This window comes from Streptomyces roseoviridis (assembly GCF_039535235.1).
GTDB lineage: Bacteria > Actinomycetota > Actinomycetes > Streptomycetales > Streptomycetaceae > Streptomyces > Streptomyces roseoviridis.
This window is the reverse complement of sequence record NZ_BAAAWU010000001.1, coordinates 4667815-4725212: the sequence shown is the minus strand read 5'-3', so window position 1 is coordinate 4725212 and position 57398 is coordinate 4667815. Positions and strand designations below refer to the sequence as shown.

45 protein-coding genes and 1 other RNA gene (2 of these 46 only partly in view) are annotated in these 57398 nt (G+C 72.9%); 16 read left to right on the top strand and 30 right to left on the bottom strand.

Going from position 1 to position 57398, the window contains the following annotated elements; all coding sequences use genetic code 11:
* From ABD954_RS21400 to ABD954_RS21385, 4 genes are all read right to left on the bottom strand, one after another.
* Positions 1-18: the beginning of a carbohydrate ABC transporter permease gene (locus tag ABD954_RS21400; protein WP_345487896.1), read on the bottom strand. It extends 960 nt beyond the left edge of the window; 18 of the gene's 978 nt are visible here — the first part of the coding sequence; its start codon is at positions 16-18; the stop codon falls past the left edge of the window.
* A gap of 16 nt (positions 19-34) precedes the next feature.
* Positions 35-1345: an extracellular solute-binding protein gene (locus ABD954_RS21395; protein ID WP_345487894.1), complete on the bottom strand. Its 1311-nt coding sequence runs from the start codon at positions 1343-1345 to the stop codon at positions 35-37.
* Between the two features lie 218 nt (positions 1346-1563).
* Complete coding sequence (locus tag ABD954_RS21390) at positions 1564-1857, bottom strand: DUF3039 domain-containing protein (protein ID WP_345487892.1); 294 nt, start codon at positions 1855-1857, stop codon at positions 1564-1566.
* Positions 1858-1908: 51 nt separating this feature from the next.
* Positions 1909-2469 (bottom strand): YqgE/AlgH family protein, encoded by a 561-nt coding sequence (locus ABD954_RS21385; protein ID WP_345487890.1) that lies wholly within the window; start codon positions 2467-2469, stop codon positions 1909-1911.
* Between the two features lie 263 nt (positions 2470-2732).
* Between ABD954_RS21385 and murA the strand changes: the two genes are divergently transcribed.
* Positions 2733-4073 carry a UDP-N-acetylglucosamine 1-carboxyvinyltransferase gene (murA, locus tag ABD954_RS21380; protein ID WP_345487888.1) on the top strand — a complete coding sequence of 447 codons (1341 nt, stop codon included), beginning with the start codon at positions 2733-2735 and terminating at the stop codon, positions 4071-4073.
* Positions 4074-4196: 123 nt separating this feature from the next.
* Here murA and ABD954_RS21375 read toward each other — a convergent pair whose 3' ends face one another.
* The 3 genes from ABD954_RS21375 to ABD954_RS21365 all read right to left on the bottom strand — a co-directional run bounded on the left by ABD954_RS21375 (position 4197) and on the right by ABD954_RS21365 (position 9142).
* Positions 4197-4478, bottom strand: a complete 282-nt coding sequence (locus ABD954_RS21375) for an HU family DNA-binding protein (RefSeq protein ID WP_015033921.1) — start codon at positions 4476-4478, stop codon at positions 4197-4199.
* 388 nt (positions 4479-4866) lie between these two features.
* Positions 4867-6282 carry an NAD-dependent malic enzyme gene (locus ABD954_RS21370; protein ID WP_345487886.1) on the bottom strand — a complete coding sequence of 472 codons (1416 nt, stop codon included), beginning with the start codon at positions 6280-6282 and terminating at the stop codon, positions 4867-4869.
* Positions 6283-6796: 514 nt separating this feature from the next.
* On the bottom strand, positions 6797-9142 hold the full coding sequence (locus ABD954_RS21365) for a HelD family protein (protein ID WP_345487884.1): 2346 nt from the start codon (positions 9140-9142) through the stop codon (positions 6797-6799).
* A gap of 382 nt (positions 9143-9524) precedes the next feature.
* Between ABD954_RS21365 and ABD954_RS21360 the strand changes: the two genes are divergently transcribed.
* Together ABD954_RS21360 and ABD954_RS21355 are read left to right on the top strand one after the other, a co-directional pair.
* Positions 9525-9896, top strand: coding sequence for a helix-turn-helix domain-containing protein (locus ABD954_RS21360; protein WP_345487882.1), 372 nt, complete (start codon positions 9525-9527; stop codon positions 9894-9896).
* Positions 9851-10369, top strand: a complete 519-nt coding sequence (locus tag ABD954_RS21355) for an MmyB family transcriptional regulator (RefSeq protein ID WP_345487880.1) — start codon at positions 9851-9853, stop codon at positions 10367-10369. Before ABD954_RS21360 ends, ABD954_RS21355 begins: the two co-directional genes overlap by 46 nt.
* Here ABD954_RS21355 and ABD954_RS21350 read toward each other — a convergent pair.
* The 4 genes from ABD954_RS21350 to ABD954_RS21335 form a co-directional block, all read right to left on the bottom strand.
* On the bottom strand, positions 10366-11055 hold the full coding sequence (locus tag ABD954_RS21350; RefSeq protein WP_345487878.1) for a GNAT family N-acetyltransferase: 690 nt from the start codon (positions 11053-11055) through the stop codon (positions 10366-10368). The genes ABD954_RS21355 and ABD954_RS21350 overlap by 4 nt on opposite strands.
* Positions 11056-11116: 61 nt before the next feature.
* Positions 11117-12514: a uroporphyrinogen-III synthase gene (locus ABD954_RS21345; protein WP_345487876.1), complete on the bottom strand. Its 1398-nt coding sequence runs from the start codon at positions 12512-12514 to the stop codon at positions 11117-11119.
* Between the two features lie 114 nt (positions 12515-12628).
* Entirely contained in the window at positions 12629-13984 is a 1356-nt protein-coding gene (locus ABD954_RS21340; RefSeq protein ID WP_345487874.1) for a nitrate/nitrite transporter, read from the bottom strand.
* A 205-nt stretch (positions 13985-14189) separates the two neighbouring features.
* Positions 14190-15197 (bottom strand): LysR family transcriptional regulator, encoded by a 1008-nt coding sequence (locus ABD954_RS21335; protein WP_345487872.1) that lies wholly within the window; start codon positions 15195-15197, stop codon positions 14190-14192.
* 83 nt (positions 15198-15280) lie between these two features.
* On the opposite strand from ABD954_RS21335, the gene ABD954_RS21330 reads away from it, so the two are divergent.
* Positions 15281-16546 carry an MFS transporter gene (locus ABD954_RS21330; protein WP_345487870.1) on the top strand — a complete coding sequence of 422 codons (1266 nt, stop codon included), beginning with the start codon at positions 15281-15283 and terminating at the stop codon, positions 16544-16546.
* 52 nt (positions 16547-16598) lie between these two features.
* Here ABD954_RS21330 and ABD954_RS21325 read toward each other — a convergent pair whose 3' ends face one another.
* The 6 genes from ABD954_RS21325 to ftsE all read right to left on the bottom strand — a co-directional run bounded on the left by ABD954_RS21325 (position 16599) and on the right by ftsE (position 21224).
* Entirely contained in the window at positions 16599-17183 is a 585-nt protein-coding gene (locus ABD954_RS21325) for a DinB family protein (RefSeq protein ID WP_345492363.1), read from the bottom strand.
* Positions 17184-17290: 107 nt separating this feature from the next.
* Positions 17291-17659: a transfer-messenger RNA gene (gene ssrA / locus ABD954_RS21320) on the bottom strand.
* Positions 17660-17749: 90 nt separating this feature from the next.
* Positions 17750-18301: an SsrA-binding protein SmpB gene (smpB, locus tag ABD954_RS21315; protein WP_345487868.1), complete on the bottom strand. Its 552-nt coding sequence runs from the start codon at positions 18299-18301 to the stop codon at positions 17750-17752.
* An 18-nt stretch (positions 18302-18319) separates the two neighbouring features.
* Positions 18320-19519 carry a S41 family peptidase gene (locus tag ABD954_RS21310; RefSeq protein WP_345487866.1) on the bottom strand — a complete coding sequence of 400 codons (1200 nt, stop codon included), beginning with the start codon at positions 19517-19519 and terminating at the stop codon, positions 18320-18322.
* A gap of 79 nt (positions 19520-19598) precedes the next feature.
* Entirely contained in the window at positions 19599-20516 is a 918-nt protein-coding gene (ftsX, locus tag ABD954_RS21305) for a permease-like cell division protein FtsX (RefSeq protein WP_345487864.1), read from the bottom strand.
* An 18-nt stretch (positions 20517-20534) separates the two neighbouring features.
* Entirely contained in the window at positions 20535-21224 is a 690-nt protein-coding gene (gene ftsE, locus ABD954_RS21300; protein ID WP_345487862.1) for a cell division ATP-binding protein FtsE, read from the bottom strand.
* A 225-nt stretch (positions 21225-21449) separates the two neighbouring features.
* On the opposite strand from ftsE, the gene ABD954_RS21295 reads away from it, so the two are divergent.
* Positions 21450-21635: a hypothetical protein gene (locus ABD954_RS21295; RefSeq protein WP_345487860.1), complete on the top strand. Its 186-nt coding sequence runs from the start codon at positions 21450-21452 to the stop codon at positions 21633-21635.
* 106 nt (positions 21636-21741) lie between these two features.
* Here the strand turns inward: ABD954_RS21295 and ABD954_RS21290 are convergent, their stop codons facing one another.
* From ABD954_RS21290 to ABD954_RS21275, 4 genes are all read right to left on the bottom strand, one after another.
* Positions 21742-22764, bottom strand: coding sequence for a hypothetical protein (locus ABD954_RS21290; protein WP_345487858.1), 1023 nt, complete (start codon positions 22762-22764; stop codon positions 21742-21744).
* Positions 22765-23266: 502 nt separating this feature from the next.
* Entirely contained in the window at positions 23267-24379 is a 1113-nt protein-coding gene (gene prfB, locus ABD954_RS21285) for a peptide chain release factor 2 (RefSeq protein WP_345487856.1), read from the bottom strand.
* Positions 24380-24711: 332 nt separating this feature from the next.
* Entirely contained in the window at positions 24712-25950 is a 1239-nt protein-coding gene (locus tag ABD954_RS21280; protein WP_345487854.1) for a serine/threonine-protein kinase, read from the bottom strand.
* A gap of 116 nt (positions 25951-26066) precedes the next feature.
* Positions 26067-27797 carry a serine/threonine-protein kinase gene (locus tag ABD954_RS21275; protein ID WP_345487852.1) on the bottom strand — a complete coding sequence of 577 codons (1731 nt, stop codon included), beginning with the start codon at positions 27795-27797 and terminating at the stop codon, positions 26067-26069.
* Positions 27798-28260: 463 nt separating this feature from the next.
* Here ABD954_RS21275 and ABD954_RS21270 point away from each other — a divergent pair, with 463 nt between their 5' ends.
* From ABD954_RS21270 to ABD954_RS21255, 4 genes are all read left to right on the top strand, one after another.
* The gene (locus tag ABD954_RS21270) at positions 28261-32073 is read left to right on the top strand and encodes an FtsK/SpoIIIE domain-containing protein (protein ID WP_345492361.1); all 3813 of its coding nucleotides are present in this window, start codon (positions 28261-28263) and stop codon (positions 32071-32073) included.
* A gap of 564 nt (positions 32074-32637) precedes the next feature.
* Positions 32638-33993 (top strand): ABC transporter substrate-binding protein, encoded by a 1356-nt coding sequence (locus ABD954_RS21265; protein ID WP_345487850.1) that lies wholly within the window; start codon positions 32638-32640, stop codon positions 33991-33993.
* 111 nt (positions 33994-34104) lie between these two features.
* Positions 34105-35376 (top strand): carbohydrate ABC transporter permease, encoded by a 1272-nt coding sequence (locus tag ABD954_RS21260; RefSeq protein WP_345492359.1) that lies wholly within the window; start codon positions 34105-34107, stop codon positions 35374-35376.
* Complete coding sequence (locus ABD954_RS21255; RefSeq protein WP_345487848.1) at positions 35373-36323, top strand: carbohydrate ABC transporter permease; 951 nt, start codon at positions 35373-35375, stop codon at positions 36321-36323. Before ABD954_RS21260 ends, ABD954_RS21255 begins: the two co-directional genes overlap by 4 nt.
* An 8-nt stretch (positions 36324-36331) precedes the next feature.
* Here the strand turns inward: ABD954_RS21255 and ABD954_RS21250 are convergent, their stop codons facing one another.
* On the bottom strand, positions 36332-36946 hold the full coding sequence (locus ABD954_RS21250; RefSeq protein WP_345487846.1) for a TetR/AcrR family transcriptional regulator: 615 nt from the start codon (positions 36944-36946) through the stop codon (positions 36332-36334).
* A 132-nt stretch (positions 36947-37078) separates the two neighbouring features.
* Between ABD954_RS21250 and ABD954_RS21245 the strand changes: the two genes are divergently transcribed.
* From ABD954_RS21245 to ABD954_RS21235, 3 genes are read left to right on the top strand one after another with little or no spacing between them, the layout of a single operon-like run.
* Complete coding sequence (locus tag ABD954_RS21245) at positions 37079-38038, top strand: ABC transporter permease (RefSeq protein ID WP_345487844.1); 960 nt, start codon at positions 37079-37081, stop codon at positions 38036-38038.
* Complete coding sequence (locus ABD954_RS21240; protein WP_345487842.1) at positions 38031-38801, top strand: ABC transporter ATP-binding protein; 771 nt, start codon at positions 38031-38033, stop codon at positions 38799-38801. The genes ABD954_RS21245 and ABD954_RS21240 overlap by 8 nt, the downstream gene beginning before the upstream one ends.
* Positions 38802-38812: 11 nt before the next feature.
* Positions 38813-40162, top strand: a complete 1350-nt coding sequence (locus tag ABD954_RS21235; RefSeq protein WP_345487840.1) for a glycosyltransferase 87 family protein — start codon at positions 38813-38815, stop codon at positions 40160-40162.
* A gap of 76 nt (positions 40163-40238) precedes the next feature.
* Here the strand turns inward: ABD954_RS21235 and ABD954_RS21230 are convergent, their stop codons facing one another.
* Positions 40239-45200 (bottom strand): NAD-glutamate dehydrogenase, encoded by a 4962-nt coding sequence (locus tag ABD954_RS21230; protein ID WP_345487838.1) that lies wholly within the window; start codon positions 45198-45200, stop codon positions 40239-40241.
* A gap of 384 nt (positions 45201-45584) precedes the next feature.
* Between ABD954_RS21230 and ABD954_RS21225 the strand changes: the two genes are divergently transcribed.
* Positions 45585-46142 (top strand): DJ-1/PfpI family protein, encoded by a 558-nt coding sequence (locus tag ABD954_RS21225; protein ID WP_345487836.1) that lies wholly within the window; start codon positions 45585-45587, stop codon positions 46140-46142.
* 105 nt (positions 46143-46247) lie between these two features.
* On the opposite strand, the gene ABD954_RS21220 is transcribed toward ABD954_RS21225, so the two are convergent.
* Together ABD954_RS21220 and ABD954_RS21215 are read right to left on the bottom strand one after the other, a co-directional pair.
* Positions 46248-46907, bottom strand: coding sequence for an HAD family hydrolase (locus tag ABD954_RS21220; protein ID WP_345487834.1), 660 nt, complete (start codon positions 46905-46907; stop codon positions 46248-46250).
* A 23-nt stretch (positions 46908-46930) separates the two neighbouring features.
* The gene (locus tag ABD954_RS21215; protein ID WP_345487832.1) at positions 46931-47437 is read right to left on the bottom strand and encodes a DUF6912 family protein; all 507 of its coding nucleotides are present in this window, start codon (positions 47435-47437) and stop codon (positions 46931-46933) included.
* 205 nt (positions 47438-47642) lie between these two features.
* On the opposite strand from ABD954_RS21215, the gene ABD954_RS21210 reads away from it, so the two are divergent.
* Positions 47643-48059, top strand: coding sequence for an Rv3235 family protein (locus tag ABD954_RS21210; protein ID WP_382745913.1), 417 nt, complete (start codon positions 47643-47645; stop codon positions 48057-48059).
* Between the two features lie 582 nt (positions 48060-48641).
* On the opposite strand, the gene secA is transcribed toward ABD954_RS21210, so the two are convergent.
* Complete coding sequence (secA, locus tag ABD954_RS21205; protein WP_345487830.1) at positions 48642-51449, bottom strand: preprotein translocase subunit SecA; 2808 nt, start codon at positions 51447-51449, stop codon at positions 48642-48644.
* Positions 51450-51702: 253 nt separating this feature from the next.
* Between secA and ABD954_RS21200 the strand changes: the two genes are divergently transcribed.
* Positions 51703-52287, top strand: coding sequence for a GNAT family N-acetyltransferase (locus tag ABD954_RS21200; protein ID WP_345487828.1), 585 nt, complete (start codon positions 51703-51705; stop codon positions 52285-52287).
* A 250-nt stretch (positions 52288-52537) separates the two neighbouring features.
* Positions 52538-53704 carry a winged helix-turn-helix domain-containing protein gene (locus tag ABD954_RS21195; RefSeq protein ID WP_345487826.1) on the top strand — a complete coding sequence of 389 codons (1167 nt, stop codon included), beginning with the start codon at positions 52538-52540 and terminating at the stop codon, positions 53702-53704.
* Positions 53705-53808: 104 nt separating this feature from the next.
* Here ABD954_RS21195 and ABD954_RS21190 read toward each other — a convergent pair whose 3' ends face one another.
* The 4 genes from ABD954_RS21190 to ABD954_RS21175 form a co-directional block, all read right to left on the bottom strand.
* Complete coding sequence (locus tag ABD954_RS21190; RefSeq protein WP_345487824.1) at positions 53809-54564, bottom strand: response regulator; 756 nt, start codon at positions 54562-54564, stop codon at positions 53809-53811.
* 278 nt (positions 54565-54842) lie between these two features.
* On the bottom strand, positions 54843-55523 hold the full coding sequence (hpf, locus tag ABD954_RS21185; RefSeq protein ID WP_345487822.1) for a ribosome hibernation-promoting factor, HPF/YfiA family: 681 nt from the start codon (positions 55521-55523) through the stop codon (positions 54843-54845).
* A 292-nt stretch (positions 55524-55815) separates the two neighbouring features.
* A complete protein-coding gene (locus ABD954_RS21180) occupies positions 55816-56646 on the bottom strand; it encodes a ComF family protein (protein ID WP_345487820.1) in 831 nt (276 codons plus the stop codon).
* Positions 56647-56758: 112 nt separating this feature from the next.
* Positions 56759-57398, bottom strand: partial view of an LpqB family beta-propeller domain-containing protein gene (locus ABD954_RS21175; RefSeq protein ID WP_382745911.1) — the end only. 1235 nt of this gene lie beyond the right edge of the window; the window shows 640 of its 1875 coding nt (coding positions 1236-1875); its start codon lies off the right edge, out of view; it ends in the stop codon at positions 56759-56761.

Here is a 57398-nt window from a genome sequence, read left to right as displayed (position 1 = left end):
GGTCGTGGTGGGTGCCATGGGGCGGCCCGCCGTCTCAGCGGGCGGTCGCGGCGAAGGCCGCGTCCATCTTCTTCGCCGCGTCGGCGGAGGCGGTCTCGACGTCCTTACGGCCGCTGACGATCTCCTGGAACATGGTCGGCAGGACCTGTTCGGCGTCGATCCGGCCCCAGCCGGGCGAGGCGGGGACGAACTTCGTGCCGGCGCCGAGGGTGTCGATGAAGGGCTTCACGAACGGCTCCTTGCGGGCCGCCTCCTGCCGGACGTCGGTGTAGGTGGGCAGGAAGCCCATGGCGTCGAAGAGCCGGGCCTGGGTCTCCTTGCCGGCCAGGGACTTCATCAGGTCGACGGCGAGGGTGCGGTGGGTGGTGCTCTTGAGGACGCCGAGGTTGTTCCCGCCCGCGAAGGCGGGGGCGATGGAGCCGGGGGTGGTGCCGGGCAGCGGCACGACCGCGTACTTCCCCTTGACCGCGCCCGCCTCGACGGCGGCGTGGCTGAAGTCGCCGCCGATGGCCATGGCGGCCTTGCCGGAGGCGAAGGCGGCGACGGTGGCGTTGCCGCCCATCTGGGCGCACTTGGCGGCCGGGCAGTTGTCGTCGCCGAAGAGCGAGGTGTAGGTGCTGATGCCCTTGCGGGCGGCCGGGCCGGCGAGCGCGGACCGGTAGGAGGTCCCCTCGCCGGTGGCGAGTTCCCCGCCGTGGGCCCAGACGAAGGGCAGGGCGCCGTAGGTGTACGCGCCGCCGACGGCGATCCCGTACAGCTCGGGCCTGGCCTTGCGGATCCTCTTCGCGGTGGTGACGAGTTCGGCCTGGGTCCGGGGGGCGGTGAGGCCGAGTTCGGCGAAGACGTCGGTGCGGTAGTAGAGGGCGCGGACGCCGACGAAGAGCGGGGCGCCGTAGACCTTCGAGCCGACGGTGACGGAGGAGCGGGCGGTGGGGTCGGTGTCCCTGGCGTCGGGCCAGGCGCCGAACTCGGCGGTGACGTCGGCGAGTCCGCCGTCCTTGACGTAGCCGGCGGTGTCGGTGTTGCCGTACTCGACGAGGTCGGGCGCGGACGCGGGGTCGTTGAAGGCGGCCTTGATGCGCTGGGCGCGGGTGTCGACGGGGATGTACTCGACCTCGACCTCCACGCCCTCGTGCCGCCGCTCGAAGGCGGCGACGGCCTGGTCGACGACCTGTCGCTTGGGCGTGTTGTCGACCTCCTGGAAGAGCCAGACGCGCAGGGTGCCGGTCTTGTCGTCGGTGGTGGCGGTGCCGCCGGAGGTCTGCGGGGCGCAGGCGGTGGCGGCGAGGGCGGCCAGGGTCAGCAGGGCGGCGGGCAGGACGGCGAGGCGGGCAGGAAGCTTCACGGCGGTGGTTCCCCTCCAGGCTGTTGCAACATACGCAACGGGCGTTTCGTGCTGCACAACACGGTGAGGTTAGGGGGCCGCCCTTCACGCCGACAAGTGGTCTCCACCACTCTGTGACCGGCGAAAGCACCCCGTGCAACGAGAACGGCCCCCGGTGCGCCCACCACTGAGTGGTGGGCGCACCGGGGGCCGTTCCGGACGGCGGGCGGGGCCGCGGACTACTTGTCCTTGCCGCCGCCCTTGCCCTTGTCCTTGTCGCCGCCGGCGCCCATGGAGTCGTAGATCTCCTTGCACATCGGGCAGACCGGGTACTTCTTCGGGTCGCGCCCCGGTACCCAGACCTTGCCGCACAGTGCCACCACGGGAGTGCCGTCGAGGGCGCTCGCCATGATCTTGTCCTTCTGGACGTAGTGGGCGTAGCGCTCGTGGTCGCCGTCACCGTTGGACACCTGCGGCGTCGGCTCGACGAGGGTCCCCGTACCTGCCCCGCGCTCGGGCTCGAGAGTGCTCATGGGCCCAGAGTACTGAAAACCGGGGGGTCAGTTCAGCGAAGGGGCGCGGGGTCAGTTCAGCGAAGGGTCGTCCGGGTAGGTGGCGACCATCGCAAGGTCGCCGCGCTGACGGCGGAGGACCTGGCGCCAGAGGGTCTCGGGGCGCGGGGAGGAGATGTCGCCCGGCTCGGACTCCACCACGTACCAGGCGCCGTCGCCGAGCTCGTCCTCCAGCTGTCCCGGGCCCCAGCCCGCGTAGCCGGCGAAGATCCGCAGGGCGCCGATGGCGGGGCCGAGGAGCTCGGGCGGGGTCTCCAGGTCGACCAGGCCGATCGCCCCGTGCACCCGGCGCCAGCCGAGCGGACCCTCGTCGCCGGGGATGACGGCGATGCCGAGGGCGGCGTCGAGGGACACCGGGCCGCCCTGGAAGACGACGCCGGGTTCGCCGGCCAGGTCGGCCCACGGGGCGAGGATGTCGCCGACGGTCACCGGTGTGGGCCGGTTGAGGACCACGCCGAGGGAGCCCTCGTCGTCGTGGTCGAGCAGCAGGACCACCGCGCGGTCGAAGTTGGGGTCGGCCAGCGCGGGCGTGGCGACGAGCAGCCGTCCTGTGAGCGAGGACACCTCGGTCATGCGACACATGATCCCGCATCTTCGGCGATTGCGGGGGTTGTCCGGCCGGGTCGCGGGTAGGCGGGCCCAGTCGCAGGTCAGCCCGGCCCCTCCAGAGCGGCCGGACGACAAACGGACGGTGACGCTCCGCAAGATCACGGGGACGGAGGGTGTTGTGCCGAATTCATTACGTTCGCGGGGCCCCCTCAGCCACACAAGTGGGGTCTCATCGCCCCTTACCCTTTTCTCTGGCCACCCGACCGACGACCCGGAACGCGAGATCCATGACCGGCACAGACGATGTCCTGCTTGTCCACGGCGGCACCCCGCTGGAGGGCGAGATCCGCGTCCGCGGCGCGAAGAACCTCGTGCCCAAGGCGATGGTCGCCGCCCTGCTCGGCAGTGAGCCGAGCCGACTGCGCAACGTGCCCGACATCCGTGACGTCCGCGTGGTCCGCGGACTGCTCCAGCTGCACGGTGTGACGGTCCGTCCCGGCGAGGAGCCGGGCGAGCTGATCATGGATCCGACCCACGTCGAGTCCGCCAACGTGGCCGACATCGACGCCCACGCCGGCTCCTCCCGCATCCCGATCCTCTTCTGCGGCCCGCTGCTGCACCGCCTCGGCCACGCCTTCATCCCGGGCCTGGGCGGCTGTGACATCGGCGGCCGGCCGATCGACTTCCACTTCGACGTGCTGCGCAAGTTCGGCGCGACGATCGAGAAGCGGGCGGACGGGCAGTACCTGGAGGCGCCGCAGCGCCTGCGCGGCACCAAGATCCGCCTGCCGTACCCCTCCGTCGGCGCGACCGAGCAGGTGCTGCTCACCGCCGTCCTGGCGGAGGGCGTCACCGAGCTGTCCAACGCCGCCGTGGAGCCCGAGATCGAGGACCTCATCTGCGTGCTGCAGAAGATGGGCGCGATCATCGCCATGGACACCGACCGGACCATCCGGATCACCGGTGTCGACAAGCTCGGCGGCTACAACCACCACGCCCTGTCCGACCGCCTGGAGGCGGCCTCCTGGGCGTCGGCGGCGCTCGCCACCGAGGGCGACATCTACGTGCGCGGCGCGCAGCAGCGCTCGATGATGACCTTCCTCAACACGTACCGGAAGGTCGGCGGCGCCTTCGAGATCGACGACGAGGGCATCCGCTTCTGGCACCCGGGCGGTTCGCTCAACGCCATCGCCCTGGAGACGGACGTGCACCCCGGCTTCCAGACCGACTGGCAGCAGCCGCTGGTGGTGGCGCTCACCCAGGCCTCGGGCCTGTCCATCGTCCACGAGACGGTGTACGAGTCGCGGCTCGGCTTCACCTCCGCGCTGAACCAGATGGGTGCGCACATCCAGCTGTACCGCGAGTGCCTTGGCGGCTCGGACTGCCGCTTCGGCCAGCGCAACTTCCTGCACTCGGCGGTCGTCAGCGGCCCGACCCGGCTCCAGGGCGCGGACCTGGTCATCCCGGACCTGCGCGGCGGCTTCTCGTACCTGATCGCGGCCCTCGCGGCGCAGGGCACCAGCCGGGTGCACGGCATCGACCTGATCAACCGCGGCTACGAGAACTTCATGGAGAAGCTCGTGGAGCTCGGCGCGAAGGTCGAGCTTCCGGGCAGCGCGCTCGTCTAAGGCGTCTGCGCCCGCCTCTGGCGGGCGAACGAGAGGGCGGCCACCCCCTGACAGGGTGGCCGCCCTTTCCGCTTGCCTCAGGCCGCCTGGACGGCCTCGCGGCGCGCGCTGCCTACAGGCTGCTTACTTGCCCTTGGCGGCTTCCTTGAGCTTCGAGCCCGCGGAGACCTTCACGCTGTAACCGGCCGGGATGTCGATCGGGTCGCCGGTCTGCGGGTTACGAGCGGTGCGAGCGGCACGGTGGGTGCGCTCGAAGGTCAGGAAGCCGGGGATGGTGACCTTCTCGTCACCCTTGGCGACGACCTCGCCGACGGTCTCGGCGAGCGCGGCCAGCACGGCGTCGGCGTCCTTGCGGGTCACCTCGGCGCGGTCGGCCAGGGCGGCCACCAGCTCACTGCGGTTCATTTCGTTACTCCCGTGTTTCTTCTTGCCTGTGAGGCGGGTTGCCTGTGAGGCGGGCCACGCGGCGGAGCCGCATGATGGGCACTGCGAAGCCGATGCTGCCAGGGCCCTCGGACAGTCCCCGGACCCGGGTCTGGTGACAGACCCTCGCGCCCAGACCGCATCCTGCCCCCACCAGCGGCGGGAACGCCAATCCGGCACCCCCTGGGGTCACACGAAAAGCGCCAGTGCCCACCGGTGGTGACGTAGCGTCGACTCCGCAGGAACCGAGCGGAGCCGAACTACCACCCTAAAGGGGGGTTTGGGGTGCGGCACCTCGCGACACGCGCGCGGGCCGCCGCCCCTGGCCCCCGAGCCCCGGGGCGGCGCGGACCGGGGCCCGCCGACGGGCTCAGGCGCCCGCGCCCGCCGCCTTCGCCGCGGTGCGCACCGCGCCCGCGACCGCGCCCGCGACCTTGTCGTTGAAGACCGACGGGATGATGTAGTTCGGGTTGAGCTCGTCCTCGGTGACGACGTCGGCGAGGGCGCTGGCGGCGGCCAGCATCATCTCCGTGTTCACCGTGCGGGACTGGGCGTCGAGCAGGCCGCGGAAGACGCCCGGGAACACCAGCACGTTGTTGATCTGGTTGGGGAAGTCCGAGCGGCCGGTGGCGACGACGGCGGCGGTCTGGCGGGCGATCGCCGGGTCCACCTCGGGGTCCGGGTTCGCGAGCGCGAACACGATGGCGCCGTCCGCCATGGCGGCCACGTCCTCGCCGCCCAGCACGTTGGGGGCCGAGACGCCGATGAAGACGTCGGCGCCGACGACGGCCTCCTTGAGGGTGCCGGTGACGCCCTCGGGGTTGGTGTTGTCGGCGATCCAGCGCAGCGGCGAGTCCGGCGTGGCGTCCACCAGGTCCTCGCGGCCCGCGTGGACGACGCCGTGGATGTCGGCGACGACCGCGTGCTTCACGCCGGCCGCGATCAGCAGCTTCAGGATGGCCGTACCGGCGGCGCCCGCGCCGGACATGACGACCCGTACGTCGCCGATGCCCTTGCCGACCACGCGCAGGGCGTTGGTCAGGGAGGCGAGCACGACGATGGCGGTGCCGTGCTGGTCGTCGTGGAAGACGGGGATGTCGAGGGCCTCGCGCAGCCGGGCCTCGATCTCGAAGCAGCGGGGCGCGGAGATGTCCTCCAGGTTGATGCCCGCGAAGCCGGGGGCGATGGCCTTGACGATCTCGACGATGGCGTCGGTGTCCTGGGTGTCCAGGCAGATCGGCCAGGCGTCGATGCCGGCGAAGCGCTTGAAGAGGGCCGCCTTGCCCTCCATCACGGGCAGGGCGGCCTTGGGGCCGATGTTGCCGAGGCCGAGGACGGCGGAGCCGTCCGTCACGACCGCGACGGAGTTGCGCTTGATGGTGAGGCGGCGGGCGTCCTCGGGGTTCTCGGCGATCGCCATGCACACGCGGGCCACGCCCGGGGTGTAGACCATGGAGAGGTCGTCACGGTTGCGGATGGGATGCTTCGACGCCATCTCGATCTTGCCGCCGAGGTGCATCAGGAACGTACGGTCGGAGACCTTGCCGAGCACGACGCCCTCGATGCCGCGCAGCTGCTCGACGATCTCCTCGGCGTGCGCGGTGGAGGTCGCGGCGACGGTGACGTCGATGCGGAGCTTCTCGTGACCGGAAGCGGTGACGTCGAGGCCGGTGACGGAACCGCCGTGGGACTCGACGGCCGTGGTGAGCTGCGAGACCGCGGTGCCGCTCGCGGGCACCTCGAGCCGGACCGTCATCGAGTACGAGACGCTGGGCGCCGTTGCCATGGCCGTGTTCCTCTGCTTTCCCTAGCTTCGTTGCTACGCCGGCCGGCTGGTTGCCCGGCGGCGCCCTCCGATGGTCGCACCTACCTGCCGGTAGCAGGTAATACGGTCTTTTCGTTTTCGGAAAGTAGTTTCCACCATACGAGAGAAGGCCGGGAAACAGAAGAGGCCCCCGTCACCCGAAGGTGACGAGGACCTCTCCACGTGGGCGACACCGGCCCGCCATGCTCGCCTCGCGGCAAGTGGTCCCTCTGAGGGACGAAGGTTGGGCCCGGGGGCTTGGATCGAGCCGGTGTCACGACAAGGCTAACAAACCACCCCGGGAAGCGATTCCCGCAGCGCGGGTTGACGTGAAATCCCCCCGGTCGGCCCGCCCCGAGCCCGGCCCGCCGAGCCTCACCTGCGCGCCCGGCCCGCTCCCGAGCCCGTACCGCCGAGCCCGGCCCGCCGAGCCCCGTCCGCCGCGCCCTGCTCTCTCCGGGCCCCGTCCGCCGCGCCCGCCCGCCCGCGCCCCGCCTCAGTCGCGCAGCAGGTCCGGCACGCCGTCCGCGTCGGGCAGGTCCCGGTCCCCGGAGACCACCGTCAGCGCCTGGGTGGACCGGGTCAGCGCCACGTAGAGCACCCGCAGGCCGGCCGGCGACTCGTCCGCGATCTCCGCGGGCGAGACGACCACCGTGGCGTCGTACTCCAGGCCCTTGGCCTCCAGCGAGCCGAGCGCCACCACCCGGTCGCCGAGGCCGGCGAGCCAGCGGGCGGCCTCCGCCCGCCGGTTCATGGCGACCACCACGCCGACCGTGCCGTCCACCCGCTCCAGGAGCCGCTCGGCCTCCGACCGTACGGTTCCGGCCAGCTCGCCCTTGTCCCCCACGGCCACGAACCGGGGCTCGACGCCGGTGGAGCGCACCGCCTTCGGCGATTCCTTGCCGGGCATGGCGAGGGCGAGGACCTTGGCGGCGAGCTCGGCGATCTCGGCCGGGTTGCGGTAGTTCACGGTGAGCTCGAAGCGGCGGCGCGGCCGGGTGCCGAGGGCCTCGTCGCGGGCGGCGGCCGCCTCGTCCGGGTCGGACCAGGAGGACTGGGCGGGGTCGCCGACCACCGTCCAGGTGGCGTGCCGGCCGCGCCGGCCGACCATCCGCCACTGCATGGGCGTGAGGTCCTGGGCCTCGTCGACGATGACGTGCGCGTACTCGGTGCGCTCGGCCGCCAGCCGCTCGGCGCGCTCCCGCTGGGTCTCCTCCCGTACGGGCATGAGCTCCTCCAGGCCCGTGAGCTGGTCCAGCGGGTCGTACTCCCGCTTCTTGCGGGGCCGCGCCGGGGTGCCCAGCAGGGTGTGGAGCTCGTCGAGCAGGGCCACGTCGTGCACGGACAGCCCGGGGCGGCGCAGCGAGCGGGCGAGCCGGCGGACCTCGCCGGGGTTGAGGATCCGGCGGGCCCAGCGGCCGAGCCGCTTCTCGTCCGCCATGGCGTCGAGGACCCGGCGCGGGGTGAGCTCGGGCCACCAGGCGTCGAGGAAGGCGAGGAAGGAGTCCTCGGTGGACACGTCCTCGTCGAAGGAGGAGCGCAGTTCGGCGGCGAGCTCGGGGTCGCTGTGCCGGCCGGCCGCGCCGGACTTGGCGTACAGCGCGTCGAGCAGCAGCCGGCGGGCGCGGGGGCGCAGCAGGTTGACGGGCGCGGTGCCGCCCAGGACGTTGTGGCGGATGCGCTTGAGCTCGTCGGCGCCGAGCTCCAGGCGGCGGCCGAAGGCGACGACGCGCAGCAGGGCCGGGGTGCCGGCCGGGGCCCCGGGTGCCTCGTCGTCCTCGTCGAAGGCGAGCTGGGCCCGGGGAGCCGGGGTCTCCAGGGCGCCGCGGGCGGCCTTGCGCAGCACGGCGACCATCCGGGAGGAGCCCTTGACCCGGGCGACGGCGGGCTCGTCGTACGCGTCGGCCTCGACCCCGTCGACCAGCGAGCCGAGCGCCCGGATGGCGACCTGGCCCTCCTCGCCGAGCGAGGGCAGCACGCCCTCGGTGTACGACACCAGCAGCGGGGTCGGCGAGACGATGAGGATGCCGCCGGCGTAACGGCGCCGGTCCTGGTAGAGCAGATAGGCGGCGCGGTGCAGGGCGACGGCGGTCTTGCCGGTGCCGGGGCCGCCCTCGACGTAGGTGACGGAGGCGGCGGGGGCGCGGATGACCAGGTCCTGTTCGGCCTGGATGGAGGCCACGATGTCCCGCATGGTGTGGCTGCGGGCCTGGCCGAGCGCGGCCATGAGGGCGCCGTCGCCGATGACGGGGAGCTCGCGGCCGTCGAGGGTGGCCTCCAGCTCGGGGCGCATCAGGTCGTCCTCGACGCCGAGGACCTTGCGGCCCTTGGAGCGGATGACGCGGCGGCGCACCACCCGGCCGGGGTCGACGGGGGTGGAGCGGTAGAACGGGGCGGCGGCGGGCGCCCGCCAGTCGATGACCAGCGGGGAGTAGTCGGCGTCGAGGACGCCGATGCGGCCGATGTGCAGGGTCTCGCCGATCTCGGCGTACTGCCGGCCGTCCTCGGTCCGTACGGCGTCCTCGGCGGGTTCGACGGAGGTGTAGGCGCCGTCGGGGCCCTTCTTGCCGTCCTTGCCGTACAGGAGGTCGATCCGGCCGAAGAGGAAGTCCTCGAACTCGTTGTTGAGCCGGTTGAGATGGATGCCGGCACGGAAGACCTGGGCGTCGCGCTCGGCGAGGGCGCCGGGCGTGCCGACCTGGCCCCGCTGGGCGGCGTCGTTCATCAGGAACTCGGCCTCGTGGATCTTCTCCTCGAGGCGGCGGTAGACCCGATCCAGATGTTCCTGTTCGACACCGATCTCGCGGTCTCTGACCGTGTCGACGGCTTCCTGCGCGGCCACCTGGCCCCCTTCTGACGTGCACTGGGCAGCCTTCGAGGCTACGCCACCAGGGGGCGCCGTGTCAGTCCTGGTGCCGTGTCAGCGGGGTGGCGTAGCGGGACCGGTGACGGGCCGGTGAGCGGCCGGCGAGGGGCCGGGGCCGTGGCGGGCCGGGACGGTGACGGCGCGAGGGGCGATGTGCCGCGTCCGCGGACGGGGGGCCGGCCCGGGCGTACGGGGGAGCCGCCCGGGCCGGCGGGACCGGACTGCTCGGGGGGTGCCGTCCGGTCGTCATGGCGTCCTCGCAGGTCAGCGAGGGGCACCCACAGCATGAATGTTGAACTGTTTATTATCTACGGACCGTTTTTCCTAGGAATTCGCGTACGGACATATGGGGGGTGCGGTGAACAAGACGGCGCTACGGGCCCTCCTGAAGGAACGCCGCGAACTGATCGCCCCCGAGGCCCACGGACTCTCCCGGCCCACCGGCCGCGGCCGGCGCGCCCGCGGTCTGTCGCAGCAGCAGGTCGACGAGCTGACCTGCCGCGCGATCGACACGTACAACCGCCTGGAGACCGGCCGCTACCCGAACCCGCCCGCCGACTACCTGCGGCAGGTCGGCCGCCTCTTCGGGCTCAACGAGCAGGAGTGGGTGATGCTCTGCCGGTACGCGGGGATCGGCGACCCGCCGGGACCGCTCAACCCCTCCTCCGGCCTGGAGGTCCCCGGGTGTGGCAGGAGGCCGTCGACGGCATCGGCCACATGGCGTACCTGACCGACGCGTCCTGGAACCTGCTCGCCCACAACCGGCACTTCGCCGACATGCACCCGGGGCGCCGCGTCCCCGCGAACACCTTGCGCTGGATGCTCCTCGACAGGGAGGCCCGCGGGACCAGCCTCGTCGACTGGGACACCGTCTGGGCCCCGCTGGTCCTGCCGCAGCTGCGCGCCGCGCTCGCCGCGCGCCCGGAGGACGCGACCCTGCGCCGGATCGAGCGGGAGGTGCGCGCGGACCCGGCCCTCGGCCCGATGTGGGAGGCGTGCGGCGCCCACATCCACCCGGACGGCGACGAACGTCCCCTGCACCACGCCCTGCACGGCCCGGGCCACGTCAGCATCTGCGCCGCCCAGCCGCTCACGGCCCCCGGAGCCCGCCTGATCATCATGCTCTTCCGGCCGGGCCCCCGTAAGTCGCACCCGAGGGTGCCGATGCTGCGGGCGGCGGGCCCGGGAGACACCGGCGGCTAGAAGGCCGGTGGCGGGTCGTCGTGCAGGACGCGCTGGAAGAGGTGGTGGTCGCGCCAGTCGCCGTCGATGTGGAGGTAGCGGGGCGCGGTGCCGATCCGTTCGAAGCCGCACTTGGCGAGGACCCGCTGGGAGGCGTGGTTGTGCGGCAGGGTGCCGGCCTCGATCCGGTGCAGGCCGAGTTCCTCGCGGGCGGCCCGGCACGCCTCCTCGACCAGGGCCGTGGCGAGGCCGCGGCCGGCGTGGTCCTCGGCGACCCAGTAACCGAGCGCGGCGCTGCGGAAGGGGCCCAGCGCGATCCCGGAGAGCGTCACGGACCCGACGATCACCTCGCGCGCCGCTCCACCGTCCGCTCCCTCCCCCGCCCCGACGGCGCCGCCTGCCCGGTCGCCCCCGTCCGTCGCACCGGTTCCGTCCGTCGCACCGGTTCCGTCCGTCGCACCGGTTCCGTCCGTCGCGCCGGTTCCGTCCGTCGCGCCGGTTCCGGGCGTCCCGTCGACCACGGCGAACCACCGCGGGCGCCCGTCAGCGAGCCGGGCCGCCTGCCCCTCGGCCGTGTAGTAGGTCTCGCCCCAGCGGGGTTCCCAGGGCCCCAGGTACGTCCGGTTGCGCAGCAGTGCGTCGGCGAGGGCGGCGGCGTCGGCGGGGGTGCCCGGCCGGATCCGGACACGGTCGGCGATCTTGGTCATCCGCGTACGGTAACCGGGCTGCCGGTACGGGCTCTCCGCGCCCCGGACGTGTCCAGGACCTCTAGCCCTCCTCCCCCGCCCCGTACTTCGTGTCCGCCGCGGGGTCGAGAGCCAGTCGGTAGCCCCGTTTGACCACCGTCTGGATCAGCTTCGGTGCGCCCAGGGCCGTGCGCAGGCGGGCCATCGCCGTCTCGACGGCGTGCTCGTCGCGGCCCGCGCCCGGGAGGGCGCGCAGGAGTTCGCCCCGGCCGACGACCCAGCCGGGGCGGCGGGCGAGCAGGCCGAGCAGGGCCATGCCGGCCGGCGGCACCGGGCGCAGGGTGCCGTCGACGAGGACCGCGTGGCCGCGGATCTCGATGCGGTGCCCGGCGACCGGCAGCACCCGGGCCCGGGCGGGCAGCTCCTGGCACAGGAGCTGGACGAGGGGGCCGAGCCGGAAGCGCTCGGGCTGGTGGGTGTCGACGGCGAGGGCCTGCAGGGGAAGCGCCGTCACGGGGCCGACGCACACCGCGAGCACGTCGTGCCGCAGGGCGGCGAGGAGTTCGTCGAGGAGCCCTCGGTCACGCGCCCGGTCGAGGAGGGAGGCGGCGGCCGGCGCGCTGGTGAAGGTCACCGCGTCCAGGGCGCGGCCCACGGTCGCGTCGAGCAGCCGGTCGAGCGGGCCGGTGTCCTCGGGCGGCATCCAGCGGTAGACGGGGACGGGCACGACCTCCGCGCCGGCCGCGCAGAGCGCCTCCACGAAACCGGGCAGCGGCTCGCCGTGCAGCTGGAGGGCGATGCGCCGCCCTGCGACGCCCTCGTCGAGGAGCCGGTCGAGGACCTCGGCCATCGACTCGGAGGACGGCGACCAGGTCTCGGTGAGCCCGGCCGCCCTGACCGCGCCCTTCACCTTGGGGCCGCGGGCGAGCAGTTCGACCCCGCGCAGCCGGTCGACGAGCTGTTCGCCGAAGCCCCAGCCGTCGGCGGCCTCGACCCAGCCGCGGAAGCCGATCGCCGTGGTGGCGACGACGACGTCCGGGGCGTGGTCGATGAGGTCCTTGGTCGCGGCGAGCAGTTCGGTGTCGTCGGCGAGCGGCACGATCCGCAGCGCGGGGCCGTGGACGACGCCCGCGCCCCGGCGGCGCAGCAGCGCGATCAGCTCGTCGGCGCGCCGGGCCGCCGTGACCCCGACGGTGAATCCCGCCAGCGGCCCCTCGTCTCCCTGCCCGCCCGGTCCGCGCGCACCGCCCTGACGCCCACCGGTCTCGCGCGGGTCGGCGCCCCGCCCGCCGCTCTCGTGCCCGCCCGTCTCCGTCTCGGGGGCGCCGCTCTCGTGCCCGCCCGTCTCCGTCTCGGGGGCGCCGCTCTCGTGCCCGCCTGTCTCCGTCTCGAGGGTGCCGCTCTCGGTGGCACCGGTCTCGTTTCCGCCCGTCTCGTGCCCGCCCGTGTGGCGCTCGTCCATGTCGTGCCGTTCGCCCATGTCGTGCTCGCCCCTGTCGTGCTCGTCCCTGTCGGCCGAGACTGCCGGGGCCGCGTGTCGGTCTCGGTTCGCGCGTATTTCCTGGTCGTTACGGCCGTGGGGGCCCACTGTGACTCATACCTCGGCGGGGGCGCGCCGCGGTTCCGCGTCGGCGGCGGTGTCGGGGACGGGGGCCACGGCGGAGGGACGGCGAAGGTATACCGCCCAGGTGACCACCATGCACGCGGCGTAGAAGGCGAGGAAGGCCACGAAGGCGGCGGTGCCGGAGCCGACCGTGAGGAAGGACTGCCGGAAGGCGAGGTTGATGCCGAGGCCGCCGAGCGCGCCGACCGCGCCGATGAGCCCCATCGAGGCTCCGGACAGGCGCCGCCCGTACGCCTCGGCCTCCTCGCCCGCGAGGCCCTTGCGGTGCCCCTGGGTGAGGAAGATCGCCGGGATCATCTTGTACGTGGAGCCGTTGCCGAGGCCGCTGAGGACGAAGAGGCCGATGAAGCCGACCAGGAAGACGGCGAGGGACTCCACGACCGAGGCGTAGAGGACGACTCCGGCGGCGAGGGCCATGGCGGCGAAGGTGGCCAGGGTGATGCGGGCGCCGCCGTGCCGGTCGGCCAGCGCGCCGCCGACCGGCCGGACGAGCGAGCCGAGCAGCGGGCCGATGAAGGTGAGCGAGGCGGCCTGGAGCGGGGTGCGCCCGAACTGGGTCTGGAGCACCAGGCCGAAGGCGAAGCTGTAGCCGATGAAGGAGCCGAAGGTGCCGATGTAGAGGAAGGCCATGATCCAGGTGTGGCGGGCCTTGACGGCCTCCTTGACGGCGCCGGTGTCGTTCCTGACGGGGACCAGGTTGTCCATGAACAGCGCGGCGCACACGGCGGCGACGACGATCAGCGGCAGGTAGACGCCGAGGACGATCCTCGGGTGCATGGCTCCGGCGGTGCCGATGACGAGAAGGCCGACGAGCTGGACGACGGGGACGCCGATGTTGCCGCCGCCCGCGTTCAGGCCGAGCGCCCAGCCCTTCTTCCGCAGCGGGAAGAAGGCGTTGATGTTGGTCATGGAGGAGGCGAAGTTGCCGCCGCCGACACCGGTGAGGGCGGCGACGAGCACGAAGGTGCCGTACGAGGTGCCCGGCTCCATCACCGCGAAGGCGAGGCCCGTCGGCAGCAGGAGCAGCAGGGCGCTGAGGATGGTCCAGTTGCGGCCGCCGAAGCGGGCGACCGCGAAGGTGTACGGGATGCGGATGAAGGCGCCGACGAGGGTGGCCGTGGCGATGAGGAAGAACTTGCCCGCCGGGTCGACGCCGTACTGGGGCCCCATGAAGAGGACCATGACGGACCACAGGGTCCAGATCGAGAAGCCGATGTGCTCCGCCAGCACCGAGAACCACAGGTTCCGGCGCGCGATCCGCTCCCCCTGTTCACGCCAGAAGGTCTCGTCCTCCGGCTCCCAGCGTTCGATCCACCGGCCGCCCATCTCACACCTCCACGCTGTCGGTCCCCTTGCCCCAGTGCTCGGGTCCCTGTGCAGCCGACGCTAGGAAGGCCGCGTTTCAGGGCGATGCTCTGAGGTGACGGGTGCGGAACCTTGCTCTCACCCGGAGCGCGGCGCTGGTGTGAGCGCCCCCGGGCCGTGCGTCTGCAGGACGGCCGGTGGAGCCCGGGGCAGTCCCGGGACGACCCTACGGGGTGCCGGGCAGGCCCGGCTCGCTTTCCGGCAACCAGGAGCCGGCCGGCCGGACGTGCCAGCCCTCGCGGACACCGAGCTCGCCGACGGCGCGGCACAGGGCGTCGAGGCCCGGGTGGCGCAGTCCCCTGCGCCACACCAGGCTCACGGGCGACAGCGGTACGGGGTCGACCAGGGGCCGCAGTGCGCTGCCCGGCATGGGCGGGAAGTCGACGACGGCGAGCACCGGGGTGCGGGCCTTCTCCATGATCCGGCGGAACTCCTCCTTGCCGACGGCGAGCGGCGCGGGCGGTGCGACACGGATGCCCCGGCCGGCGAACAGCCGGGTGGCGAGGTCGGTCCACTCGGGCGTGCGGTCGTTGCCGGCGCCCGCGTAGACGTCCCGGCCGGCGAGCGCGTCGAGCGGGACGGCGGGCAGCTCGGCCAGCGGATCGTCCTCCGGCAGCAGCACGGCCATCGGCTCGTACCGCACGAACCGCGTCTCCAGGCGCGCCCGCAGCTCGGGCGCGAGCCCGCCGTACCGGCCGAAGGAGGCGTCGAGCCGGCCGGCGAGGATCTCGCGCACGGCGCCGGTCAGCCCGCTCTCGTAGCGGGCCATCAGTTCCAGGTCCGGGGCGAGTTCGCGGGCGCGGTGGAGCACCCGCTCGTGGCCGAGCCCGGCGCTGTTGAGGTCGACGAGGAGGGGACGGGGCGCGCCGCGGAAGGCGTCGGCGAGCTCGTCGTGGGCGGCGAGGACCTTGTGGGCGTAGGGGAGGAGGCGTTCGCCGTCCGGGGTGAGGGCGACCTGGCGGGTGGTCCGGACGAACAGCTCGGCGCCCAGCTCCCGTTCGAGCCGCCGGACGTCCCGGCTGAGGGCCTGCTGGGCGACGTAGAGCCGGCCGGCGGCGCGGGTGAAGTGCAGCTCCTCGGCCACGGCGACGAAGGCGCGCAGGAGGCGGGGGTCGAGGTCGGTGCGCTGTCCGTACGAGGGGGCGGGGCGGCTCGGGGTGCTCGGGGTGCTCACCGCCGCATTCAACAACCCAGGTGCGTGAATCGCCACCGAATAGGTGTTGGACCGGCAGGGTCATGCCAATCGAACCTTGATCCATGCCCCGCCCCGACCTGACGCTGACCCCCACCGGCCCCGCCCTGGCCCCCCGCTACCGCGAACGGGCGCCCCGCCCGCCCGCGAACCCCTACCTCCGCCTCTTCACCCTCCCCGGGGCCCGTGCCTTCACCGCCGGCAATCTCATCGCCCGGCTGCCCATGGGCATGTTCGGCGTCAGCACGGTCGTCATGATCGCCGAGGGGTACGGCTCCTACGCCCTCGCCGGGGCCGTCAGCGCGGCCGGCCTGGTCGCCGGGGCACTCACCGCGCCCTGGATCGCCCGGCTCGTCGACCGCCACGGCCAGGCCCGCATCGCCGTGCCCGCCACCGTCTGGGCCGTCCTCGGCCAGCTGCTCCTGCTCCTTGCCGCGTACAGCCACGCCCCGGCCTGGGTGCTGGCCGCCACGGCCGTGCTGAGCGCCACCGCGCCCAACACCGGCGGCATGTCCCGGGCCCGCTGGGCCCACCTCCTGAAGGACGACCCGAACGCCCTGCACACCGCCAACGCCTTCGAACAGGCCGCCGACGAGCTGTGCTTCATGCTCGGCCCGGTGCTCGCCGCGTTCCTCTGCTCGGCGCTGTTCCCCGAGGCCGGCACCCTGGTCGCCGCCGTCCTCTTCCTGACCGGAGTGATGCTGTTCGCGGCGCAGCGCGCCACCGAGCCGCCGGTCGCCCCGCGCACCACCGCCGGGTCCCCGCTGCGCGCCCCCGGCATGCCGGCGCTCCTCGCGGTGTTCCTCGCCACCGGCGCGATCTTCGGCGCGATGGAGGTGGTCACCCTCGCGTACGTGGACGGGCCCGCCGCCGGCCCCGTCCTCGCCCTCCAGGCCGCCGGGTCCTGTGCGGCCGGCCTGGTCTACGGCCGCGCCCGCCGCTCGGCCCGGCTCGCGAACTGCCTCGCCGCGATGACCGCCCTGATGGCCCTGCCGCTGCTCGCCGCCCTCACGGGCTCCCTGCTCGTCCTCGCGGGCGCCCTGCTGGCGGCGGGCATGGCGATCGCCCCGACGATGGTCACGGGCATGTCCCTGGTCCAGCGCCTGACCCCGGCGGCCCAGCTCAACGAGGGCATGACCCTCGCGGTCACCGCCCTGCTCGGCGGCATCGCGACCGGCTCGGCCACCGGCGGCTGGCTCGCGGAGCACGCCCCCTCGACCACGTACGGCTATCTGATCCCGCCGACGGCGGCCCTGGCGCTGACGCTGTGCCTGGCGGCCCGGGTGGGCGCCCGCGCGCGGCACGGCCACCGAGCGGGAACCGGGCGGTAGCCGAGGAGCCGGAGTGATCTCCAGGCCCTGCCTTCGGATGCGGGCGAGAGCCCTAAGCCCTGATCGGCGCGGCCGACCTGGCGGCCTCCTCGATCTTCGCCCGCTGGGCCGCACGGGCTTCCTCGTCGATCGGCTTCTCGTGTTCGGCGCGCAACCCGGTCCGGCCGTCGAGGCCCTCGCGCAGGATGTCGGCGTGCCCGGCATGCCGGATGGACTCGCCGAGGACATGGACCATGACGGCGAACAGGTTCGTGTCGGCATGAGGCTCCGGCCACCACGGCACGCGGCCGGGGGCGTCGAGGCGAAGCTCGTCGATCGTCGCGTCCGAGTGTTCCCACGAGCGCCGGTAGAACCCGATGATCTGAGCGCGGGTCTCGTCCCCGGTCGCCCACAGATCGCTGCCGTCGGCGTCCTGCCACCGGGGCAGCGGTTCCGGCGAAGGCCGGTCGAAGACCTCGCCGAAGTACCTGGCCTCGACGGTGGCCAAGTGCTTGACCAGGCCGAGGAGGTTGGTCCCGGTCGGTGTCAAAGGCCGGCGGGCATCGTATTCGGACAATCCGTCGAGTTTCCAGAGCAGCGCCTCGCGATCCCGTCGCAGTCGCCCGTGCAGGGTGTCCTTCGCGAATTCATCGATCATGCGGCAGAGCCTGCCACCCCACACGACAAACGGCGCCTCCCGCTGGGGAAGGCGCCGTCCGTCGATGGGATGACCTTGCGGTCCTGCTCGCAGGAGCGCGACCGCAATGGTGGAGATGGCGGGAATCGAACCCGCGTCCAACGGTGCGGAACCAGGGCTTCTCCGTGTGCAGTCTGGTACGAGTTTCTCGGCCCTCCGGATCACCCAGACAAGTCCGGAACGGGCTCAGTCACTGTTTGATTTCCCTCTTCACCCCGTGACCGGGATCAAGGTTTAGTTCCCTGCATGATGCCAGGATCCGGGTCGGGAACAGTCCCGGGCTGACACTTCGCAAGTCGCTACTTAGGCAGCGAGGGCGAAGGAATCGCGCTTGGTGTTGGCGATTATTGGTTTCGGCGCGTGGTTAACGAGATCATTGCCGCTTCCTCGACACGCTTCCCCTGCTTCGACATCCGCTGTCGAAACCGATCATCCCCATGTTGATTTTTCAAAGCACGCACCCTCGGTGAGGTGCGTGGCCCATCGTACGTGACCAACGGCCACCCGTGCCAGCGTATTCCCCGGCGTCAGCCGCCCGCGGCGAGCTTGGCCGCCCGCTCCCGGCGGCGCGCCGCCGCGATGGCCCGGCTCGCCTCGCGCGTGTCCTGCTTCTCCCGCAGCGTCTGCCGCTTGTCGTACTCCTTCTTGCCCTTGGCGAGCGCGATCTCGCACTTCACCCGGCCGCCCAGGAAGTACAGCGCGAGGGGCACGATCGTGTGACCCGTCTCGCCGGCCTTCTGCCCCAGCTTGTCGATCTCCGCGCGGTGCAGCAGCAGCTTGCGCTTCCGCTTCGCCGAGTGGTTGGTCCAGCTGCCCTGGGAGTACTCCGGGACGTGGATGTTGTGCAGCCACGCCTCCCCGCCGTCGATCTGCACGAAGCCGTCGACGAGCGACGCCCGGCCCATCCGCAGCGACTTCACCTCGGTGCCCATCAGCACCAGGCCGCACTCGTAGGTGTCGAGGATGTGGTAGTCGTGCCGCGCCTTCTTGTTCTGCGCGATGAGCTTGCGCTCCGGCCCCTTGTCCTGGCTCTTCTTCTTCGCAGGCTTGCCCTGCACGTTGACGAGTCCCTTTGCCATAGTGCGGTCATTTTCGCACTACGAGCCCCCTCCGAGGCCACTCAATACCGTGCGGGCCCGCTTCTCGGCCCGGTCGCCGCCCGCGTCGCGGACCACGAGGTCCGGGACGATGCCGCGGCCGTCGACCGCGTGCCCGGCGGGCGTCCGGTAGTGCCCGACGGTCAGCTCGGCCACGGAACCGTCCGGCAGCGTGCTCGGCATCTGCACCGCGCCCTTGCCGAAGGTGCGCGAACCCACCGTGACCGCCCGCCCCCGGTCCTTGAGCGCGCCGGTCAGCAGCTCGGCCGCGCTCATGGTGCCGCCGTCGACCAGCGCCACCAGGGGGCGCCCGGTGTCGCCGCCGCCCTCCGCGTACACCGCGCGCTGCTCGCCGTCCACGTCGTACGTGGCGACGAGCCCGCCGTCGAGGAAGGCGGAGGCGGCGGTCGCGGCCTCGGCGAGCAGTCCCCCGGAGTTCCCGCGCAGGTCGAGCAGGACCCCGGCGCCGGCCGGTGCGGCGCGCACCGCGGCGCGCACCCGCTCCCCGGTGCCCTTGGTGAAGGCGGACACCCGGATCAGGACGGCGCCGTCGTCGAGCCGGCGGACGGTGACGGGATCGGTCGCGAGCCGCTCCCTGCGCAGGGTCTCGGTCCAGGCGGTCCTGCCGCGTCGGACGCCCAGGACGACGGTGGAGCCGGGGGCGCCGCCGCGCAGCAGCGAGACGACCTCGGAGACGGAGCGGTCGCCGACCGGGCGTCCGTCGAGGGTGATGAGCCGGTCGCCCGGCCGGAGACCCGCCCGTGCGGCGGGCCCGCCGGCCTGCACCCGGCTGATCTCCACCCGGTCCGGTCCGGCCTTGCGGGCGGAGAGCCCGACGCCGGTGTACGTGCCGTCGAGGGCCTGCTCGAACTCGGCGTACTCCCGCTTGTCGTACACCACGCCCCAGCGGTCGCCGCTGCGGCTGACGAACTCCTCGGCGGCCTCGGTGCCCGACTTCCCGTCGGCCATCGCCTCGGCGGCGGCCCGGGCGAGCGCAGCCCGGTCGACGGTGTCCCGGTCCGCACCGGCCCGGTCGGCCGACACGGGGGCGGACGCCGGTTCGTACGCCTGCTCGCGGCGGGGCAGGGATCCGGTCGCCGCGGCCGTACCGAGCACTCCCGCGAAGACCAACGTCAGGGCGGCCCCACGGAGGAGTCCGCGGGGCCGTCGACAGAACTCGGGGCCGGCACCGGCACGCATGGCGCCCACTCTAGGACAAGCGAACGGCGCCGTACGGCCGTTGGCCGGACGACGCCGTGCACGCGACGTGAGGGAACCGTCACACCTTGAGGTACTTGCGCAGGGCGACGAAGGCCGCCAGCGCCGGCATCAGCAGCCCGATCGCGATGACGAGGGGCAGCTTGGCGAAGACGGCGTCCCAGCCGATGAAGTTGACCAGCTGCATCTTGTCGGCGAGCGCGATGCCGTGGTCGATGAGGAAGTACCGGCCGACGAGGAGCATCACACAGGCGACGGCGCCGCCCAGGAGGCCGGCGAAGGCGGCCTCCATGATGAACGGCATCTGGATGTAGAAGTTGGTCGCGCCGACGAGCCGCATGATGCCGGTCTCGCGGCGGCGGCTGAAGGCCGAGACGCGCACCGTGTTGACGATCAGCATCAGCGCGATGACCAGCATGAGGCCCATGACGCCGAGGGCGGCGATGTTCATGCCGTTCATCAGGTCGAAGAGGTTCTGCAGGATGTTGCGCTGGTCCTGGACCGACTCCACGCCGTCCCGGCCCGCGAAGGCGGTCGCGACCACCTTGTACTTCTCCGGGTCCTTCAGCTTCACGCGGAAGGACTCCTGCATCTGATCCGGCGTCACGACCGAGGCGATGGCCGTGTCCCCGTACTGCTCCTTGTAGTGCTTGTACGCCTCGTCGGCAGTCTCGTGGTGGACCGTCTCGACGATGTCCATCTTCTTCAGGTCGGCCTCGATCTGCTCCTTCTGCTGCGCGGTGACCGCGCCCTTGGCGCACTTGGCCGAGGTGGCCCCGTCGCTCTTGTTGCAGAGGAAGATGGAGACGTTGACCTTGTCGTACCAGTAGTCCTTCATCGTGCTGACCTGCTCGCGCATGAGCAGGGCGCCGCCGAACAGGGCGAGCGAGAGGGCCACGGACACGATGACGGCGAAGGTCATCGTGAGGTTGCGCCGGAGACCGACCCCGATCTCCGAGAGCACGAACTGAGCGCGCATGTGATGTCCCCCCGCCCGTCAGTGCTGGTAGCCGTAGACGCCGCGCGCCTGGTCACGGACAAGGCGGCCCTTTTCGAGCTCGATGACGCGCTTGCGCATCTGGTCGACGATGTTCTGGTCGTGGGTCGCCATGACGACGGTGGTCCCTGTCCTGTTGATGCGGTCGAGCAGCTTCATGATGCCGACGGAGGTCTGCGGGTCGAGGTTGCCGGTGGGCTCGTCGGCGATCAGCAGCATCGGGCGGTTGACGAAGGCGCGGGCGATGGCGACGCGCTGCTGCTCACCGCCGGACAGCTCGCCCGGCATGCGGTCCTCCTTGCCGCCGAGGCCGACCAGGTCGAGCACCTGGGGCACGGCCTTGCGGATCTCGCCGCGCGGCTTGCCGATGACCTCCTGGGCGAAGGCCACGTTCTCGGCGACGGTCTTGTTGGGCAGGAGGCGGAAGTCCTGGAAGACCGTCCCGAGCTGGCGGCGCATGTGCGGCACCTTCCAGTTGGAGAGCCGGGCCAGGTCCTTGCCCAGGACGTGCACCTGTCCGTGGCTGGCGCGCTCCTCGCGCAGGATCAGCCGCAGGAAGGTGGACTTTCCGGAGCCGGAGGAACCGACGAGGAAGACGAACTCCCCCTTCTCGATCTCCAGGGAGACGTCCCGGAGCGCGGGGCGGTTCTGCTTCGGATAGGACTTGGAGACGTTGTCGAATCGGATCACGGATGCACCACGGTCGGCCGGGAGTAGGTGTGCGTGACCATACGCGAACGGGGATGGCCCGCGCAGTCGCGGTCCGGGCTTGTGTGCTTTATCCTTTTCGTCCTTGCGCTCGCGGTCCCACGGGGCGCGCCGAAAAGCTCCGGAGCTGGCACAGTGGGAGGGGGAACGCACGGGTCACCCGGAGCGTTCTTCTGCTGAGACCCCTGTGCGGGAGGAGGAGAGCGCATGACCTATGACCGATTGGTGTGCGCCAACTGCGCGGCCCCCGTCGCGGAGGGCCGTTGCCCCGTCTGCCGCGCGAACCGCGAGCGACTGCCCCAGCCGTCGGGCCTGACCCCGGCGATGCTGCTGACGCTGGTGATCGCCCTCGTGGCGACGATGGCCCTGCTGGCGGCGGTGCGGGGCGCATAGGGGCCCCTGGGAGTACGGAGAAGGGCCGGAGGCGCTCGGGAGCGCCTCCGGCCCTTCTGTGTGCCGTCACCGGCCGTCCGTGACCCTTATGGCTTCACGCCGGGGCTCAGACGGCGGCGCGGCCGCCGCCCACGAGGCGCGGCAGGAAGCGGAAGCCGATGCCACCGGCGATCATGGTGGCGGCACCGATGATCAGGAACGAGGTCTCGGCGGCGCCGGTCTCGGCCAGCTCCTCCTTGGCCTTGCCCTGCTCGACGGGCTGCGAGCCGGCGTTGTTGGTGCCGGGGTTGTTGTCGACGCACTCGGCGCCGTCGAGGTCGACGGTGCAGGTGCCGGCGCCGCCGTCGGTGGAGGAACCACCGTTGCCGCCGTTGCCGCCCTGGCCGCCGTTGTCGCCGGACCCGCCGTTGTTGCCGTTGCCGCCGTTGTTGCCGTTGCCACCGTTGTTGCCGTTGCCGGCGGAGGTGCCGGTCGAGGTGCCGGTGGACGTGCCCGTGGACGTACCGGTCGAGGTGCCCGCCGAGGTGCCGGTGGACGTACCCGTCGAGGTGCCGGTGGACGTGCCCGTGGACGTACCCGTCGAGGTACCCGTGGACGTACCGGTCGAGGTGCCCGTCGAGGTACCGGTGGACGTACCCGTCGAGGTACCGGTGGACGTACCCGTCGAGGTACCCGTGGACGTACCGGTCGAGGTACCCGTGGACGTACCCGTCGAGGTACCCGTGGACGTACCGGTCGAGGTGCCCGTCGACGTGCTGCCGTCGGACGTGCCCGTCGAGGTACCGGTGGACGTACCCGTCGAGGTGCCCGTCGACGTGCTGCCGTCGGTCGTGCCGGTGGACGTGCCCGTCGAGGTACCGGTCGAGGTGCCCGTGGACGTACCGGTCGACGTGCCCGTCGAGGTGCCGGCGGACGTACCGGTCGAGGCGCCGTCGGTGGTGCCGACGGACGTGTTGCCCTCCGTGTTCCCGATGCCGAGGCCGGCGTCCAGGCCCTCGTTGGTCACCGTGACCTCGGCCTCGATGCCGTTCACGGCCTGGGCGGCACCGGCAACGGTGAGCGACGCGCCGGCCGCGATCACGGCACCGGCTGCTATCCGCGCGACGCGGACCCGCGTCTTCTTGGTCATCTGGCTGCTACCCCCAGTAGCTGAAATCGTCTGTAGAGCCGCGCTCGGGGCTCCGGACACCGGGGGCCGTCACACACGCACTGGACCTGCCCCCGTTCACACGCGCCCCAGAAATACGCATGCCGCGGGCCACCCTTTCGAGTTTCCGAGGGTGCGTCAAGGTCGTTGCGCGTGCGATGCCCGAAAGATCACTGTCTGCCCGCCATGCGGGGATGCAACTGTGACGTAAACCCGGAACTCCCGCCCTCTCCGCGCCAGTTCCCATGTCGACAAAGCGTCAGAGCTGCCCGTCCGTCGCTTGCGGCCGCGAATCCCACGTCGCGATCCCGTCAGCCGCACCACGTCTGACTCGAGCGAACCCGGCCCCAGGCGTCGCCTCTCATGGCGTGACCGTTCCTCGAGCCGTGCAACGGATCTCGTCGAGCACCGGCGTCTCGTACACCGGGCCCCGCTCACCTCGTGCGGTGAGCGGGGCCCGGTGTACGCGTGCGGAGGGCGGCGGTTACTGCGCCTGCTCCTGCTGCTTGCGCCAGCGGATGCCCGCCTCCAGGAAGCCGTCGATCTCGCCGTCCAGGACGGCCTGCGGGTTGCCGACCTCGAACTCCGTACGGAGGTCCTTGACCATCTGGTACGGGTGGAGGACGTACGAGCGCATCTGGTTGCCCCAGGAGCTGCCGCCGTCGCCCTTGAGCGCGTCCATCTTGGCGCGCTCCTCCTGGCGCTGGCGCTCGAGGAGCTTGGCCTGGAGGACGTTCATGGCGCTCGCCTTGTTCTGGATCTGGGAGCGCTCGTTCTGGCAGGAGACGACGATGCCGGTCGGGATGTGCGTGATGCGCACGGCCGAGTCGGTGGTGTTGACGCCCTGGCCGCCGGGGCCGGACGCGCGGTAGACGTCGATGCGCAGGTCCGACTCGTCGATGTCGACGTGGTCGGACTGCTCGACGACCGGGAGGATCTCGACGCCGGCGAAGGAGGTCTGGCGGCGGCCCTGGTTGTCGAAGGGCGAGATGCGCACCAGGCGGTGGGTGCCCTGCTCGACGGAGAGGGTGCCGTAGGCGTAGGGGGCCTTGACCACGAAGGTGGTCGACTTGATGCCGGCCTCCTCCGCGTACGAGGTCTCGTAGACCTCGGTCGAGTAGCCGTGGCGCTCGGCCCAGCGCAGGTACATGCGCTGGAGGCGCTCGGCGAAGTCGGAGGCGTCGACGCCGCCCGCCTCGGCGCGGATGTTGACCAGCGCCTCGCGCTCGTCGTACTCGCCGGACAGGAGGGTGCGGACCTCCATCTCGTCGAGGGCCTTACGGACGGACGTGAGCTCGGTCTCGGCCTCGGCCCGGGTGTCCGGGTCGTCCATCTCCTCGGCCAGCTCGAAGAGGACCGCGAGGTCGTCGATCCGGCTCCGCAGGGCCTCGGCCTTGCGCACCTCGGCCTGCAGGTGCGAAAGCTTGCTCGTGATCTTCTGCGCCGCCTCCGGGTCGTCCCACAGGGACGGGGCCGCGGCCTGCTCTTCGAGCACGGCGATGTCTGCCCTCATCTTGTCGAGGTCCAGGACGGCCTCGATCGACCCCATGGTCGAGGAGAGGGACTTCAGCTCTTCGGATACATCGACGACTGCCACGCGTCCAGCGTAACGGCTCCGGGCAAGGACCCGGACCTGCGTTCCCGCCCGGCGGCGAGGTTCGGGCTCCGGCCCGGGGCCGGGGACGGCAAGGCCGGCGCGCCCGGCGACCCGCCGGCGCACGGCCCGGGGCCGGGGACGGCAAGGCCGGCGTACCGCGCGCCCGGCGTACGGGCGGCCGCGGCGGTGCGCGGCGCGCTCCGGCGTACGGGCCGGTCCGATGGGCCGACGTACGGGCCGGTCCCATGGGCCGCCGTACGGGCCGGTCCCATGGGCCGCCGTACGGGCCCCGGCCCCCGAGCCTGCCGCCCGGGCCGGGACGCCGCCCGCCCCTACGGCCGGGACGACGTCTTCGAGTCCTGCGGCGGGCCGTCCGCGTCCCCGGACGCCGCCAGATAGCCGCCCGCTCCCAGCGCGCCCGCGATCACCACCGCCGCGACGGTGAGCGTGATCCGCCGCTTGCGCACGGCGCCGGCCTTGTGGCGGGCCGATCCGGGGCGGCGGGCGCCCGCCGGGCGCGGGGCGCGGGCGGTGCCGAGGGGACCGCCGGAGAGCTCGTCGGGTCCGGGGACCCGCATGGAGGTGTGGGTGTCGCGGTTGGAGTCGGTGGAGGCCCCGGGCACGAGGGGGACGGCGGCCCGGCGCGGTGCGGGCTCGCCCGTGCCCGCACCGGTGGGGTAGGGGTCCTCCTCGTACGACGGTTCCGCCGGCTCCGCGTCCGGCTCGTCCACGTCGAGCGGCGGGATGCCCTTGAGGGTCGGCAGCACGTCCCGCAGCCGGGTCGCGAGCTCCGAGGCGCGCAGCCGGGAGGCGGGGGCCTTGGCGAGGCACTGGACGACGAGCTGCCACAGCTCCTCGGGGATGCCGGGCAGCGGGACCACGGTCTCGGTGACGTGGCGGCGCAGTACGGCGCCGGGGTGGCCGCCGCCGAACGGGGTGAAGCCGGCGAGCAGCTCGTACAGGACGGTCGCGAGGGCGTAGATGTCGACGGCGGCGCGGGGCGGCAGGCCCTCGACGATCTCGGGGGCGAGGTAGTCGGGGGTGCCGATGATCCGGGTGGCCTTGGTGCGGCCGGGGGTGTCGATGAGCTTGGCGACACCGAAGTCGGTGAGCAGGGCGGGGTGGGCGCCGCCGGGGCCGAGCGGGCCCTCCATGTCGAGGAGGATGTTCTCGGGTTTGACGTCGCGGTGGACGACGCCGGCCTTGTGGGCGACGGCGAGGCCGTCGGCGACGTCGGCGATGATCGCGACGGCGGCCTCGGGGGCGAGCCGGCGCTCGCGGTCGAGGCGGGTGCGCAGGTCGGTGCCGCGGACGAGGTCCATGACGAGGGCGAGGTCGTTGCCGTCGACGACGAGGTCGCGGACGGAGACGACGTGCGGGTGGTCGAGGCCCAGCAGGGCGGTGCGCTCCTGGACGAAGCGGCCGACGAGTTCCTGGTCGGCGGCGAGGTCCTCGCGCAGCAGCTTGATGGCGACGGGGCCCTCGGGGCCCTCGCCGAGCCACACCGTGCCGGCGCTGCCCCGCCCGAGGATCTGGTGGGCCGTGTAGCGGCTGCCGATTTTCCGTGCCAAGACTGCTCCCTCAGCGCTGCGGTTCGCGTCAAAGTTACGCGTCCGAAGGTGCCGACCGGCACTTCCGAGGGGAAATCACCCCTCGGAAGTCGACAAATCGATGCCTCGGCCGTGCGCTACTGGCCCGTACCGCCGGTAGTACCCGTGTTCGTGCTGTCGATGAGGTCGGAGACCCAGCCGGTGAACGAGGAGATCCCGTCGCCGATCGCCTCCCAGTAGCCCTTGCCCTGGGCGACCCAGTCCTGGAGCGGGGTGAGCTCCCAGACGAGCCAGCCGGCGATCACGAACAGCAGGACCGTGAACAGGCAGCCCTTGAGGCAGCCGAGGCCGGGGATGCGCATCGGGTTGGCGCTGCGCCGCCGCGGCGGGCGCGGCTCGCGCGGAACCGGGGCGGGCGCCGGAGCCGGGGGCGGCGGCTGCGGAGGCGCGTACTGCTGCTGCGGCGGCTGGGGCGCGTACTGCTGCCGCTGCGGCGGCTGCGGGGCGTACGGCTGGGGCTGGGGCTGCTGCCGCTGCTGCTGCCGGTACGGCTGGGGCTGGTGCGGCGGCGGGGCCTGCGGCGGACGCTGCGGGTACTGCTGCGGCTGCGGCTGGCGCTGCGGGCGGCGGCGCAGCGGGTCCTCGCTCGGGTCCAGGTACTGCACCTGGGTCTGCTCGTTGCGGTCGCGGGCCGCGCGCAGCTGGGTCTGCCAGGGGTGCGGCTGCTCCGCGGGCGGGTTGTCCGGTACGGGGGGCATGACCGCGGTCGGGTCGGCGGCCCCCGTGGCGGGGAGCACCGAGGTCGGGTCGGAGGCGCCCGCCGGGCCACTGGTCGGCATCACGCTGGTGGGCGCGGCCGGGTCGTACTGCGGGGGCCGGGGCGCGCCGGAACCGCTGGGCAGCACCTGTGTGGCGCCGGCCGGGTCGACGCCGGGGGGCTCGGGGACGGGTGCGGGGGCCGGGTCGGGGGCGAGCAGGGCGCCGACGCCGTCGGCGGCCTCGATCTGGGCGGGGCTCGCGTGCACGCCGATGCCGGCGGCCACCGTGCGCAGGCCGCGGGCCAGGTTCTCGGCGCTCGGCCGGCGGTCCGGGTCCTTGCTGAGGCAGCGCTCTATCACCGTCCACAGCGGGCCGGGCACGGTCGAGGGGCGGCGCGGCTCCTCGCTCAGGTGCCGGTGCAGGACTTCGAGGGCGGTGCCGCCGGCGAACGGGGGCCGGCCGGTGACCAGCTCGTAGAGCAGGATGCCGGCGCCGTAGATGTCGACGGCGGAGGTCTGCGGGCGGCCCTCGGCGGACTCGGGCGCGACGTACGCGGGCGTGCCGACGAACTCGTGCGTGCGGGTCAGGCCCGGGGAGTCGGCCAGCCGCGCGATGCCGAAGTCGGTGAGCATCGGGAACATGGCGCCGTCCCGCTCGGCGAGCAGCACGTTGGCCGGCTTGAGGTCGCGGTGCACCACGCCGTCGGCGTGGCTCGCGGCGAGGGCGTCGGCGATCTGCGCGGTGAGCAGGGCGGCTGCGACCGGGGTGAGCGGGCCGTTCTCGCGGATGTAGCGGTGCAGGTCGGGACCCTCGACGAGGTCCATGACCAGGGCGAGGACGTCGCCCTCCACGACGAGGTCGCGGGTGCGCACGATGTTGGGGTGGGTGAGCCGCAGGAGCACGGAGCGCTCGCGCAGGAAGCGCATCACGATGTCCGCGTCGTTGGCGAGCTCCTCCTTGAGGACCTTGATCGCGACGGTCTCGCCGGGCTGACCGGGCACGGCCGCCTCAGCGCCGGCCGTCTCCCGCTGGCGGGCTCGCCAGACGGTGCCCGTGGCGCCGCGGCCGAGCGGCTCCTCGAGCAGGTACTTGCTGCCGATAGGCCGCACGTCACGCGCTCCCTGCTGATCGTGGTCCTGGGGTGGTACGTGGAGGGTCCCCGGGGTTCCTGGTGTGTTCTTCCGACCCGTTGTGTTCTGTGACCCGTCCGGGTGTCCGACCCACTTTAGTGCCGCCGAACGGGTCACCGGCCGTCTCCCGGACGGCCGATTTCCGCACTCTTCGTGTCCGAAAAGGAGACGCCGGCCGTGCGGTCCAGGTTGCCGGAAGCGACGCGAGACATACGCAACCAGGCGTTTTCACGTCGAGAGACGACCGAACAAGATCACTTCTGGGCGACCCGCGGGCGGGTTGTCCGTGGCAGGTGCGAGGATGCCTCCAGCACGTCGTGTCGGGGTCGGGAGCCCCGGCGCCGTGCCGACCTGTACCGGACGACGCGTCCGTGCCGGGTGGGGGGAGGAAGTGGGCGATTCCCCTGCCGGGCGCGCCGCGCAGAAGGGACCGCTGACGGCGATGCAGATCCGGCTGACCGTCCTCGCGCCGCACGCCGGCCACGGCGTCGGGCGCGCCTGCGACGTGCTCGTCACCGCGCCCGCGGGGACCGAGCTGGCCGCCGTGGCCTCCTCGCTCGCCGCGGCCGTCTCCGGCCCCGACACCCCCGCCTCCTCCGGGGCCACCGTGCTGTACGCGGGCGGCGAGCGGCTCGACACGCGCCGCTGCCTGCTCGGCGAGCCGCCGCTGGTGGACGGGGCCGTGCTCTCCCTCCAGGTGCCCGGCGCGCAGGACGGCGGCGGCGAGGACGCCCCGGCCCGGCTCCACGTGGTGGCCGGGCCCGACGCGGGCGGGGTGCACCTGCTGCACGGCGGAGCGATCAGGATCGGCCGTTCCGTCGACGCGGACGTGCCGCTCGACGACCCGGACGTCTCCCGCTCCCACTGCACGGTGACGGTGGGCGCGGACGGCCGCGTCACGGTCACCGACGAGGGCTCCACGAACGGGACGACCCTCGACGGCGTCGCCGTCGGCCCGCGCCCCGTCCGCTTCCCTCCGGGCTCCGTGCTGCGGGTCGGCGAGTCCGCCCTGCGCCTGACCGGGCCGGGGACCGGGTCCGGTGCCGGGCCGGGCGGATCCGAGCAGCCGCTCCCCACCGCCCCGGACGGGGAGGGCCATCTGCGCGTGACGCGCCCCGCCGAGGCAGGCGGGCACGGCCTGGGCGGCGCGACGGGCGCCGGTGCGGCCGCGGGCGGCGCCTGGGACACGGACACCGGCACGGGACTCGGCGGGGGTACGGGCCCCGGAGCGGGCAGCGGCGCGGGCGCACGGACGAGCGGGGGCGCGGGCGCCGGGGGGTACGCGCCGCCGCACGAGACGGCCGGCGCCTCGGACGCGACCCACGGCGGTGGCCACGGTGCCCGGTCCGCCCCGGACCCGGCCCACGGCGGCGGGCACGCGCGCGCGGAGGAGCCCGGCGAGGCCGAGGCCGGGATCGAGGCCCACAGCAGGACCCGGCAGATCCGGCGGCGCGGACTCGGCGCCTGGGCCCGGAGGCTCGCCGGCGGCCGGGAGGAGACGGCGTCCGCCGAGTACGGCGTCGCCCCCGTGCCGGCCTTCGCGGGCGCCCGGCCCGACCCCGCGTCCGGCGCCGGCGCCTCTCCCGACACCTGGCCCGACCCCGCCGCCGTCCTGCTCACCGCGCTCGGCCCCGGCCCGCGCCTGTGGGAGCGGGACCTCGACCACCCCGAGGCCCTGGTCGTCCGGCTCGGCACGACGGACCGCGCCGAGCTGTCCGGAGTGCCCGTCACCGTCGGACTGCGCGAGGCCGGTTCCCTCGGCCTGGCCGGGCCGGCGCCCCGCCTGGCCGGGCTCGCGCGTTCGGTGGTGGCCCAGCTCGCCGCCCTGCACTCCCCCGGTGACCTGGAGATCGTGCTGGTCAGCGCCGATCGCAACCGCCCGCTCGACGAGCGGCGAAGGGCCTGGGGCTGGCTCGGCTGGCTCCCGCACGTGCGCCCGGCGCACGGCCAGGACTGCCGGCTGCTCCTCGCCTACGACCGCGACCAGGCACAGGCCCGGCTGACCGAGCTCACCCGCCGCCTGGACGACGGCCCGCTCGGCCCCGGCTGGGCCAGCGCCGACCGGGCGGCCGTCGCCGAGGCCGCCGCGCGTCACGAGGGGCCCGCGACGGTCGTGGTCCTCGACGGCGACCCGGGCTCGGCCGCGCTGCGCGAGACGGCGGCCCGGCTCGCCGGTGCCGGCGCCGCCGCGGGCATCCATCTGATCTGCCTGGCGGAGGCCCCCTCCGCCTCACCCGCCTCCCCCGTGGCGGCGACCTACGAGGAGGCGTGCGCCGCCTCCTTCGCCTTCCGCGAGTGCGGCGCCGCGGCACTGCTCAGCGGTGACGTGGCGACCGCACTGCGGCTGCTGCGGACGGTCGGCGGCCGGGCCGCGGGGCACGGCACCGTCGGCGTGGTGGACGCCGTCTCGGCGGCCTGGGCCGACCGGTTCGGACGGGCCCTCGCCCCCTTGCGGACGGAGACGGCCGGCGGCACCGGGCAGGGGCGGGCCGCCGCCGCGCTGCCCCCGGCGGCCCGGCTCCTCGACGAGCTGGGCCTGGCCCGGGCCACACCCGCGTCCCTGATGGCCCGCTGGGCCTCCTCCTCCGACGGCACGGCCGTCCTGGGCGCCGGACCGCGCGGACCGGTCGCGGTCGACCTCACGAAGGAGGGGCCGCACCTGCTGATCGAGGGCCCCGCGGGCAGCGGCCGCACCGAGCTGCTGCGCTCCGTCGCCGCCTCCCTCGCGGCCGGCGGCCGCCCCGACCGGCTCGGCCTGCTCCTGGTCGACGGCGCGGGCGGCGAGCGGGGCGAGGGCCTCGCCGCCTGTACGGAGCTGCCGCACGTCACCGAACACCTGGTCGCCTCCGATCCGGTACGGATGCGGGAGTTCGCCCAGGCCCTGGGCGCCGAGCTGAAGCGCCGCGCCGAACTCCTCGGCGACAGCCACTTCGCCGACCGCCGCTCGGGCCGCCTGATCGGCCAGCGCACCGCGAGCCCCGCCGAGTCCCTGCCGGCGCCCGCACGCGTCGGCGCCCGGATCCCGGACGCCCGGACCGGCGCGTCCGACCTGGACGGCACGGGCAGCGGCCGTACGGGCAGGTCGCCCGCCGGTACGGCCGTGGGCGCAGGCGCGGGCGGGAGCACGGCTGCCGGTGCGGGCGGCGGCAGTGCCCGGCCCGGCTCCGGACCCGCGTCCGGCCCGGACTCCGGTCACGGCTCGGGCTCCCGCGGCGACCGCACTCCGCCGCCCGGCTCCGACCTGCTCGGCGACCGCCCCAGCGGCCGCACCCTGCACGTGGCACCCGACGGCGCCGTCGGTGACACCCCCAGCGGCCGGCTGCCGAGACCGGCGGCCACGCCCCTCACCGACCGCACGCCCGCGCCCGGCTCCGACCTCCTCGGCGACCGGCCGAGCGGCCGCGCGCACCGACCCGGCCCGGCCCCCTCGACCGACCGCACCCCCACGCCCGGCACCGACCTCCTCGGCGACCGCCCCAGCGGCCGCACCTACCGCACTCCGTCCGGCGCCGTGTACGACCCGACCGGCGGCCCCTCGTACCGCAGCACCCCGCCGCCGGGCTCCGACCTGCTCGCCGAGCGGCCCAGCAGCCGCACCCTGCGGGCCGACTCGGGGCGCGCCGACGACCGTGGCGACCTGCCGGACCCGGGCGAGCCCGGCCACCGCGCCGGGTCGCAGCTGCCGGGCGCCCGGAGCGGGCCGCCCGCCGAAGGGGCCGGGGCGCTGCCGCGGCTCGTCGTGCTCGTGGACGACTTCGACGCGCTGGTCGCGCCCCCGCTCGGTGCCCCCGGCCGGCCGGCCGCCGGGTCCGTGGTGCGGGCCCTGGAGGCGGTCGCGCGGCACGGCGCCCGGCTCGGGGTGCACCTGGTCGCCACCTCGGCGCGGCCGGACCGCACGGCGGACACGGAGCTGGCGCACGGGGCGCGGCTGCGGATCGTGCTCGACGCGCCGCCGGCCGTGCCCGGCCCGGAGGGGCCGCAGCCGGGGCGGGGACGTCTCGGGCATCCGGACGGGCGGGTGACGCCGTTCCAGGGCGGCCGGGTCACCGGGCGCATCCCGCGCACGGCCACGCTGCGGCCGACGGTCGTCCCGCTGGAGTGGGAGCGGATGGGCGACCCGCCCACCCGCCGCCCGGTGCGCGAGCTGGGCAACGGCCCGACGGACCTGGCCCTGCTGGCCAGCGCGCTCGACCGGGCCGCCCGCTCCGTCGAGGCCGCACCCGTACCGCCGCTGACCTCGCCGACGCACGCCTGAGGCCGGCTCCCGCCCGGGCCCCCGCTCGCCGGGGGCGGCGCCGTCGTGGCGGCACCGTCGCCTGCCGCGGCGCCGACGGCCGTCTCGCCCCGAGGCCGCGGGACGTCCAGAACCCGTCCCCGCGGCGCCCGGCTGCCGGGCACCTGGCGCCCCGGCCCGGCCCGAACCCGTCCCCGGGGTGCCGGGCGGCCGTCCCCGGGGTGCCGGGCGGTGGGGCCACCAGCCGGGCGGCCGGGCGCCCCGCCCGGCTCCCGAAGCCCCGTCATCCGAGCCACGGACCGGGCCCGCCTTCCCTCCCGACCCCCACCGTCCCAAGCGCCGCACCCCCAGCCCCCAAGCCCCTCCTGTCACCCAAACCCCTCGCGTACCCGCCATCGGCTCCGTCACGCCACCCCGGGCGCTCCCCCGCACGACACCCGCACACCGCCCCCCCGATTCCCTGACACCACGTCACGAGGCGGTCACGATCCACCACTTGACGCCCGAGGCGGTATTGCGGGCCCCGGACACCCGGCGTAGACCTGAGCGCACGGGACCGGAAGACGCGGGAGAAGCGGGGTTCGGATGCGCAACGGCAGAACTCTTCGACTGATCGGCCTGGCGGCGCTGGCCGCCCTGACGGCGGCGGCGTGCGGCGACGGGGGCGGCGGCGGCACGAAGCCCGGAGCCGGCACGCCCAGTGGTGGTTCGGCGCTTTCCCTGCCGTCGCTCAAGGGCGAGAAGATCGAGGTCGCCGCCGTCTGGACCGGGCCCGAGCAGGAGAACTTCACCAAGGTTCTGAAGGAGTTCGAGAAGCGCACCGGCGCGACCGTCACCTTCGTGCCCGCCCAGGACCCGATCGTGAACTTCCTCGGCACGAAGATCGCCGGAGGTTCCCCGCCGGACGTGGCGATGCTGCCGCAGGTCGGCGCCATCCACCAGGCCGTGGCCCAGAAGTGGGTCAAGCCGCTGGGACCGGAGGCGAAGGCGCAGCTCGCCAAGAACTACTCCAAGGGCTGGCAGGACCTCGGCGCGGTCGACGGCACCCCGTACGGCGTCTACTTCAAGGCCGCCAACAAGTCCCTCATCTGGTACAACACCGCCGCCTTCGACAACGCGGGCGCGAGCGAGCCGAAGACCTGGAAGGAGTTCCTGGCCACCGCCGAGACCATCTCCAACTCGGGTGTCACGCCCGTGTCGGTCGGCGGCGCGGACGGCTGGACGCTCACGGACTGGTTCGAGAACGTCTATCTCTCGCAGGCCGGTCCGGAGAAGTACGACCGGCTGGCCCGGCACGAGCTGAAGTGGACCGATCCCTCGGTCACCCAGGCCCTGACCACGCTCGGTGAGCTGTTCGGCAAGCCGGGCCTGCTGGCGGGCGGCACGAACGGCGCGCTGCAGACCGAGTTCCCGGTGTCCGTCACCCAGACCTTCACCGGCGGCGACCGGGCCAAGGCGGCGATGGTCTTCGAGGGCGACTTCTCGGCGATCAACATCGCCGAGACCGGCGCGAAGATCGGTACGGACGCGAAGGTGTTCCCGTTCCCCGCCGTCGGTGACGCCGGCACCGCCCCGGTGGTGACGGGCGGCGACGCGGCCGTGGCGCTGAAGGACTCCAAGGGCGCGCAGGCCCTGCTGACCTTCCTCGCCTCGCCCGACGCGGCGCGGATCTGGGCGGCCGAGGGCGGCTTCCTCTCCCCCAACAAGGCGCTGGACCCGGCCGCGTACCCGAACGACGTCCAGCGGGAGATCGCCACGTCCCTGATCGGCGCGGGCGACGACTTCCGCTTCGACATGTCGGACCAGATGCCGCAGTCGTTCGGCGGCACGCCCGGCAAGGGCGAGTGGAAGGCGCTCCAGGACTTCCTGAAGAACCCGAAGGACGTGCGGGCGATCCAGCTCAGGCTGGAGGCGGACGCCGCCAAGGCGTACAAGGACTGACCGGTGGCCGCGCAGAGCACCCCCGCGAGCCACACCGGCGGCGCCCGCCCGTCCCGCGAGGCGCGCCCCGGCCGCGGCACCGGCCGGGGCGGCGGCCACCGCACCGCCCTCATCGCCGCGGCCTTCCTCCTGCCCGCCCTCGTCCTGCTGGGCGCGCTCGTCGTCTACCCGATCGGGTACTCGGTGCAGCGCTCCTTCTTCGACAAGGCCGGTGACTCCTTCGCCGGCCTGGACAACTACGTCACCCTCTTCACGGACGAGTCCATCCGCACCGCCGTCCGCAACAACCTGATCTGGGTGGTCGTCGCCCCGACCGTGGCGACGGCCCTCGGCCTGGTCTTCGCCGTGCTGACCGAACGGGTTCGCTGGGGAACGGCGTTCAAGCTGGTCGTCTTCATGCCGATGGCGATCTCGATGCTCGCCGCGGGCATCATCTTCCGGCTGGTGTACGAGCAGGACCCGGACCGCGGGGTCGCCAACGCCGTCTGGGTCGGCGTGCACGACACCTTCGCCGAGTCGTCCGTCTTCCCACGCGCCCGGCCGCTGCCCGTGCACCCGTTGAAGGCGGCGGGCGGCGGGGCGTACGTCACCAAGTCCCCGGTCCGTACGGGGGAGGTCGCCCTGCTGCCGCTGGTCGGGGTCGCGCCGGCGCAGATGCCCGGGGACGCCCGTCCCGCGCGTACCGCCGCTCCCGGAGGAGAAGGCATCAGCGGCACCGCGTGGCTGGACTTCACCCGGGGCGGCGGCGGCAGGCCCAACGCCGTCGACCCGAAGGAGCTCGGTCTGAAGGGCCTGCGGATCGAGGCGGTGAAGGACGGCGCGGTGGTCGCGCGCGCCACGGCCGCCGCCGACGGCACCTTCACGCTCCCGGCCGCGGCCGACGGGGCGGTCCTGAGGCTGCCGGAGAGCAACTTCCGCGAGCAGTACAACGGCGTGTCGTGGCTGGGGCCCTCGCTCGTCACGCCCGCGATCATCGGCAGCTACGTGTGGATGTGGGCGGGTTTCGCGATGGTGCTCATCGCCGCCGGGCTCGCCGGTCTGCCGCGTGAACTGCTCGAAGCGGCGCGGGTCGACGGGGCGAACGAGTGGCAGGTGTTCCGCCGGATCACGGTGCCGTTGCTCGCGCCGGTCCTCGGCGTCGTCCTCGTCACCCTGATGATCAACGTCCTGAAGGTCTTCGACCTCGTCTTCATCATCGCCCCCGGCTCGGCCCAGGACGACGCGAACGTGCTCGCGCTCCAGCTGTACCGCTCCTCCTTCGGCACCGACGCCGACCTCGGGGTCGGCTCGGCCATCGCGGTGCTGCTCCTGCTGCTCGTCCTGCCGGTGATGGCGCTCAACATCCGCCGCGTCCGCCGTACCCGAAGGGAGACCCGCCGATGAGCCGCCCGGCCTCCCGGACCACGCCGGGGACCACGTCCCGGACCCCGTCCAGGGCCGCCACCCGGCCCGCTCCCGGCGCGGCCTCCGGGCCGACCGCCCCGGGGGTCGCGGCCCGGATCGCCGCCCGCGCCGCGTCGGGTGCGGTGCGGGTGCTGCTCGTGCTGGTCGGGCTGTTCTGGCTGATGCCGACGGTCGGGCTGCTGATCTCCTCGCTGCGCTCCCCGTCCGCGATCGCCACGGACGGCTGGTGGCAGGTCTTCACGGCACCGGCCCAGCTGACCACGGAGAACTACCGGGCGCTGCTGTCCGACGGGGCCATCACCGACTCGCTCGTCTCGACGATCCTGATCACCGTGCCCGCGACGCTCCTCGTGGTGGTCATCGGCGCGTTCGCCGGCTACGCCTTCGCGTGGCTGGACTTCCCCGGCCGGGACTGGTGGTTCCTGCTGGTCGTGGGGCTGCTCGTGGTGCCCGTTCAGGTGGCGCTCGTACCGGTGTCGAAGCTGTTCGGCGCGGTCGGGATCTTCGAGACGACGCTGGGGGTGGTGCTGTTCCACACGGCCTTCGGCCTGCCGTTCGCGATCTTCCTGCTGCGGAACTTCTTCGCGGAGATCCCGCGCGAGCTGCTGGAGGCGGCCCGGCTCGACGGAGCGGGCGAGATCCGCCTCTTCGCCCGGGTGGTCCTGCCCCTGGGCGGCCCGGCGCTGGCCTCGCTGGGGATCTTCCAGTTCCTGTGGGTGTGGAACGACATGCTGGTGGCGCTCATCTTCGCGGACGCCCAGTCGCCCCCGATCACGGTGGCGCTCCAGCAGCAGGTCCGGCAGTTCGGCAACAACGTCGACGTGCTGGCGCCGGGCGCGTTCGTGTCGATGGTGATCCCGCTGCTCGTCTTCTTCGCCTTCCAGCGGCAGTTCGTGTCCGGGGTGATGGCGGGCGCGGTGAAGTAGCGCCGCCGTTACGCGGTGAGGGCGGCGACGGCCGCGCGGGCGAGGTCGTCGAGGTAGCCCTCGGGCGGCTCGGTGCGGACGACGACGAGCCGCCAGTAGAGCGGTCCGACCACGAGGTCGAGGGCCCGGTCGGGGTCGGTGCCGTCGGGCAGTTCGCCGCGCTCGGCGGCGGCGCGGACGACCTGCGTCATGACGCCCTGCTGCGGGTCGAGCAGGACGGCCCTGAGGGCGTCGGCGATCTCGGGGTGCCGCGCCGCCTCGACGAGGAGGTCGGGGACGACCTGGGAGGCCACGGGGTGGCGCAGGGCGCGGGCGGCGACCTCCAAGAGGGCGCGGAGGTCCCCGTGCAGCGAGCCGGTGGCGGGGACGGGCAGGCCCTGGACGGCGACGGCGCCGACGAGGTCGAGGACCAGGGAGAGCTTGGACTTCCAGCGCCGGTAGACGGCGGTCTTGCCGACCCCGGCGCGGCGGGCGATGCCCTCGATCGACATCCGGGCGAAGCCGACCGCGGCCAGTTCCTCGAAGACGGCGGTCCGGATGGCCTCGGTGACGTCCTCCCGGAGGACGGCGGCTCCCGCGGGGGCGCGGCGAGGGGTTCCCGGAGGTCGGGCGGGTGTCGTCATGCACAGGATCTTAGCCAGCGGTCCACCGTCCTCCCACGTGACGACGAAACGGTTGCGTTCCGACGTCGGGATACCCTAACGTCCACGTAGCGACGATACGGACCCGTTCCATCGGAGGCGAGAGCGATCAGCGTGACCACCGAAACCCTGCCCCGGCCCGCACGACCGGCCCCCTCCTCGCCCCCGGTCCGGCCCCCGCTCCCGCCGCCGGCGCCCGCCTCCTCCGAAGAGCTGCGCGCCCTCGCCCGGCGCCACGGCCTCACCCTGAGCGGCGCCCGTCCCCCGCTCCCCGCGTACGTCCGCCGGCTCTGGGCCCGGCGCGACTTCATCGCCGCCTTCGCGACGGCCAGGCTCACCGCCCAGTACAGCCAGGCCCGGCTCGGGCAGCTCTGGCAGGTCGTGACGCCCCTCCTCAACGCGGCGGTCTACTACGCCGTCTTCGGCGTCCTCATGGACAGCCGGCGGGGCGTGCCCGACTACGTCCCCTTCCTGATCACCGGGGTCTTCACCTGGACCTTCACCGCACAGACGATCACGGCCGGCACCCGCGCCATCAGCGGGAACCTGGGCCTGGTCCGCGCCCTGCACTTCCCGCGCGCGAGCCTGCCCCTGGCCCTCGCGCTCCAGCAGCTCCAGCAGCTGGTCTTCTCGCTGGGCGCGCTGGTGGTGATCCTGTTCTGCTTCGGCGAGTTCCCGCGCTGGAGCTGGCTCCTGGCGGCCCCCGTCCTGGCGTTGCAGACGCTCTTCAGCACCGGGCTCGCCCTCGTGACGGCCCGGCTCGCCGCCCGTACCCCGGACATCGCCCAGCTGATGCCGTTCGTGCTGCGGACCTGGATGTACGCCTCCGGAATCATGTGGTCCCTCGCCCAGCTCACCCGCGGCCGCGACCTTCCGCACACGGTGATCGCGCTGCTCCAGTGCAATCCCGCCGCCGTCTACATCGACCTGATGCGCTTCGCGCTGATCGAGAGCTTCCACGGGGGGCTGCTTCCGCCACACGCGTGGGCGCTCGCCGCCGGGTGGGCGGTGCTCGCCTTCGCGGGCGGTTTCGTCTTCTTCTGGCAGGCGGAGGAGACCTACGGCCGTGGCTGACCGGACCCGCACGGACGAGGAGCGCGAGCCCACCGTCGTCGCCGACGGCGTCCACGTCACGTACGCCGAGCGCGGTGGCACCCGTACGGTCCACGCGGTCAAGGGCGTCTCCTTCGCCGCGTACCGGGGCGAGGCGATCGGTCTGATCGGTTCGAACGGATCGGGGAAGTCGACCCTCCTGAAGGCGATCGCCGGCCTGCTGCCCACCAGCCGGGGCCGGCTCTACACCCTGGGCCGCCCGGCCCTGCTCGGCGTCGACGCGGTCCTGATGGGCGACCTGAGCGGGGAGCGGAACGTGATCCTGGGCGGCCTCGCGATGGGCATGAGCCGCCGCGAGATCGCCGCCCGCTACGCCGGGATCGTCGAGTTCTCCGGCATCAACGACAAGGACGCGGACGCCGTCTCGCGCCCCATGCGCACCTACTCCTCCGGCATGAGCGCGCGGCTGCGCTTCTCCATCGCCGCCGCCCGCAGCCATGACGTGCTCCTCGTCGACGAGGCCCTCGCGACCGGGGACGCCCCCTTCCGCCGCCGGAGCCGGCAGCGGATCGACGAGCTGCGCGCCGAGGCGGGCACCGTCTTCCTGGTCAGCCACTCGAACTCCACGATCACCGAGACCTGCGACCGCGCGCTCTGGCTGGAGGCCGGCACCCTGCGAGCGGACGGGCCGGCGGACGCGGTCGTGGCCGCCTACGAGGAGTTCACCCGTGGCGGCACCCGGTCGGACCCCAAGACCGGGAAGAAACGGGACATATCTGGATAAAGTGCGGAGGGATGACTCCCGAGCCCCCTCCCCACGACGCCGCCCCCGGCCCGGCGCCCGGCCACGGCACCGGTCCCGCGCCCGGATCCGGTGCGCCCGCCCGTGCCGGGGCGGCGCCGCCGTCCCTCACCCGCTCGCCCTTCGAGTCCGAGACCTTCACCTCCGCCACCTTCGTGACCGTCGGCCGCGGCCCGCTGCTCGCCCTGGCCGTCGTCTGGCTGGTCACCCGCGCCGGCATGCTGCTCCTGCTCCTTCGCGACAGCCTCGGCATCGGCGGCGTCGCCGGCGAGGTCCACTCCCTCTACCGGCACTGGTACGGCCTGTTCGCACAGGGCACCTTCCCGCCCGGCGACGTCACCTGGCAGTACCCGCCGGGTGCGGGCCTGGTCATCATGTCGCCCGGGATCCTGCCCTGGCTCACCTACTTCCAGGGCTTCGTCCTCCTCACCCTGCTCGCCGACCTGGCCGTCGCCGCCGCCCTCGCCCGCGCGGACAGCGCCCGCCTGACCCACGGCGCCTGGTACTGGGTGCTCGGCCTCCCGCTGCTCCTGCACCTCCCGCTCGCCCGCTACGACGTCCAGACCACCGCCCTCGCCGTCCTCGCCCTGCTCGCCCTCAAGGCCCGCTCCCCCGCCGCCCACCGGATCGGCGGAGCCCTCGCCGGACTCGGCGCCCTGGTGAAGGTCTGGCCGGCCCTCGCCCTCATCGGCACCCCGCGCGGCCGCACCACCCGCGATGCCTGGGCCTCCGCCGCCGTCACCGCCCTCGCCCTGCTGCTCACCCTGGGCGCGCTGTTCTCCGAGTCCCTCGGCTTCCTGCGCCAACAGGGCGACCGGGGCGTCCAGATCGAGTCCCTCGGCGGCACCGGCCTGGCCCTCGCCAAGGCCCTCGGCGCCTGGCCCGGCACCGTGCGGTTCCGCTACGGCGCCTTCGAGTACGTCGGCCCCTACGTCTCCACCATCGGCCACCTCGCCCTGCTGCTCACCGCCCTCGCCTTCATCTGGCTGCTGCTGTGGCGGATGCGGGCCCGCGACTGGACCGAGGCCACGCCCCCGGACGCCGCCCTGGCCGCCGTCCTGCTGTTCACCGTCACCAGCCGGGTGATCAGCCCCCAGTACATGATCTGGCTGCTCGGCCTGGCCGCCGTCTGCCTCACCTCGCGCCGCACGGTCATGCGCCCGGTCGCCCTGCTGCTCCTGCCCGCGGCCGCCCTGAGCTCGCTGGCGTACCCGGTGCTCTACCTGGAGGTCGTCGCCGGCACCTGGCAGGGCCTCGGCGTCATGGTGCTGCGCAACGGGCTGCTGCTCGCCGCGGCGCTGCTGGCCGCCCGCCGCCTGTGGACGTCGACCGTCACGACGTAGCCGTGACGGCGCGGGTCCGCACAGGGGTGAGCCCCCGCCGGTCGGCACCGGCGGGGGCTCACCCTCGTGAACACGGTCAGCTGTGCGTACGCAGCAGCGTGCGCATCGTCCGCATGGCCACCGACAGGTTCGCCAGGTCGAAGGCGTCCGAGCCCTGGATCTCCTCCAGGGTCGTGCGCGCCCGGCCCAGGATCGCCGCGTTCTTCTGCTCCCACGCCTTGAACCGCTCCTCCGGCGTGGAGGTGCCGTTCCCGACCGCGAGGACGTCCGCGGTGAGCGCGGCGTGCGCCGCGAACAGGTCCTCACGGATGGAGGCGCGGGCCATGGACTGCCAGCGGTCGTTGCGCGGCAGCTCGATGATCCGGTCCATCAGGTCGGTGATCCGCAGCCGGTCCGCCAGGTCGTAGTAGACCTCGGCGACCGCCAGCGCGTCCTTGCCCACGCGGTCCGCGATCGCGACGACGTCGAGCGTCGGGAAGGCGGAGGAGAACCCGGCCACGCGCAGCGCCAGCTCCTCCGGGACGCCCGCCGCCGTCAGCTCCTCGAAGATCGACTCGTACCACTCCAGGTCCGCGCCGCGCAGCAGCTGCGGCAGCTTCTCCCAGACCTGCTCGACCCGCTCCGAGAAGAACTCGATGGTCTCGCCGATCTGGAGCGGCTGCGGCCGGTTGTTGAGCAGCCAGCGGGTGCCGCGCTCGACCAGTCGCCGCGAGTGCAGGCGCATCCGGGTCTGGACGTCGGCCGGCACCCGGTTGTCCAGCGCCTCGACCGCGTCCCAGACCTCGCTCAGGCGGAAGATCGCACGGGCGGCGGTCTGCGCGCGGACGATCTCCTCGATCGACGCGCCCGTCTCCTCGCGCAGACGGTGCAGGAAGGTCGAGCCACCGGTGTTGACGGTGTCGTTGACCAGGACCGTGGTGATGATCTCCCGGCGCAGCGGGTGGTGGTCGACGGCCTCGGGGAACTTCTCGCGCAGCAGCGTCGGGAAGTAGGCGTGCAGCAGCCCGCGCAGGTACGGGTCGTCGGGCAGCTCCGTACCGATCAGCTCGTCGGCCACCGTGATCTTGGTGTACGCGAGGAGGACGGCGAGCTCCGGCTGGGTCAGGCCCTTGCCGGCGTTCAGCAGCTCGCGGATCTGCCGGTCGTTGGGCAGGAACTCCAGCGAGCGGTCGAGCGCGCCGTCACGGCCCAGGCGGCGCATGAAGCGCTGGTGGGCGTGGAGCAGGGACGGCGACTGGGCGACCGCGTTGGCCAGCGCGGTGTTCTGCGCGTAGTTGTTGCGCAGCACGAGCGTGCCGACCTCGTCGGTCATCTCCGCGAGGATCTTGTTGCGCTGCTTGACGGTCATGTCGCCCTCGGTGACCAGGCCGTTCAGCAGGATCTTGATGTTGACCTCGTGGTCGGAGGTGTCGACGCCGGCGCTGTTGTCGATGGCGTCGGTGTTGACCTTGCCGCCCTCGCCGTCGGGTCCGCCGGAGCGGGCGAACTCGATGCGGCCCAGCTGGGTGGCGCCGAGGTTGCCGCCCTCGCCGATGACCTTGGCGCGCACGTCCTGGCCGTCGACGCGGATGGCGTCGTTGGCCTTGTCGCCGACGTCCGCGTTGGACTCGACGGACGACTTCACGTACGTGCCGATGCCGCCGTTCCACAGCAGGTCGACCGGCGCCTGGAGGATCGCCTTCATCAGCTCGGCCGGGGTCATCTTGGTGATCCCGTCCTCGATGCCGAGGGCGGCCCGCATGTGCGCGTTGACCGGGATCGACTTGGCGGTCCGGGGGTGGACGCCGCCGCCGGGCGAGAGCAGCGCGGTGTCGTAGTCGGCCCAGGACGAGCGGGGCAGCTCGAAGAGGCGGCGGCGCTCGGCGTAGGAGACGGCCGCGTCCGGGGTCGGGTCGATGAAGATGTGCCGGTGGTCGAAGGCGGCCACCAGGCGGATGTGCTCGGAGAGCAGCATGCCGTTGCCGAAGACGTCGCCGGACATGTCACCGACGCCGACGACGGTGAAGTCCTCGGTCTGGGTGTCGTGGCCGAGCTCGCGGAAGTGCCGCTTGACGGACTCCCAGGCACCGCGCGCGGTGATGCCCATGCCCTTGTGGTCGTAGCCGGCCGAGCCGCCGGAGGCGAAGGCGTCGCCGAGCCAGAAGCCGTACGACTCCGCGACGCCGTTGGCGATGTCGGAGAAGGTCGCGGTGCCCTTGTCGGCGGCGACGACCAGGTAGGTGTCGTCCTCGTCGTGGCGGACCACGTCGACCGGCGGCACGACCTCGCCGCCGACCAGGTTGTCGGTGATGTCGAGGAGGGCCGAGATGAAGGTCTTGTACGAGGCGATGCCCTCGGCCATCCAGGCGTCGCGGTCCACGGACGGGTCCGGGAGCTGCTTGGCGACGAAGCCGCCCTTGGCGCCGACCGGCACGATGACGGTGTTCTTCACCATCTGCGCCTTGACCAGGCCGAGGATCTCGGTACGGAAGTCCTCGCGCCGGTCGGACCAGCGCAGGCCGCCTCGGGCGACCTTGCCGAAGCGCAGGTGGACGCCCTCGACGCGCGGCGAGTACACCCAGATCTCGAAGGCGGGGCGCGGGGCCGGCAGGTCGGGGATGGCCTGCGGGTCGAACTTCATCGACACGTAGGCGTGCGGCCGGCCGTCGGCGGACTTCTGGAAGAAGTTGGTCCGCAGCGTGGCCTTGATGACGGTGAGGAAGGAACGCAGGATGCGGTCCTCGTCGAGGGAGGCGACCTGGTCGAGGGCGCCGTCCAGCTCCTCCAGGAGGCCGTCGATCAGCTCGGTGCCGGCGCGCTGGCGCTCCGGGGCCATCCGGGCCTCGAAGAGGGAGACGAGCAGCCGGGTGGTGTGGACGTTGTTGCGGAGGGTGTCCTCCATGTAGTCCTGGCTGAAGGTCCACCCCGCCTGGCGCAGGTACTTGGCGTAGGCGCGCAGCACCATCGCCTCGCGCCAGGTGAGCCCGGCGGACAGGACGAGGGAGTTGAAGTTGTCGTTCTCGGCCTCGCCGTTCCAGGTGGCGGCGAAGGCCTCCTGGAAGCGCTCGCGGGCGTCGTCGCCGAGGTAGTCGCCGCCGTTGCCCGTCGTCTGCGGCATCCGCAGGCCGAAGTCGTAGATCCAGGCGTGGGTGCGGTCGGCGCAGCGCAGCTCGTACGGGCGCTCGTCGGTGACCTCGACGCCGAGCCGGTTGAGGACCGGCAGGACGGCGGACAGGGAGATCTGGTCGCCGGTCTTGTAGATCTTGAAGCGGCGCTCGCCGGGGCCGGAGCCGACCGGCTCGTACAGGGAGAGCGAGAAGTCCTTGTCGCTGTCGGCCAGGGCCTCCAGGTGGACGAGGTCGGAGACGGCGGCGCGCGGCGAGTGGTCGGCCTTGTAGCCCTCGGGGAAGGCGTTGCCGTAGCGGCGCAGCAGCTCGGCGGCGCGCTCCTCGCCCAGCTCGGCGTTGAGGGCCTCGGAGAAGCCGTCGGACCAGGAGCGGGCGGCGTCGGCGAGCCGGGACTCGATGCGGTCGACGTCGGCGTCGGTCAGCTTGCTGAGCGCGGTGCCGGGCTCGACGCGGATGACGAAGTGGAGGCGGGAGAGGACCGACTCGGTGTTCCAGGCCGTGAAGTCGACGCTGGTGCCGTTCAGCTCCTCCTTGAGGATGTCGATGATCCGCAGCCGGACGCGGGTGGTGTAGCGGTCGCGCGGCAGGTAGACCAGGGCCGAGTAGTAGCGGCCGTACTCGTCCTGGCGCAGGTAGAGGCGCAGCCGCCGCCGCTCCTGGAGGTACAGGACGCTGGTGACGATGGCCTGGAGCTGGTCGACCGGGGTCTGGAAGAGCTCGTCGCGGGGGTAGGTCTCCAGGATCTGGAGCAGGTCGCGGCCGTCGTGGCTGCTGGGCGAGAAGCCGGCGCCGTCCAGGACCTCCTGGACCTTGCGCTTGACGACCGGGACGCGGCGGACGGACTCGGTGTAGGCGGCCGAGGAGAACAGGCCGAGGAAGCGGCGCTCGCCGATGACGTTGCCGTCGGCGTCGAACTTCTTCACGCCCACGTAGTCGAGGTACGAGGGGCGGTGCACGGTCGCGCGGCTGTTGGCCTTCGTCAGGACGAGCAGCTTGTGCTCGCGCGCCTTGGCGCGGGCGTCGGCGGGCAGCCGGTTGAAGGACGGCGAGACGGGGTGGGCGTGGTGGTCCTCGCCGCTGTGGTGCGGGTCGGAGCGCAGGATGCCGAGGCCGGTGCCGGGGACGGCCGCCAGGGCGTCGCCGTTGACCAGCTCGTACTCGCGGTAGCCGAGGAAGGTGAAGTGGTCGTCGGCCAGCCAGCGCAGCAGCTCGCGGGCCTCCTCGACCTCGGTGGGCCGCAGGTCGGAGGCGGTCGGCTCGCCGGGCAGGCCGTCGGCGATGCGCAGCGCGGCGTCGCGCATCTTCTCCCAGTCCTCGACGGCCTCGCGGACGTCGGACAGGACGCGCAGCAGGTCGTTGGTGATCTGCTTGAGGTCGGCCTTGTCGGTCTCGCGGTCGGTCTCGACGTGGATCCAGGACTCGGTGAGCGCGTCGTGCGGCAGGGCGTCCTTGGGCAGCTGCTTGGAGATGACCTCGATGAGCCGGCCGGTCACGTCACGGCGGACCAGGACCTGCGGGTGGATGACGACGTGGATGCCGCGGCCCTGGCGGGACAGCTCGTTGGTGACGGAGTCGACGAGGAAGGGCATGTCGTCGGTGACCACCTCGACGACGGAGTGGCTGCAGGTCCAGCCGTTCTCCTCCACCGTCGGGGTGTGGACGCGGACGTTCGCGGTGCCCTGCGGACGGTTCTCCGCGAGGCGGAAGTGCGACAGGGCGGCACCGAACACGTCGACGGGGTCGCGGTCGGTGAGGTCCTCGGGCGCGGTGTGCAGGTAGTAGCGCTGGAGGTAGTCGAGCACGCTCGCGTGGTCCGGACGCTTCCCGTTCTCCGGCCCTGTCGGAAGTCGCCCCCCGACCGGGCTGTTCTCAGCTACCCGGGCGGCCCGATCGAGCAGCTCGGCCTTGGCTTCGTCCAGCTTGGTCTGCATGTCCTCTGACTCCTGTCGCGCGCCATTGCGTGACGTCGGTGGAAGAAAGGACACAACGCCACGACGCGGTGGTACCGGTCGGAGTCGACGTTATGCCGCGATGAGAGATGTCCAGGTGGTTCTCGGCCACCCGACGCAGGGGATCGGCGAACGCACTCTCGGCCCGGCCGCCGTGGCGGACCGGGCGGATGCCGGGGGCTGCGCTGCCCCCTCGGCGTATCGCGCTGATCACGGGAAAAGCCTATCGCTGTTGACCCCCCGGCCGTCATGAGCCTTATGTGTACAAAAGCGGGGTCGGAAGTTTGACACTGTGGACAGCGACGAAGGGTTACCGGGCACACCCCACATCGGGGATCCGACGGCTCGGGGAGTCCGGGAGGCGCCATGGCGAAGATCTTGATCGTGACCGGGGACGCGGCGGAGTCGCTGGAGGTGCTGTACCCGTACCAGCGACTGCTCGAAGAGGGGTACGAGGTCGACATCGCGGCCCCGGCCCGCAAGCGGCTGCGGTTCGTGGTCCACGACTTCGAGCCGGGCTACGACACGTACACCGAGAAGCCCGGCTACACCTGGCCCGCCGACCTGGCCTTCTCGGAGGTCGACCCGGGCGCCTACGCGGCCGTGGTCGTCCCGGGCGGCCGGGCACCGGAGTACCTGCGCAACGACCCGGAGCTGCGCAAGATCCTCAAGTCCTTCTTCGACGCCGACAAACCGGTCGCCCAGATCTGTCACGGGCCCCTCCTGACGGCGGCCGTGGGGAGTCTGGAAGGCCGCCGGGTCACCGCGTACCCCGCCCTCGAACTCGACATGCAGGCCGCGGGCGCCACGTTCCGGGACACGGCGGCGGTGGTGGACGGCCGCCTGGTGTCGTCGCGGGCGTGGCCGGACCACCCGATGTGGATGCGGGAGTTCCTGAAGGTGCTGAGGGAGACGGAGGACTGAGGTCCCGCGCGGCGGATGCCCAGGAGGGCCGGGGCGGGGCGGGGCGCCGGGCGAGGCGCCGGGCGGGGCGGGGCGCCGGGTGGGGCGCCGCCCCGGCGGTGACCGCTAGACCAGCTCCTCCGCGACGGCGACGGCCTCTTCGAGGGAGTCGACGACGGGGACGCCCGCCGCCTGCAGACTGCGACGGCTGTGCGAGCCGCCGGTGTAGAGCACCGCCTTGGCGCCCACGTGCGCCGCCGCGCGGGCGTCGTCCGCCGCGTCGCCGATGACGACGATCCGCTCGGCCGGCACGTCGCCGAGCGCCAACAGGTGCCGCACCATGTGCCCGGACTTGCCGTCGGTGGAGCGGTCGGTGCGCCCGTCGACCCGGACGAACCGCTCGGCGATCCCGTGCCGGCGCACCAGCGGAACCAGCTCCTCGTGGGGCGCGAGCGAGAGCAGCGACTGGGTGAACCCGGACGCCTGCCGCGCGGCGAGCAGCTCCGCGGCGCCGGCGGTGAGCCCGCAGACCTCGGCCCTGACCCAGTAGTGCCGGTGGAAGGCGTCGTCCATGACGAGCCATTCCTCGTCGGTGGGCAGGCGCCCCATCAGCCGCTCGTAGAACTTGGGCACCGGCACGGTGTAGAGCTCGCGGTACCGCTCCAGGGTGATCGGTTCGAGCCCCAGTTCGGCGAATGCGGCGTTGGTCGCGCCGATGACGGCGGCGATGTCGTCGAGCAGAGTGCCGTTCCAGTCCCAGACCAGGTGCTTCGCGTGCTTCCCCATGGAGAGCCACGGTACCGGCAGGTTCAGCCGAGCAGCCCCGGGATTTCCTGCACGCCGTACCAGAGCAGCTCGTGGTCCTCGGCGCCGTCGACGACGAACTGCGCGTCGTCGTCGCCCTGGTCGGCGGCCCCGAGCGCGTCGGCGGCGGCCGAGACGTCCGCCTCGGCGTCGTCCGCGTCGGCGTGCACGGCGGCGGCCTTGGCCAGCGGTACGGCCGAGGCGATGCGGACCTCGCCGAGGGAGCTCGCGTCCAGCCCGCGGTCGGGGTCGACGACGGCGTCCTTGTCGGGGACGTCCACGGCGACGACGACCCGGCGCCGGGCGGCCTCGGGGTCGCCCGCGAGCATCCGGAGCGAGGCGGCGGCGGCGCGGTTGAGGGCGGCGTACTCCAGCTCCTCGATGTCGTCGGAGACGTACCACTCGCGCAGCGCGGGGGTGACGGCGTAGGCGGTGAGCGGCCCTGGCCCGAGCTCGCCCGCCTTGTGCGCCTGTGCGAGACCGGGGAGGGTCAGGGGGACGTACACGCGCATGGCAGGCCGCTTTCGTAGTCGGAGACGCCCTCAGGATACGCGCGGAGCGGCTCGCGGGCCCGGGTCACCCTGATAGGTGAATCACCCTGTGTACGCGTACGGCGACACACAGCTCTTGCCCGGGCGGGAGTGGCGCTCGTACAAGATCCCCCGACGAAGTTACCGGCGAGTAGTCGGTGGCCCATCGCGATGAACGGGGACCCGCATGACCACGCACACCCGACACCCGGCCGGCCCGGCAGGCACCCACCCGCGCGGCCGCGCGAGCACCGGACCGAGGCGGGCCCAGCCGCCGCACATCATGTTCGCCGAGCGCCTGCTCGCCGTCCTGAGCGGCGAACGCCCGGTCCACTGGATGCTCGGCCACACCATCGGCGAGGCATACGAGCAGCTCGTCCGGCTCGCCCCGGCCACCCCGCTCCGCTCCACCGGCCCCCGCCCCGTCCTGCGCCGCTGCTCCGCCCACCTCCCGGGCCACACCGACGCCGTGGAAGCCTGCGCCACCATCACCACCGGCGACCGCGTCCGCGCCATGGCCTTCCGCCTCGAACGCGGCGCGGACCGCCGCTGGCGCTGCGCCGCGGTGGAACTGGACGGGCTTCCGGGACAGGGACAGGGATAGGGACAGGGATAGGGAGCAGGGCGGCGGAGCCCTCCGGGGCAGCCTCCGAGGGCGGACGGCGCGCACCGCGCGCGCCGGCCCCCGCGGACGTCCCACGGGCCCCGTGCGACCGAAGTCCGGTCGCACGGGGCCTTCCGCATGTCTCGGCCGGGCGCTCCCGTGGGGCGGCACCGGGCCGGGCAGGGGCACGTGGAGCGGGCCCTTCCACCGCGAGCCCACGACAACGCGCTCGCGTGGAGGGCGCCACGCCTGCGCGCCCCCGTGGGGGCGTGGCGCCTCGAAGAGGCCCTGCCTGTGCGACGGCGCCGCGGCCCCTCCCATGAGGGTCCGGAGCCGCACCCTGCGGCGGCGGAACGGCGCCCGCCGACCGTCGCGTCCCGCGCTCCTCGGCACGCCGACGACGACCCCCCGAAGGTCGCACCCGGCCCACCCCTCTCAGGTGCCCCTCGGCGTACCCGATCGGATGAACCGCAGCCCCCGGCATCCGCCCACGCCCACGCGGAAGGGCCGGTCGCCTCGACGGCAACCGGCCCTTCCTCAGTACGCGGTACGCGGTACGCGGTACGCGGTATTCAGGAGCCGCTACTTCTTGCGGCGGCGCCCGCCCGCGTTCTTCTGCGCCTTGCGGCGCTCCGCACGCGTCATGCCGTCGCCCGCGTCCACCCCGCCGTCCGTCGCGAAGTCGCCCTCGACGACCGAGCCGTCACCGTCGACCTTCGGCGCGGTGAAGTGCAGCCGGTCGGGGCGCTGCGGGGCGTCCAGGCCCTTGGCGCGGATCTCCGGGCGGCCGGCGCCCGCGGGAACGGCGTCCTTCTGGAGCGAAGGGGCCGCGTCCTGCACCGGGACCTCCTCGACCTGCTGCTCGACCTGGACCTCCAGGTTGAACAGGTAGCCGACGGACTCCTCCTTGATGCCCTCCATCATCGCGGTGAACATGTCGAAGCCCTCGCGCTGGTACTCGACCAGCGGGTCCTTCTGCGCCATCGCGCGCAGGCCGATGCCCTCCTGGAGGTAGTCCATCTCGTAGAGGTGCTCGCGCCACTTGCGGTCGAGGACCGACAGCACGACCCGCCGCTCCAGCTCACGCATGATCTCGGAGCCGAGCTGCTTCTCCCGCGCGTCGTACTGCTCGTGGATGTCGTTCTTGACCGACTCGGCGATGAACTCGGCGGTGATGCCGGCCCGGTCGCCGACCGCCTCCTCCAGCTCCTCGATCGTGATCTTGCACGGGTAGAGCTGCTTGAACGCGGTCCACAGCCGGTCCAGGTCCCACTCCTCGGCGAAGCCCTCGGCGGTCTCCTGGCGGATGTAGTCGTCGATCGTGTCGTCCATGAAGTGGCGGATCTGCTCGTGCAGGTCCTCGCCCTCCAGGACGCGGCGGCGCTCGCCGTAGATGACCTCGCGCTGCCGGTTGAGGACCTCGTCGTACTTCAGGACGTTCTTGCGGGTCTCGAAGTTCTGGCTCTCGACCTGCGCCTGCGCGGACGCGATGGCCCGCGTGACCATCTTGTTCTCGATGGGCACGTCGTCCGGCACGTTCGCCATCGCCATCACGCGCTCGACCATCTGCGCCTTGAACAGGCGCATCAGGTCGTCGCCCAGCGACAGGTAGAAGCGGGACTCGCCCGGGTCGCCCTGACGGCCGGAACGGCCGCGCAGCTGGTTGTCGATACGACGGGACTCGTGGCGCTCGGTGCCGAGGACGTACAGGCCACCGAGCTCCTTGACCTCCTCGAACTCCGCCTTCACGGCCTTCTCGGCCCGCTCCAGCGCGCCGGGAAGGGCGGCCGCCCACTCCTCGACGTGCTCGACCGGGTCCAGGCCCGCCTGCCGCAGCTCGGCCTCGGCGAGGTCGTCCGGGTTGCCGCCGAGCTTGATGTCCGTACCGCGGCCGGCCATGTTCGTCGCGACGGTGACGGCGCCCTTGCGGCCCGCCTGCGCGACGATCGCGGCCTCGCGCTCGTGGTGCTTGGCGTTCAGCACCTCGTGCGGGATGCCGCGCTTGCTGAGCTGCTGCGAGAGGTACTCGGACTTCTCGACCGAGGTGGTGCCGACGAGGACCGGCTGGCCCTTCTCGTGCTTCTCCGCGATGTCGTCGACGACGGCGGCGAACTTGGCGACCTCGGTCCGGTAGATCAGGTCCGGCTGGTCCTTGCGCTGCATGGGCTTGTTCGTCGGGATCGGGACGACGCCCAGCTTGTAGATCTGGTGGAACTCGGCCGCCTCGGTCATGGCCGTACCGGTCATGCCGGAGAGCTTGTCGTAGAGGCGGAAGAAGTTCTGCAGGGTGATCGTGGCGAGGGTCTGGTTCTCGTCCTTGATCTGCACCCCTTCCTTCGCCTCGATCGCCTGGTGCATGCCCTCGTTGTAGCGGCGGCCGGCGAGGATACGGCCGGTGTGCTCGTCGACGATCATGACCTCGCCGTCGATGACGACGTAGTCCTTGTCCTTCTTGAAGAGTTCCTTGGCCTTGATCGCGTTGTTGAGGTAGCCGACGAGCGGGGTGTTCACCGACTCGTAGAGGTTGTCGATGCCCAGCCAGTCCTCGACCTTGGCGACGCCCGACTCGTGGATGCCGACGGTGCGCTTCTTCTCGTCGACCTCGTAGTCGCCGGTCTCCTCGATGCCCTTGAGCGGGTTGCCGGGCTCGCCCCGGGTGAGGCGGGTGACCAGCTTGGCGAAGTCGGCGTACCACTTGGTGGCCTGGTCCGCGGGACCGGAGATGATCAGCGGCGTACGGGCCTCGTCGACGAGGATGGAGTCGACCTCGTCGACACAGGCGAAGTTGTGGCCGCGCTGGACGAGCTCGTCCTGGGACCACGCCATGTTGTCGCGGAGGTAGTCGAAGCCGAACTCGTTGTTCGTGCCGTACGTGATGTCGCAGGCGTACTGCTCGCGGCGCTGGGCCGGCGTCATGTTCGCCAGGATGCAGCCGACGGTCAGGCCCAGGAACTTGTGGACGCGGCCCATCATCTCGGAGTCGCGCTCGGCCAGGTAGTCGTTCACCGTGATCAGGTGTACGCCCTTGCCGGACAGCGCGTTCAGGTAGGCCGGGAGCGTGCCGACGAGGGTCTTGCCCTCACCGGTCTTCATCTCGGCGACGTAGCCGAGGTGGAGGGCCGCGCCGCCCATGATCTGCACGTCGTAGTGGCGCTGGCCCAGCACGCGCTTGGCCGCCTCTCGGACGGTCGCGAACGCCTCCGGGAGCAGGTCGTCGAGGCTCTCGCCGTTGGCGTAGCGCTCCTTGTACTCCTCGGTGAGCGCCCGCAACTCGGCGTCGGAGAGGTTGACGAAGTCCTCTTCGATGGAGTTGACCTGGTCCGCGATGCGGTGCAGTTTGCGCAGGATCTTGCCTTCGCCTGCACGCATGAGCTTGTGGAAGACGGACACTGAGGCTGGTCTCCTTGCCGATCGGGCCCTGGCACTGGGTCTTGTCATGACTCGGGCACGGGCACGGCAGGTGGTCCCCACCGCAACGGCCATCGTAAGCGAGACCGCCCTCGCGAAGGGAGGCCCGCAGTGCCGGAGCCCCGCGCGCGCCCGTGACGCCTCCCGTACACAGAGAACGCACGAGGCCGCCGGAAGGTGCCGCCCCACCCGAAAAGTGTTCGCACGGGCCCGGGCGGGTCACCACAATTCCGTCATGGAGCCGATCACCCTGACCACCGACCGCCTGCGCCTGCGCCCCTTCACGGCCGCCGACGTGGACGCCGTCGACGCCGCCTGCCAGGACCCCGACATCCAGCGCTGGACGCAGGTGCCCTCGCCCTACACCCGCGCGGACGCCGAGCTCTTCGTCACCCGCCTCGTCCCGGACGGCTGGCGGGAGGACAAGGAGTACTCCTTCGCCGTCGAGCCCCTGGAGGGCGGGCCGCTGCTCGCCGCCGCCGGCCTGCACGCGAGGGGCGAGGGCGTGCGGGAGGTCGGCTTCTGGGGCACCAAGGAGCACCGCGGCCACGGCTACATGACGGAGGCCGTCGAGGCGCTGGCCCGCTGGGCCTTCACCTCCCTCGGCGTCCACCGCCTGCTGTGGCGCGCCGAGGTCGGCAACGCGCCCTCGCGCGCGGTGGCCGAGCGGGCCGGCTTCACCCTGGAGGGCGTCGAGCGGGCCGGACTGGTCAACAAGGGCACGGCCCGCGACGCCTGGATCGCCTCGCTGCTGCCCTCCGACCTCGGCCTGCCCTCGCCGCTGCCCTACCTGCCGGCGAAGGCCGGGGCGGAGTCCTGAGCCGGAGACGGGGCGGCGGTCCGAGCCGGAGACGGGCCGGGGCGGCGGTCCGAGCCGGAGACGGGCCGGGGCGGCGGTCCGAGCCGGAGACGGGGCGGGCAGGAAGGCCGGGCGCGCGGCCCCGGGGCGGGGCGGAAGGCCGGGCGCGCGGCCCGCGGGGCGGGCGCCCGGTGCCGCGCGCGGCGGCCGGCGCGGCCTCTCGTGGCGAATCCCGTGCCCGTTGTCAGTGCCGCGCTCTAAGGTGCGGATCATGACGATCGCCGCGCCTCGCCCCGCCGCCGAACTGTCCGCCGACGAAGCCCGCCGGATCGCCCTGCGGGCCCAGGGGTTCCTCGGAGCCCCCGACCGGCGGGGCGGGGTCAGGGGCGTGCTGCGGCACCTCGGGCAGGTCCAGCTGGACACCATCTCGGTCCTCGCCCGCTCGCACGAGCTGATCCCGTACGCGCGCCTGGGCGCCGTCGGCCGCCGCACCGTCGAGGACGCCTACTGGACCGAGGGCCACGCCTTCGAGTACTGGTCGCACGCCGCCTGCATCCTCCCCGTCGAGGAGTGGCCGCTGTTCGCCTTCCGCCGCCGCGCCTACCGCGACCGCCCCCACTGGGGCCACGAGCTGGCGGACGGCGCGTACGAGGCGGTGATCGCGCAGCTCAGGGCGGAGGGACCGCAGACCGCCACCGAGCTCGGCGGTGCCAAGAACAAGGGCGAGTGGTGGGACTGGTCCGATTCGAAGATCGCCGTCGAGCGGGCCCTGATGTACGGCGAGGTGGTGGTCACCGAGCGGCGCGGCTGGAAGCGGGTGTACGACCTGGCCGAGCGGGCCATCCCCGACGCGCTGCTCCACGACGACCTGGACGACCGGGAGTGCCTGCGCCGGCTCGTACGGCAGGCGGGCGAGGCGCTCGGCGTCGGCACCCGCGCGGACATCGCCGACTACCACCGGATCAAGACGGAGGCGTTCGACTCGGTGGTGGCGGACTCGGGCCTGGTCCCGGTGACGGTCGCGGGCTGGGGCAAACCGGCCTGGGCCGATCCGGCCGCGCTCGCGAGCGAGCCGCGCGGCCGGCACCGCACCACGCTGCTCTCGCCGTTCGACTCGCTGATCTGGGAGCGGGCCCGCACGGAGCGGATCTTCGGCTTCACCCACCGGCTCGAGGCGTATGTGCCCAAGCCGAAGCGGGTGTACGGGTACTTCGCGATGCCCGTCCTGTCCCGCGGCCGGCTGGTCGGCCGGGTGGACCCGGCGCGCGACGGCCGCACCCTGGTCGCCCGGCAGGTCTCCCTGGAGAGCGCCAAGGCGGTGCCCGCGGTGGCGCGCGCGCTCCGCGAGGCCGCCGAGTGGGTGGGCTGCGACGCGGTGGCCGTGGAGCGGGTGGACGCCCCGGAGCTCGCGCCCGAGCTGGTGAAGGCCCTCGCCTGAGGCCGCCCGTCCGCGGCGCGCCTCAGAGCGCCCTCAGAGCGCCCTCGGACCCCCTCGGACACCGTCGGACCACCTCAGCGGGCCTCAGCGGGTCTCAGCGGGCCTCAGCGGATCTCGAGGATCTTCTCCCGCATCGCGTAGACCACGGCTTCCATGCGGGAGTGCAACTGGAGCTTCTCCAGGATGTTGCGGACGTGGTTCTTCACCGTGTTCTCGGAGATGAACAGCTCCTTGGCGATGTCCCGGTTGTTCATCCCGGTCGCGACGAGCTTGAGGACCTCCAGCTCGCGGTCGGTCAGCCGGGGCGCGGGCACGAGCCGGCGCTCGTCGGTGCGCTGGATCATCGACTTGAACTCGGTCAGCAGCTTCGACGCCATCGAGGGGCTGATCTGCGACTGGCCGTCGGCGACCGCGCGGATCGCGGTGGCGACCTCGTCGGTGGAGATCTCCTTGAGGAGGTAGCCGGTCGCGCCCGCCTTGATCGCGTCGTAGAGGTCGGCCTCCTCGTCGCTGATCGTCAGCATGATGATCTTCGCGCTGGGCGCCACCTCCTTGATGGAGGTACACGCCTCGATCCCGCCGCGCTTGGGCATCCTGACGTCCATGAGGATGATGTCGGGAAGGAGATCCGCCGCCTTGTCGACGGCCTCGGCGCCGTCTCCCGCCTCTCCGACGACCTGGATGTCCTCCTCCTGCGCGAGGACGATCTCCAGACCGCGGCGGAAAAGGGCGTGATCGTCCACGACCAGAACCCGGATCGGCTCGTCCCGCGTCGCGCCGGTGGCCGAATCCGGTACCTCCGAATTCACCGTGCCGTGGGGCTCTCGCCCGCCGTGCACCGGCCCGAAGCCGTCCGCCATCGTTCCTCCCCCTGAAGGCCGTGGCCTGAAGTCGTTGTACTGATGCGCATTCGGTCTCCAACCACTGCTCGGGGAGCACCGGTTGGCGTGCACGCCATGATTTCATGCCCCGGCGACCGCGCGGTGATCCCGTGGTCGCACGGGGGGCGCGTACGGTCGCGCAGGGGTGCCCCTGGGAGCGCCGGGGGCGCTTCAGGGGCACCGATTCATGGTCTGCGGTGTGTCGAGACGGTGGGGTTGTTGTCGCGGTCTGCGGTGTGCGGTCTGCGGCCGGGGCTTCAGCCGCCGAGCGCACCGCCCGCGCCGCCGCCCTCGGCGAGCGGGTCGCTCTCGAGGTGGATGACGCCGTAGTCGTACGCGTGCCGCCGGTAGACGACACTGGGCTGCTTGGTGTCGGAGTCGACGAAGAGATAGAAGTCGTGCCCGACCAGCTCCATCTCGTAGAGCGCCTGGTCGAGCGTCATCGGTGCTGCCTTGTGGGTCTTCTCGCGGACCACCAGGGGGCCTTCGCCCTGGACCTCCAGGGAGCCCATCTTCGTGGTGGGCACACCGTCGGTCTCCTCGGACACCACCTGGCCGCTCCCGTTGAGCGCGGCGACGCCCGGCACCACGTCGGCGACCTCGGCGGCCGACAGCCTGCCCGAGCCACGGCGGGTGAACCGCTTGTCGTGCTGCTTGCGCAGTCGCGCCTCGAGCTTGCCGTGGGCGAGGTCGAGCGCTGCGTACGGGTCGCCTGCCGCCGCTTCCGCCCGGATCACCGGGCCTCGGGAGTGGAGGGTGATCTCCACGCGGTCGGACCGGTCGGCCTGCCGCGGATTGTGCTCCTTGGACACCTCGACGTCGAGGCTGATCACCTTGCCGTCGAGCTTCTGGATCTTCTCCAGGTTCAGCTTCTCGGCCACGTGCTTCCGGAACCGCTCGGGCACCTCGGTCTTGCGGCCCTTGACGACGATGTCCACGCAGAACTCCGTTCCCGGATCGCTCCGTCCGGCGCCTTGGCCGGCGAGCTTCTCCTTTTGCACCAGACCCCGGCGTTTACCGGAGTCTCGGACTGGCGACCTGACCTCCTCCTCCCCCGCCGACGGGCTCCCCATCCCACGAACCAGAGGTGAATTCGCCCTGAACTCCTGTCCGGTAGGCGCACCCGTGTATTCGGTGAGGCGTGGCATTCGCCATTCCTCACAACCGAACATAGCTCCTTCGGAGGGGTGTCGGCACCCGCTGGCCCCACTTACCTCCATTCGGGTGTTCTCACCTCTCATCACCTGCAACGACGCACCTTCCCCAGGAGTTCCGGTTTATTTCGAACGAGGCGGGAGAAGATGCGACTACCGCCGCAACAGGCTGTTCGAATAGCGCGTCCGCCGCCGCTCTCTCCGGACTGTCCGGTAATCCGGGATTGAACGGACGGTGTACGCGGTGACGGGCCGCCGCGAGTGCCCGCGCGGCCTCCGCGAGCGAGGCGCCGGTGGTCATCAGGTCGTCCACGAGCACCACCCGTCCGCCCTCCCGAGCGGCCTCGTCCAGGAGCCGCACCCCGTCCCGGCGTGCCTCCAGGGCCCCGGACAGGTTCGCGAGCCGGCCACGCGCCCCGAGGCCCGCCTGATCGGCCACCGGCCTGCGCTGCCGCAGCACCGGCAGCACCCTCACCGCCCGTCCGGACCGCCGCAGCCGTCCGGCAGCGGCGAGCGCGATCCGCCGGGTCGGAGCATGGCCACGGGCCCGCACGGAGCTCCGCGACGAGGGCACCGGCACGAGGAGCAGGGGCACGTCCCCGGTCGCGCCGAGGGGCCGTGCGGCGGCCTCCACGGCGGCGGCCAGCGTCTCGCCCAGGGGCCGGGCCAGCGGCAGCGCGCCGCGCTCCTTGTGCGCGACGAGCAGCGCGCGGACCGCGCCCTCGTACGGCACCGCGGCGTGCACCACGGGCAGCCCCCGCGGCTCGGGACTCGGCCGCACCCTGCGGGGCCCGGTCCCGCTCAGCTCGGCCGCGCACGGCGGGCACAGCGCCGTACGAGGTCTCCCGCAGCCTCCGCAGGAGACCGGCAGCATCAACCCGGCGAACTCGCGCCACCACCCCCGCATGGCTCCACTCTCCTCCTGCGGGCCGGCCGCGGCCACCCCTGTGGACAACCACCGGCGGCGGGCGCGGCGGGACGCGCCCGGCGGAGAAGAACGGTCAGCCGGGGTGGACCGGTCAGCCGGGGTAGACCGGGTGGCCGCCCTCCTTGACCATGGGCTGCCAGTTCGCGCCGGGCACCAGGCGGACGATGCCGTCCTGGTCGGAGTCCGCGACCACCGGGGCCTGCTCGCCGCCCGGCGCGGCCACGGCGGTCACCCCGTTCAGGCCCGGCAGGACCGACGAGGTCGACGTGGAGCCGTCCGTCTGCACGTACCGCACCTGCTGCACGCCACCGGTCTCCGTACCGACGACGACCAGCCGGCTGGGGCCGGCCCACGAGACGGCGGCGACCGACTCCAGGCGGGGCGCCGCGTTCTGCAGGTCCATGACGGAGACGGACGGCCGCCCGTCGACGTAGGAGCGCTCGACCCGCCCGATCTGGAGGGTGGTGCGCTCGTCCTTCGTCACGAGCAGGGCGATCCGCACGCCGTCGGCCGAGACCCGCAGCGACTCGACGCGGGCGCCGTCCTTCAGCCAGGGGGTGCTGACCTCGATCCGCTCGCCCTGGCCGCCCGGCACCATCCACAGGCGCGGCTTGACCCGGTTGCGGTCGGCGACCCACAGGTCGCCGCGCCCGTCCCAGCTCGGCGCCGACAGCCGGTCCTCGGGCCGCAGCGCGCTGCTGGTCACCACGGGTGCCGGAAGCTCCTCGTCC

What these genes read in the sequence shown, in the direction of transcription:
- ABD954_RS21310 (WP_345487866.1), bottom strand. Translation starts at nt 19,519, where the DNA reads ATGCGTGCCGGTGCCGGCCCCGAGTTCTGTCGACGGCCCCGCGGACTC.
- ABD954_RS21210 (WP_382745913.1), top strand. Translation starts at nt 47,643, where the DNA reads ATGACCACGCACACCCGACACCCGGCCGGCCCGGCAGGCACCCACCCG.
- ABD954_RS21265 (WP_345487850.1), top strand. Translation starts at nt 32,638, where the DNA reads ATGCGCAACGGCAGAACTCTTCGACTGATCGGCCTGGCGGCGCTGGCC.
- ABD954_RS21325 (WP_345492363.1), bottom strand. Translation starts at nt 17,183, where the DNA reads ATGATCGATGAATTCGCGAAGGACACCCTGCACGGGCGACTGCGACGG.
- ABD954_RS21350 (WP_345487878.1), bottom strand. Translation starts at nt 11,055, where the DNA reads ATGACCAAGATCGCCGACCGTGTCCGGATCCGGCCGGGCACCCCCGCC.
- ABD954_RS21225 (WP_345487836.1), top strand. Translation starts at nt 45,585, where the DNA reads ATGGCGAAGATCTTGATCGTGACCGGGGACGCGGCGGAGTCGCTGGAG.
- ABD954_RS21340 (WP_345487874.1), bottom strand. Translation starts at nt 13,984, where the DNA reads ATGGGCGGCCGGTGGATCGAACGCTGGGAGCCGGAGGACGAGACCTTC.
- smpB (WP_345487868.1), bottom strand. Translation starts at nt 18,301, where the DNA reads ATGGCAAAGGGACTCGTCAACGTGCAGGGCAAGCCTGCGAAGAAGAAG.
- ABD954_RS21255 (WP_345487848.1), top strand. Translation starts at nt 35,373, where the DNA reads ATGAGCCGCCCGGCCTCCCGGACCACGCCGGGGACCACGTCCCGGACC.
- ftsX (WP_345487864.1), bottom strand. Translation starts at nt 20,516, where the DNA reads ATGCGCGCTCAGTTCGTGCTCTCGGAGATCGGGGTCGGTCTCCGGCGC.
- ABD954_RS21190 (WP_345487824.1), bottom strand. Translation starts at nt 54,564, where the DNA reads ATGGCGGACGGCTTCGGGCCGGTGCACGGCGGGCGAGAGCCCCACGGC.
- ABD954_RS21375 (WP_015033921.1), bottom strand. Translation starts at nt 4,478, where the DNA reads ATGAACCGCAGTGAGCTGGTGGCCGCCCTGGCCGACCGCGCCGAGGTG.
- ABD954_RS21250 (WP_345487846.1), bottom strand. Translation starts at nt 36,946, where the DNA reads ATGACGACACCCGCCCGACCTCCGGGAACCCCTCGCCGCGCCCCCGCG.
- ABD954_RS21215 (WP_345487832.1), bottom strand. Translation starts at nt 47,437, where the DNA reads ATGCGCGTGTACGTCCCCCTGACCCTCCCCGGTCTCGCACAGGCGCAC.
- ABD954_RS21180 (WP_345487820.1), bottom strand. Translation starts at nt 56,646, where the DNA reads ATGCGGGGGTGGTGGCGCGAGTTCGCCGGGTTGATGCTGCCGGTCTCC.
- ABD954_RS21330 (WP_345487870.1), top strand. Translation starts at nt 15,281, where the DNA reads ATGCCCCGCCCCGACCTGACGCTGACCCCCACCGGCCCCGCCCTGGCC.
- ABD954_RS21235 (WP_345487840.1), top strand. Translation starts at nt 38,813, where the DNA reads ATGACTCCCGAGCCCCCTCCCCACGACGCCGCCCCCGGCCCGGCGCCC.
- ABD954_RS21345 (WP_345487876.1), bottom strand. Translation starts at nt 12,514, where the DNA reads ATGGGCGAACGGCACGACATGGACGAGCGCCACACGGGCGGGCACGAG.
- ABD954_RS21385 (WP_345487890.1), bottom strand. Translation starts at nt 2,469, where the DNA reads ATGACCGAGGTGTCCTCGCTCACAGGACGGCTGCTCGTCGCCACGCCC.
- ABD954_RS21370 (WP_345487886.1), bottom strand. Translation starts at nt 6,282, where the DNA reads ATGGCAACGGCGCCCAGCGTCTCGTACTCGATGACGGTCCGGCTCGAG.
- ABD954_RS21195 (WP_345487826.1), top strand. Translation starts at nt 52,538, where the DNA reads ATGACGATCGCCGCGCCTCGCCCCGCCGCCGAACTGTCCGCCGACGAA.
- murA (WP_345487888.1), top strand. Translation starts at nt 2,733, where the DNA reads ATGACCGGCACAGACGATGTCCTGCTTGTCCACGGCGGCACCCCGCTG.
- ABD954_RS21270 (WP_345492361.1), top strand. Translation starts at nt 28,261, where the DNA reads ATGCAGATCCGGCTGACCGTCCTCGCGCCGCACGCCGGCCACGGCGTC.
- ABD954_RS21295 (WP_345487860.1), top strand. Translation starts at nt 21,450, where the DNA reads ATGACCTATGACCGATTGGTGTGCGCCAACTGCGCGGCCCCCGTCGCG.
- ABD954_RS21200 (WP_345487828.1), top strand. Translation starts at nt 51,703, where the DNA reads ATGGAGCCGATCACCCTGACCACCGACCGCCTGCGCCTGCGCCCCTTC.
- ABD954_RS21220 (WP_345487834.1), bottom strand. Translation starts at nt 46,907, where the DNA reads ATGGGGAAGCACGCGAAGCACCTGGTCTGGGACTGGAACGGCACTCTG.
- ABD954_RS21290 (WP_345487858.1), bottom strand. Translation starts at nt 22,764, where the DNA reads ATGACCAAGAAGACGCGGGTCCGCGTCGCGCGGATAGCAGCCGGTGCC.
- ABD954_RS21390 (WP_345487892.1), bottom strand. Translation starts at nt 1,857, where the DNA reads ATGAGCACTCTCGAGCCCGAGCGCGGGGCAGGTACGGGGACCCTCGTC.
- ABD954_RS21230 (WP_345487838.1), bottom strand. Translation starts at nt 45,200, where the DNA reads ATGCAGACCAAGCTGGACGAAGCCAAGGCCGAGCTGCTCGATCGGGCC.